Here is a 57,671-nt window from a genome sequence, read left to right on the forward strand (position 1 = left end):
GGAATGGGTGAGCCGGTGGGCCACCATCTGCAGCAGCCGGTCACCGACCGGATGGCCCATCGTGTCGTTGACCTCCTTGAACCGGTCGAGGTCGAGCAGGAACAGCCCGACGCGCTCGTCATGGCGGGCCTCGGCCAGCGCCTCCTCGGTGCTCACGATGAGCATCTTGCGGTTGGGCAGGCCGGTCAGCTCGTCGTGCAGCGCCTGATGGTCGCGGCGCATGGACAGCGTCGCCGTGAAGTAGACGGCGGCCAGCGGCGCCACGAACAGCGGCACCAGCTCCGGAGAGTCGCTCATCACCACCACGACCAGCGGCGCCAGGCCGAGCAGCGCGGCGTAGACCAGGCTCTGCGGCCCGGCGGTGGACCTGAGCACCCGGGTGATCGAGCGGCGTTCGTGCAGCGCGACGGCCCCGCTCACCAGCGACGCGCGGACGGCGAAGTAGGCGACACCGGCCAGCGCCATCGCCGGCAGGTCGGCCCCGGTGGGCACCCAGGGCTGGACGGGGCTGGGCGCGATGCCGAACAGCCCCAGCACGACCGCGGCGGCGGTCAGCGCGAGCGTCGACTGGGCGACGTTGAACATCACCCGGTGCCACGACTTGCGGGTGAGAACGCCGTTCATCACGACGGCCACCGCCTGCATCAGCACCGCCACCGGCAGGCCGAAGTGCAGGAGCACGGCGAAGGTGAACAACGCCGAAGGGTAGGTGCCGCCCACGAGCGCCGCGGAGGACACCATGACGGGCCTGAGCTCGCCCAGAGCGACCAGGACGGCGAGCACCCAGAACAAGGGGGCACGCGCGAGGTCCATCAGGCTGGCCGGATCCAGTCTCAGCATGGCCACGACCAGGGCGGTGAAGCCGATCACCGTGATGCCCGCGAGGAACGCCCACAGGGGCGTGCCGACGCGTGGTCCTGTGTCGCGGGTGTCGGTTGGGTCAGTCATCGGTAACAGAACCCCCATTGGGTCACTATGGGAGGGTACGACCTTCAGCCCACTTCGCGAAACCAAGCGCGTACGTTCCGTCACTTCTCCTTTCGGACATATGCCCAGAAACAACCCTCTGTAGACAGCATATCGACGCTCTGTACGTGGACGGGTGACTTTCCTCGCATTCGCTGCGAAGCGCCCCAAGACCCCGCACAGCACGGGCGACCCGGCCGAACGGGACGACGGACAACGGGCGACAACGGCGGCGATGACCGCGGCGGCGACCGTGGCGATGACCGGTGCGGCGACCGGCGACCGCGCCCCCGGAACCGGGACCGAGCGCGGAACCGACACCAGACCGGACGGCCGGAACAGGACCGGAGCCCGGCTCAGGCTTCGGGCGGGGCGGCCGCCTGCGAGGCGGCCTCGGGCCCCTCGTTGAGGAGCACCTCGAACCCGGCCTCGTCGAGGATCGGCACTCCCAGGGTCACGGCCTTGTCGTACTTGGAGCCGGCGTTCTCTCCCGCCACCACGAACGAGGTCTTCTTCGAGACCGAGGAGGCGACCTTGCCGCCCCGGCCGGTCAGCGCCTCGGCCGCCTGGTCGCGGGTGTAGCCGGACAGCGTGCCCGTCACCACGAACGTGAGGCCCTCAAGGGTCTGGGGCCCCTTGGCCGGGGCGGGCTCGTCCTCCATCCGCACGCCGGCCGCCCGCCAGCGGGCGATGATCTCGCGGTGCCAGTCGACGGCGAACCACTCGCGGATCGTCGCGGCCACCCGGGGCCCGATGCCCTCGACGGCCGCCAGCTCCTCCTCGGAGGCGTTCATGATCGTGTCGATCGAGCGCATGGCGTCGGCCAGGGCTCGGGCCGTCGGCGGGCCGATGTGCCGGATGGACAGGGCCACCAGGACGCGCCAGAGCGGCACCTCCCTGGCCTCGCGCAGCTCCTGCATGAGGCCGAGGGCGTTCTGCGAGGGCTGGCCGTTGAGGTTAGAGAAGAAGGAGACGACCTTCTGCTCGCCCGTCTTCGGGTCGATCTTGGGCAGGCCGGTGTCCATGTCGCGGACCACCGACCTGATCGGGATGAGCTGGTCGAGGGTCAGGTCGAACAGGTCGGCCTCGGTGCGCACGACGGGCTCCTGCGGCGGGAGCGGCTGGGTGAGCGCGGTGGCCGCGACGTAGCCGAGGCCGGCGATGTCGAGCGCGTAGCGCCCGGCCGCGAAGTAGAGACGCTCGCGGATCTGCGCCGGGCAGCCGCGGGCGTTGGGGCAGCGCAGGTCGGCGTCGCCCTCCTTCTCGTAGGCCAGCTCCGTGCCGCACTCGGGACAGTGGGTCGGCATGACGAACTCGCGCTCGGAGCCGTCGCGCAGCGGCGTGACGGGCCCGACGATCTCCGGGATGACGTCGCCCGCCTTGCGCAGCACGACCGTGTCGCCGATCAGCACGCCCTTCTTGACCACGACGGCGGCGTTGTGCAGGGTGGCCCGCTCGACCGTCGAGCCGGCGACGGACACGGCCTCCAGCACCGCGTACGGCGTGACCCGGCCGGTGCGGCCGACGCCCACCTGGATGTCGAGCAGCTTGGTGTTGACCTCTTCGGGCGGATATTTGTAGGCGATCGCCCAGCGCGGAGCCCGCGAGGTGGAGCCGAGCTCGCGCTGCGTGCGGAAGTCGTCGACCTTGACCACCACGCCGTCGATCTCGTAAGGCGGATCGTGGCGGTGCACCCGGTAGTGCTCGATGAAGTCCTTGACCTCGGTCAGGTCGCCGACCACCCGGTAGAGGTCGCTGACCGGCAGACCGAACTCGCGCAGCCGCTCGTAGACCTCCGACTGCGCGCGTGGCTCGGTCGCGCCCTCCCAGACGCCGACGCCGTGCACGATCATGCGCAGCGGGCGCTGAGCGGTGATGCGCGGATCCTTCTGCCGCAGGGTGCCGGCGGCGGAGTTGCGCGGGTTGGCGAAGGGCGCCTTGCCCTGCTCGACCAGCTGCTCGTTGAGCTTCTTGAAGTCCTCGACCGGGATGTAGACCTCGCCGCGCACCTCGACCAGGCTCGGGATGTCGTCACCGCGCAACCGGTGGGGCACGCCCTTGATGGTGCGGACGTTGGGCGTCACGTCGTCACCCGTGCGGCCGTCGCCCCTGGTCGCGGCGCGCTCCAGCCGGCCGCCGCGATAGACGATCGCGATCGCCAGGCCGTCGATCTTGAGCTCGACCAGGTAGGGGCCGGGATCGCCCTCGGCGAGCCGCTCGGCCCGGACCTGCCAGCCGGCCATGTCGGCCTCGTTGAACGCGTTGTCGAGGCTCTCCATCCGGGCCAGGTGGTCGACCTTGGCGAACTCGCCCGCGACCGGCGCCCCCACCTTCTGCGTCGGCGAGTCGGGCGTCTGGAGCGACGGATGCGCCTCCTCCAGCGCCAGCAACTCGTGGAACCAGGCGTCGAACTGCGCGTCGCTGACCGTCGGCTGGTCGAGCACGTAGTAGCGCCAGCGAGCGTCCTCGACCAGCTCGCTCAACTCGGCATGCCGCTTCAGCGCGGTCACCGGGACGCCCTCGACGCTTGGCTCGCTCACCCGGGTCTCCTTCCTTCGCACACCCTGAGAGAACGCTATCGCCGAGCACCGACAAGAACACCCCTGGTGGCGGCGTACGGAAGAAGGAGTTTCGGTCAGCCGCCCCGGGCCCAGACCCCCTCCCAGGACGAGCAGGCGCCGGTGATCTGGTCGGAGGTGCCGCGGCACACCCTGCCCTCGATCGAGACCACGTATCCCACCCCGACGGAGAACGCCGCCGGCTTGCTTTCGGAGCAGTTGCCGTAGGTCTTGGCCCCCTTGCTCCCGTCGTCCTTGACCCAGCGCAACTGCAGCCACGAGCAGCCCGCCCGCCCCGGCAGGTCGTACAGCTTGCCGTTGACGACGAACCCCGGCCGGTCCTGGACGACCTTGCCCCTCGCCAGACCGGCCCGGTCGGCGGAGCGGATCGAGCCCCAGCTCCAGACCACGGGGTTGGCCGCGGCCACGGCCGGAACGGGAGCCGAGGCGCGGGCCTCGGCGGGAGCGGCGACCGACACGGACCCGACGAGCAGGGTGACGACCGCCCCTGAAGTGCGAAGACTCATGTGAGGAGGCTACTCATCCGGCCTGCCGCTCGCCCGCGACTCGCCCTTCGGCAGGGTCGTCTCTGAGCACGTGGGCGGCCTTCCGGCAGGCGGCCAGGGCGGCCCTGGCGTAGCGCGGCGAGGCTCCGGCCAGCCCGCAGGCCGGGGTGAGCACGACCTGCTCGGTGAGGCGTTCGGGCGCGAACCCGAGCCGCCGCCACAGCTCCAGCGCCGGCTTGGCGACGACGCCCACGTCCGGCAGGCGGGTGTCGGTGCCCGGCACCACGCCCAGGAACAGCAGCAGCCCCGCCTCCAGAGCCTCGCCCACGGCGTCCTCGTCCCTGCGCCGCAGCAGCGAGGCGTCCACCGAGACACCACGCACCCCGCTCGTACGGAGCAGGTCGTAGGGCACCGACGGCGCGCAGCAGTGCACGATCGGGTCGGGGAACAGGCGCAGCGACTCCGCCACCCGCCACTCCTCGACGGCGGCCAGCCGGCCGAAGCCCGACGCGGTCGGCACGGTCCCGGCCAGCACGCCCGGCAGGCCGGGCTCGTCGAGCTGCAGCACGATCTCGGTGACGCCGGGCAGCCGCCTGCGCACCTCGTCGACGTGCTCGCGCACCCCCTGCTCCAGCGAGGCGATCAGATCGCGGACCGCTCCCTGGTCGGAGAGCATCTTGTCGCCGTGGCGCAGCTCGATGCCGGCCGCCAGCGTCCACGGGCCGCACACCTGCAGCTTGAGCGGGCCGGTGTAGGCGTGGCCGGCCTCCTCAAGCCCGTCGAGGTCGCGCCGGAGGTGGTCGGCGGCCCGCTGGTGATCGCGACCGGGCCGGTCGGCCAGCCGCCAGCCGGACGGCTGCACCTCCGCGTACAGATCCACGAGCAGCGCCGCCGTCCTGCCCACCAGGTCGGCCCCGACGCCCCTCCCAGGCAGCTCCGGAAGGTACGGCAGCCCCGGCACCTCGCCGAACACCAGCCGAGCGGCCTCGAGATGATCCTGCCCCGGGTGCGAACCGACCCCGGTGGCCTCCCACGTCAACATGGGTCAAGCGTAGGCTCTCCAAGATGAAGCTCACGAAGTACGGCCACGCGTGCGTGCGGCTGGAGAAGGATGACAAGGTCCTGGTGCTCGACCCCGGGGCGTTCAGTGACGGCCCCGTGCTCGACGGCGCCGACGCGGTGCTCATCACCCACGAGCACTTCGACCACGTCGACGTCGAGCGCCTGAGGTCGGCTCCGGCCGGCCTGGAGGTGTGGACCTGCGAGGCGGTCGCCGCCCAGCTGGCCGGTGTTCCGGCCAAGATCCAGGTGGTGGAGCACGGCGACGAGTTCGAGGCGGCCGGGTTCGCGGTCCGGGTCTACGGCGAGTGGCACGCCAAGAACCACCCCGACATGTCCATCGTGCAGAACATCGGGTTCATGTTCGACGACGAGGTCTTCTACCCTGGCGACGCGCTCACGGTGCCCGACCGGAGAGTGCCGACGCTCCTGGTGCCCACCAACGCGCCATGGCTGAAGCTGCTGGAGATGGTCGACTATCTCCGTACGATCCGCCCGGGCAGGGCCTTCTCCACTCATGACGGGCTGCTGAACGACATCGGGCTGTCGCTCGTCGACACCTGGCTCAAGCTCGAGTCCGACCACCAGCGCGCCGACATGCGCAGGCTGGCCGTCGGCGACTCGATCACCCTGACCTGACGCCGGTCAGGCGGCGTGGGCGATCGTGGCGGAGCCGATGACGGTCGAGCCCGAGTAGAGCACCGCCGCCTGCCCCGCGGCCACCCCGGTGGCGGGCCGGTCGAGCTCGATGCGCAGCTCCCCGCCCGCCTCCTCGAACCGGCACCCGTAGACCTCGCCGTGGGCGCGCAACTGCACGGTGAGGTCGTCGAGGACGGACGGCCCGTTCCACACCGGACGCAGGCAGGTGATGGAGGTGACCTCCAGCGCCGAGCGGGGCCCGACGGTGACCGTGTTGGACACCGGCTCGATCGACAGCACGTAGCGCGGCCGGCCGTCGGCGGCGGGCCGGTCGATGCGCAGGCCCTTGCGCTGGCCGACGGTGAACCCGTGGGCTCCCTGGTGGCTGCCGACGACCTCGCCGGACTCGTCGAGGATGCGCCCCTCGGCCGAGCCGAGCCGTCCGGCCAGGAAGCCGCGTGTGTCGCCGTCGGCGATGAAGCAGATGTCGTGGCTGTCGGGCTTGTCGGCCACGGTCAGGCCACGACGGGCGGCCTCCTCGCGCACCTCGGCCTTGGTCGAGTCGCCCAGCGGGAAGAGCGCGTGGCTGAGCTGCTCGCGGGTGAGCACGCCCAGCACGTAGGACTGGTCCTTGCCCGGGTCGACGCTCCTGGACAGGGCGCCGTCGAGCAGCCTGGCGTGGTGGCCGGTCGCCACGGCGTCGAACCCGAGCGCCAGGGCGCGGTCGAGCACCGCCGCGAACTTGATCTTCTCGTTGCACCGCAGGCACGGGTTGGGCGTGCGGCCGGCGGCGTATTCGGCGACGAAGTCCTCGATCACGTCGCGCTGGAAGCGCTCGGCCATGTCCCAGATGTAGAAGGGGATGCCGATCACGTCCGCGGCGCGCCGCGCGTCTCGCGAGTCTTCGACGGTGCAGCAGCCCCGGGCCCCGGTGCGGTGGGATTGGGGGTTGGCCGACAGGGCCAGATGCACGCCGGTGACGTCGTGGCCGGCCTCGGCGACGCGGGCAGCGGCCACGGCTGAGTCGACGCCGCCCGACATGGCGGCAAGCACACGCATTCCCATGACCATTCCAGAGTACTGTCCCGTTCGGGTGCGCTTCGCGCGGCGGCCCGCCGGGGCACGTGGGGGCTCCGGATCTGGAAGGATTCCTGGTTATGCGACTGTTCGGGCGCAAGGCAGAAAACACACCGGCCGGAGAGCCGGACAACGGCATCGCGGGCTTCTGGACCTGGTGGCAGGAGGCCAGACCGCGGCTCGACTCGATGGTGGCCGCCGGCGACACCGACGGGTTGGCGGAGTGGCTCGCTCCGGCGGTGAGCGCGGTCCATCCGGACCTCGTCTGGGAGGTGGCTCCCGGCAGGAACGCGGCGCACGCGCTGGTGGTGACCGCCGCCGGCGACGCCGAGCTGCGTTCCCTGGCCCACCGCTGGGCCAGGGCGGCGCCGCCCGCCGACCTGCTGTGGGAGTTCCACCCGTCGCGGCAGGCCAACGCGAGAGCGCTGGAGCTCACGCTCGACGTGGGGGGTCACTCGTTCGGTCTGGACGGGCTCGTACTGGGCCTGCGGGTGCCGAGGAGCACACCTCGGGTCGACGTGGCCGCCTACCATCCGATCTTCGGCGAGCTCGGCGCCGACGACCGGATGGAGGCCACGCTGCTCGCGCTCGACTGGCTGCTCGGCGAGGACGACGTGGCCCGCTGGGTCGGGGAGATCACCCCGGCCACGTTCGAGCCGATCGACTCCGTCGCCGCGACGCACCTGCCGGCGGTGGTCGCCGACCTGGCCTCGGGCTACGGCGAGGAGCAGTGGGCGTTGCTGGAGGGCCAGACGGCCGGCGGCGCGCCGCTCATCGCCACCACCCGCTATCCGCTGCGTCCGGTCGACTACCCGTTGTTCGACCAGCACATCGCGATCACGCTGCCCTACTCCCACCGCGACGAGAACGGCCTGCCCGTCGGCGAGTCGCTGACCGCGCTCCGCGACTTCGAGGAACGGCTCGCCACCCGGCTGCTCAAGCTGCGTGACGACGCCGTGCTGGCCGCCCACCTGAGCGCCGAGGGCCATCGGATCATCCACGTGTACGCCGATCCGACCGGAGACGCCGCCCTGCACGCCAAGGAGCTGATCGTGAGCTGGGAGGAGGGCGAGCCACGCGTGGACGTGGCGGCCGACCCCGCCTGGACCGCGGTGGTGCCGTTCGTCAGCTGAGCCCGGCCCGGCGGGCCCGCTCGACGACCGCCGGCAGCACCTCGATGAGGCGGTCGACGTCGTCGCGGGTCGAGGTGTGGCCGAGCGTGAACCTGAGCGAGCCCCTGGCCGCGGCCGCCTCGGCGCCCATGGCCAGCAGCACGTGTGACGGCTGCGCCACCCCGGCGGAGCAGGCGGAGCCGGTCGAGCACTCCACGCCCTTGGCGTCGAGCAGCATGAGCAGTGCGTCGCCCTCGCAGCCGGGGAAGGAGAAGTGGGCGTTGCCGGGCAGCCGGTCGACCGGGTCGCCGTTGAGCACCACGCCGGGCACGGCCTGGCGTACGCGTTGGATGAGCTCGTCGCGCAGGGTCGCCAGGCGGCGGCCCTGCTCCTCCTGCTCCTTGACGGCGACGCGCACCGCGGCGGCCAGCCCGGCGATGGCGGGCGCGTCGAGCGTGCCGGAGCGCACGTCGCGCTCCTGACCGCCGCCGTGCTGCACGGAGACCGGGGTCAGGCCCCTGGCCAGCAGCAGCGCCCCCACCCCCATCGGGCCGCCGATCTTGTGGCCGGTCACGGTGAGCGCGTCGGCGCCCGAGTCGGCGAACGACACCGGGAGCTGGCCGACCGCCTGCACCGCGTCGGAGTGGAACGGGATGCCGTGCTCGTGCGCGACCGCCGCCAGGGCGTGCACCGGCTGGACGGTGCCGACCTCGTTGTTGGCCCACATGACGCTGACCATGGCGACGCCGCCGGGGTCGGCCTCGATGGCCGCGCGCAGCGTGTCGGGATGCACCCGGCCGAGCTCGTCGACCTCCAGCAGCTCGACCCGCGCGCCCTGACCGTCGGCCAGCCAGTGGGCGGGGTCGAGCGTGGCGTGGTGCTCGATGGAGCTGATCAGCAGGCGCGCGCGGGGCGCGCGCGCCCAGTAGAGGCCCTTGACAGCGAGGTTGTCGGCCTCGGTGCCGCCCGAGGTGAACACCACCTCGCTGGGCCGGGCGCCGAGCGCGTCGGCGATGGTCTCGCGAGCCTCTTCGACGACTCTGCGCACCTGCCGCCCCGCCGCGTGCAGCGAGGACGCGTTGCCGACCCGTCCGAGTTGCTCCGTCATGGCCTCGATCGCCTCGGGAAGCATGGGCGTGGTCGCCGCGTGATCAAGATAGGCCGACGGTCTGCTCACGTGGTCAGGGTATCTCGTTTGCGACTGTACCGTCCGGACGGTACAGTTGAGGCATGAGAAGGGACGAGCTGCTGGACGCCGCCGAGGAGATCCTCTGCGACCAGGGCTCGGCGGCGCTCACCCTGGCGGCCGTGGCCGACCGGGCCGGCGTGAGCAAGGGCGGCCTTCTCTACCACTTCAACAGCAAAGAAGCCCTGATCAAGACCATGGTCGAGCGGCTCATCGACGACTTCGACCAGCTCATGGCCGCGCAGCCCGACGACACCTACACCGAGCGCTACCTCGGCGCCACCCTGGCCGCCGTGCGCTCCGGCCGGCTCCGCAGATGGGCCGTCGTCACCGGCGCGTCGGGCAACATCTACCTGCTCGCCCCGCTGCGCGAGGCGATGGCCCGCTGGCATCGCGAGGGCCTCGACGAGGAGCCCGACCGGCTGGCGTCGCAGGTCGTCCGGCTGGCCTGCGAGGGGCTCTGGGACGTGTCCAGCCACGACCCCGACCTCAACACCGAGGACGATCTCGTGGCCCTGGAGGCACGGCTGAGAAGCCTCCTCAAACCCGAGGCCATGCCCTAGCGCAGCCGTTCCAGGTGACCGACATCACTCCGGCACGCGTCCCGCCAGGCGAACGCCGCCGGCGTCCCGCCTGAGCCGCCTGAGCCGCCGACACCCCCGGCCGGGCGAACGCGCGCCGAGGCGCTTCCGCGAGCCCGGCCCCGCCGTGACGCCCCGGAAGTTCCTGAAGGCAGCGCCCGACCCACCTCCCACCGGACACGCATGGCCCGCCGCCGCGCGCGGGCCGGGCGGCGAGCCGACTTGCCGCGCCCCCGGGCGCGTGATCTCTCTGAAGACTCTGAACGTGAAAGGTACGACTGATGGCGCGCGACCTGCGAATTGCCCGTTACGGGGCGATTCTTACCTTCGTGATGTCCGGCCTGATGGTGGGCACGATGACGGTGCGCATCCCGGCGTTGAGCGACAAGCTGGGCCTGTCCGAATCATCCATCGGGATCATCCTGCTGGCGTGGGGCCTCGGCGCGCTGGTGACCATGCAGTCCATGCGGCGGATCATGGCCCGTGCGGGCAGCAAGGCCGTCCTGCGGGTCGGCGGCCCGCTGACCGCGCTGGGCCTGGTGGGCGTGGCGTTCGCGCCGAACCTGCCGCTGCTGCTGGTCGCCGCGGCGTTCTTCGGCATGGCGTTCGGCGTGGTGGACATCGCGATGAACGCCCAGGGCTCCACCGTCGAGCGGGCCTACGGGCGCCCGCTGATGAACGGCATGCACGCGGGCTGGTGCGTCGGCGCCATCGCCGCCGGCGCGCTGGGCAGCGTGTCGATCGCCCTGGGCCTGTCGTTCACCGCGAACGTGGCGCTGATCGGGCTGGTCTCCCTGCCCGCGATGGTCCTCATCGGCCGCGCGTACCTGCCCGAGGCCCCGGCGCCGCGGGCCGCGACGGCCGCCCGCCGGCGCATGCCGCCGATCGTGTACCTGCTCGGCGCGCTGATGTTCTTCGCCTTCATGGTCGAGGGCACGGTCGCCGACTGGAACGGCCTGTTCATGCGCGACGAGCTGGGCGCGCCGGAGGCGCTGGCGGCGCTCGGCTACCCGGTCTTCGAGGCCGGCATGCTCGTCGCCCGGGTCACCGGTGACCGGCTGCGGTCGAGGTTCGGGGTGCGCGGGATGCTGACCGTCTCCGGGCTGGCCACAGCCGGGTTCTTCCTGGTCGTGCTGGCCGCGCCCGCGCCGCTGGTGGCGGTGTTCGCGATGTTCTTCGTCGGTCTGGGCGTCGCGACGATCTCGCCGATGACGCTGTCGCTCGCGGGCACCGCCACTGACAACCCCGGCCCGGCGATCGCCCAGGCGGGCGCGATGGGCTACGCGGGCCTGCTGCTGGGCCCGGTGGTGATCGGCTTCCTGTCGGACGTCACCTCGCTGCGCACCGCGCTCGGCATCACGGTCGTCCTGGGTCTGCTGATCACGGTCGCGGCTCGCTTCCTGCCGCGTACGGAGCCCGCGACGATCACCGTACTGCCGCCACGGGACCGGGAACCCGCCGAGATCGCCGCCTGACGGCGGACACCCGGGCGCACGCGCGGACGGACGCGCGGACGGACGCGCGGACGCGGAGGCCGCACGGAAGGCACCGGGAGCCCGCAAGCGCGAACGGCGCCGCACCCAAGGGGTGCGACGCCGTCACAGGATGAACCGCGTGGAACTACTTGCGCTTGTCGACCTCTTCGGTGAGCTGCGGCACGACCTGGTGCAGGTCGCCCACGACGCCGTAGTCGGCGAGCTCGAAGATCGGCGCCTCGGGGTCCTTGTTGATCGCGACGATGGTCTTCGCGGTCTGCATGCCGGCCCGGTGCTGGATGGCGCCCGAGATGCCCGCGGCGATGTAGAGCTGCGGCGACACCGTCTTGCCCGTCTGGCCCACCTGGAACTGGTGGGGGTACCAGCCGGCGTCGGTGGCGGCCCGGGAGGCGCCCACGGCCGCGCCGAGCGAGTCGGCCAGGCCCTCGATGACCGAGAAGTTCTCGGCCGAGCCGACGCCGCGCCCGCCGGAGACCACGATGGCGGCCTCGGTCAGCTCGGGGCGGGCGCCCTTCTCCTGCTTGACGCGCTCGACGATCTTCGCCGCCTTGGCGCCGTCGCTCAGCGAGACGGACACCTCCTCCTCGGCGCCCGCACCCGCGGCGGCCTCGGGAGCCGTGGAGTTGGGACGGACGGCGACGATGGGCGTGCCCTTGCGCACCTTGGACTGGACGTTGACGCCGCCGCCGAAGATGGACTGGTCGGCGACGAAGCCCTCGCCGAGGCCCACGGCGTCGGTGATGACGCCGGAGTCGGTCTTGACCGCGAGGCGGCCGGCGATCTCCTTGCCCTCGGCCGTGGCCGCCACGAGCACCGCGGCGGGCGACTTGGCCGCCACGAGCTGAGCCAGCAGCTCGGCCTTGGGCGCGACCACGTAGCCGACGATCTCCTCGGAGCCGGCCACGTAGATCTTCTCGGCGCCGTACTCGGCCAGCCTGGCCTTGGCGTCACCGGTGATGCCGGGACCGGCCCAGACCGCGGCCGGCGTGCCGAGCGAGCGCGCCAGGGTCAGCAGTTCGAGAGTGACTTTCTTGACCTCGCCGTCGACATGCTCGACGAGAACGAGAATCTCCGACATATCAGCAAAACCCCCGTTCTCAGATGAACTTCTTGGCGGCGAGGAAGTCGGCGGCCTTGGCGCCACCGTCGCCCTCGTCCTTGACGATCGTGCCGGCGGCACGCGGCGGGGCCGCGGCGAAGTCGACGACCTCGGACCAGGCGGCGCCGAGGCCCACCTGGTCGGCCGCGATCTCGGCGTCGGCGATGGCCAGCGTCTCGACCGGCTTCTTCTTGGCCGCCATGATGCCCTTGAAGGACGGGTAGCGCGGCTCGTTGATCTTCTCCACCACGGAGACGATCGCGGGCAGCGTGGCCTCGACCTTGTCGAACCCGTAGTCGGTCAGGCGCTGGACGCTGATCGAGGAGCCGTCGACGTCGACCTTGTTGACCAGCGTGAGCTGCGGGGCGCCGAGCCGCTCGGCCAGCATCGCCGGCAGCACGCCGGTGCGGGCGTCGGTGGACTCAGAACCGAGGATGACCAGGTCGAACCCGATCTTCTTCAGCACCTGGGCCATCGCGTAGGAGGTGGACAGCGCGTCGGAGCCGTGTAGAGCCTCGTCGCTGAGGTGCACCGCCTTGTCGGCGCCCATGGCCAGGGCCTTGCGGATGGTCTCGGTGGCCCGGCCCGGCCCCATGGAGAGGACGGTCACCTCACCACCGTGGGCCTCCTTGAGCTTCAGGGCCTCCTCGACCGCGTACTCGTCAAGCTCGTTGACCACGCCGTCCACGGCGTCGCGGTCGAGCGTCTTGTCATCGGACCGCAGCTTACGCTCGGTCGCCGTATCGGGGACCTGCTTCACGCAGACGACGATGTTCATGGCCGGTGGCCGACCTCCCGTGTTCGCGTGCGCCACCACGTTCGGTGGACGCCGGATGCATGCTGTCCAGAGTGCCAGGTGCCCCGTGAGGTCAGTGACAGCGGGTGGCGTCAAAGCTCAACGGGCCTCCCACCAACATATTACTCACGAGTAGCTTAGGCGCGAACACGCTGCGCGGGCCGCGCCAGAGCGACACCGCTTACACCATACCGAGCTTTATTCCGCCACCCGTCCAGCGCCCCCCTCGCCGCGCGTGATCAGGCCGACAGCAGGAAGACCACGCTCACCACCAGCGCCGTGCCGGCGAACAGCGCCAGCGTGAACGTGCTGAAGACCGCGCTGAGCCCGAGGCAGATCCCGGCCGCCCCGGCGATGCCCGCGAAGTCGACGACCACCCTGGCGGTGCGGTGCGGGCGGTGGGAGAAGAGCGCCACCCCCGCGTCGCACACCACCGCCAGCGCGTAGCCCGCGAGCAGGAAGAGGGCCACCTCGGGCAGCGGCTGCCAGGCGGCCGCGGCCAGCAGGGAGACGAACAGCCCCGAGCCGATCACCCAGCGCCTGCGCACCTTCTCGCGGTGCCGCGCCCTCGACTCCTCCACCGAACGGCGATGCTGGTCACCCGGCCGCCATTCGCGGGTCGACAGGTGGTGCACGTCCTCGCGCCGGCGGCGCGGCGGCGCGACGGCGAGCGAAGGTAAGGCGCGGCCGGCGCGCGGCGCCGGCGCGACGCCCAGCCGGGCGCAGATCTGCGCGGCCGTCGGCCGCGCGGCCGGCTCGGTGGCCAGGCACTCGCGCAGCAGCGGCGCCAGCCACTCCGGCGCGCCCTCCAGGTCGGGCTCGTGGTGCACGACCCGGTAGGCGACCGCCGACACCGGCCCCAGCCCGTACGGCTGACGCCCCGTCGCCGCGTAGGCCAGCGTGGCGCCGAAGGAGAACACATCGGCCTCGGCGCCCGCCGCCCTGCCCTCCAGCACCTCGGGCGCCAGGTAGCCGGGGGTGCCGACCACCGCTCCCGAGGCGGTGACGGAGAGCGAGTCGAGCGCGCTGGCGATGCCGAAGTCGATGACCACGGGCTCGCCCTCGGTCATCATCACGTTGGCCGGTTTGAGGTCGCGGTGCACGACGCCCGCCTCGTGCACGGCGAGCAGCGCGTCGGCCAGCCCCGCGGCCAGCAGCCGCAGGTCGGCCACGGGCACCGGGACCACGCTGAGCGGCCGGCCCTGGATGTAGCGGGTGACCAGGTAGGGGCTGGCCCCGTCGAGCGAGGCGTCGAGCACCTCGGCCACGTGCGGCCCCTCGACCCGGCGCATGGTCTCCACCTCGCGGGCCAGCCGGGCCAGCGCGCCGGCGTCGGCCGCCACGTGCGGGTGCAGCACCTTGACCGCGACCGTGCGCCCCTCGGGGTCGAGCGCCAGGTGCACCTCGCCGAAACCGCCCGCGCCCAGCCGGGAGAGCAACTGATAGGGCCCGAGACGCTCGCTCATACCCCTTAGTTTCCCCTCAGGAGCTCGCTCGGACACTCAGGACCAGGGTGACAGGAAGCCCAGCCCCACCCTCTGCAGCAGGTCGTCGATCAGGCCGGTGATCAACCCGACCGTGCTGTCCTGGGCGGTCCTGGTCAACTCCTTGATCGCGGACTCGGGAGCCCGCCAGGGCACCCACGACGTCTCCTGGCCCATCGCGAACATCACCGCGAGCAGCGCGATGGTGCCCACGCTCAGCAACGCGACCGTGGCGGCGCCGGGACTGCGCAGGACCCCCGTCAGCGTGCGGGTCACCGCCTTGCGCGGCGCGCCGCCGCCCGGCAGGACGAACAGCCCCGCGGTGAAGGCGCCCGCGGCCCAGGCGGCGGCGTCGTTGACGCTCATGCCTCCGCCCCAGCGCAGCACACCCCACACGCAGACGCCGAACAGGATCGCCAGCGGCACGTGCACCAGCATCACCAGCGACGCCTTGACCAGCGCCCATGGGGTGCCGACCAGGGCGAGCAGCGGGTCGGCCGCGCTGCTGCCGCGCACCTTGCGGCGCTCGACCAGATCGCCGAAGAGGTATTCGCCCACCCGCAGCACCAGCGCCAGCGCGACGGCCACCGCGCCGACCGCGACGGGCAGCATGACCGTCAGCGCGATCAGCGTGACCAGCAGCAGCGCCCCGATGAGCTGGCTGCCCGCCGGATAGCGCCTGCGCTCGGCCGGCGGTGAGTAGGGGCGTGGCCGGGCGTCCGGCTGGTGCCGGGCCTGCGGCGCCGGCGCGGGCGGCGGGCGGTAGCCGGGCTGCGGCGCCGGGTAGCCCGCGACCCGCTGGTCAGGGCGTGGCGCGGGCGGCCGGGCCGGCATCGGCGCCGGGACGTAGGGCGGCGGCCGCTCCTCCCGCGGCCTCGGCCGGTCGTACTCGACGGGCGGCAGCAGGTCGGAGAACGTCTCCATGGCGCGGGTCCGCGACGGCAGCTTCTTGGTGCCGTCGGACGGGGTCTCGTGGAACGAGGTGACCGACGGGTCGAGCGCCCTGGCCATCCGCAGCAGCTCCTGGGCGCTGGGCCGGGCGGCCGGCTCAACGTCGAGCGCGCGGGAGAGCCACCCGCGCAGCCAGGCCGGCGCCTTGTCGAGCTGGGCGCGGCCTTCCATGATGTTGAAGCAGACCGCCTCGAACGTGCCGGTGCCGAACGGCGGCGCGCCCGTCGCGGCGAAGAACACCGTCGAGGCCAGCGCGTGCACGTCGGCCGCCTGGGTGATCTCCGAGTCGCGGATGATCTCGGGCGCCAGGTAGCCGGGCGTGCCGACGAACATCCCCGTCTGAGTCAGCCGGGTGGCGTTGACCAGGTGGGCGATGCCGAAGTCGATGACCAGCGGCTCGCCGTCGACCAGCATGACGTTGGACGGCTTGAAGTCGCGGTGGATCACCTCCGCGGCGTGGATCGCGACCAGTGCCTGGCACAGCCCCTGGGCCAGCCTGATGATCTCGCGCGCCTGCAGCGTGCCGTCGGTCAGCACGGTCTCCTCGAGCGTGCGGCCGGGGGCGAAGCGGGTCACGACGTAGGGCTGGCCGCCGACGAGCTCGGCGTCGAGCACCTCGGCCACGTGCGGGCTGCGCACCCGGCGCATGGTCTCGACCTCGCGCGTCAGCCGGTCGCGAGCCTTGAGGTCGGCGGCGACGTGTGGGTGCAGCACCTTGACGGCGACCTCGCGGCCCTCGGAGTCGAGGCCGAGGTGGACGACTCCCATGCCGCCCTCGCCGATCTTGCGGACCAGGCGATAGGGGCCGAGCCGCTCTGGCGCCTGGGTGTTGCCGGTGCTCATCGCCACCTTCCCCGCGTCATCCCCCGGTGTCCCCCTTCAGTCCGTTGAGTTGCTGCACCACAGGCCCGACGTCCAGCGGAGTCCATACGGCCCTCCTCGCGTTGTCCCCGAACGTGCCGTAGGCGAAGACCAGCGAGAGGGCGGCCACCGCCGCCAGAACTCCCGCGAGCACCATCGCACCTGTTCTCGAGGGTACGAGCGATGACAACGTTCTGCGCATCTGCCTGCCCGGCCCCTCCACTCCCGGGCCCGCGCAGATGGTCCACAGCGCCACCGCGGCCCCCCAGGCCAGAGCATTGTACGGGTCGGTGCCGAGGACCACGGTGAGCAGCAGCGTCACCGGCAGGCCGAGGATGAGCGCGTAGAGGACCAGGGCGAGCGTGATGCCGGCCGACTTGGCCAGCGCCCGCGGATGGGCGAACACCCGCACCACGTCGAGGGCCGCGGCGCCGGTCGGGCGACTCGCGTTGAGGCCGGTCTGGGCCAGGTCGGCGGCGCGCAGCAGCACCGCGACGGGGATCGCCAGCACGGCCACCAGGATCGGCGCCATGACCGCGGCCACGAGCATGATGATCAGCAGCATCGCGCCCGCCACCCCGTAGGCCCTGGACCGCTGCAGAGTCTGCCCGGGGCGCACGCCCGGGATGAACGGCTCGCGCTTGGTCCGCGGGTCGGGTGGATACTGCGGCTGCGCCGGGATGTAGGGAGGCGGCGGCTGCTGGAGCGGACGCTGCGCGGGCTGCTGCGACACGGGGTTGCCCCGGCCGTAGTCGGGCAGGTCGGGCCGGACGCGCCGGGTGGGCAGGTCGAGCGGGTCGGGCGCGTCGGGTCGTACCCGACGGGTGGGCACGTCGGGCGAGTCAGGCGTGTCAGGTCGAACCCGACGGGTGGGCACGTCGGCCTCCGGCGGGAGCGGCTGATGCCCGTGGCTGTTGACCTGCGACGGGACCTGCCACGGCTGCGACGGGCCGCTCTCGCGCTGCACCTGCCGCAGCTCCTCGGGCGTGACCCGGCGGGTCGGCCACGGATCGCCGCCGCTCTGCTCGTGCAACAGCGAGATGTACGGCTGGTCCGGCGGCCCCTGGCCGGGACCCGGCTGGGCCGGGCGCTGCTGGTCGGAGACGGGCGGGCCCTGGTTGAGCAGGCTCTGCGGAGGGGTCAGGCTGGGCGGCGGCGGCGTGAAGCGCCCGTCGTGGCCGTCGACGAGCTGCCTCGGCGTCATCGGCGGCGTCGAGATGTCGTAGGCCGGCTTGTCCACGAGCGACTGCGGCGCCGGCGGCTCGGGCCGGTCGGGGCGTGGCACGGTGGAGATCTCGTCGGGCACGCCGCTCTGCGGCTGGGGCAGCATCCGGGCGGTCTGCTCGGCCAGCTCCGCCGCCTTGGGACGCTTGGCCGGGTTGCGCTGGAAGGCGGCCTTGAGCAGCGGCTGCAGGGCCAGGGGAGCCGCGCTGACGTCGGCCTTGCCCGCCGTGATGTTGTAGAAGATCATCTCCAGCGTGCCCTTGCCGAAGGGCGGCTGGCCGGTGCCGGCGTAGAGCAGGGTGCCCGCCCAGGCGTGGATGTCGACCTCGGGCCCGGCCTCCTGCCCCTCGATGATCTCGGGCGCGAGGTAGCCGGGGGTGCCGATGAACATGCCGGTCTGGGTCAGCCGGGTCGCGTCGACCGCCTGGGCGATGCCGAAGTCGATGAGAACGGGATCACCGTCGAGGATGAGCACGTTGCCGGGCTTGAGGTCGCGGTGGATGACGCCGACGGAGTGGACGGCGGCCAGCGCCGTCGCCACGCCGTGCGCGATCTTGACCAGCGCCGGCAGGTCGAGCGGGCCGTCGTCCTTGATGATCTCGTCGAGCGGACGTCCGGGGACGTAACGCGTGACGATGTACGGGCGGTGACCCGTCACGTCGGCGTCGAGCACCTCGGCGATGTATTTGCTGCGGACCCGGCGCATGGTCTCAACCTCGCGCGAGAGCCGCCGCCTGGCGACCTCGTCACCGGCGACCTCCGCGCGCAGGACCTTGACCGCCACCTGCCGGCCCTGGGGGTCGACGGCCAGGTGGACGACACCCATGCCGCCTTCGCCGAGCCGCCTGAGCAGCCGGTAAGGGCCGAGTCGGTCATCGTTCATGGCATGAAGCACCATATCGGCTTAATCCCCGCCCACGAGATGAACCATGAGGCCACATTCCCACTCGTACAACGTTCGGATCGGGTTCAACGGTTTCCCGATCCACGGTCTCAAATTGGCCACGACTCCGAGCTCCGGCGCTCAGGTCGCGAGGGTCAGCACCTCCGCGCCCTTCAGCCGCGCCAGCGCGGCGCCGGAGACGGCGAGCTTGGATCGCCGCAGGCCGCTGCCGATGACCACCCTGGCGTGCTCGGCGACGTTGGTGTCGACGAGGATCGGCCAGTCGCCGGGCAGGCCGATCGGGGTGATGCCGCCGTATTCCATGCCGGTGAGCTCCACGGCCCGCTCCATCGGGGCGAAGCTCGTCTTGCGCGCGTCGAGATGCCGGCGCACCACGCCGTTGACGTCGACCCGCATCGTGGCCAGCACCATGCAGGCGGCGTAGCGCGTCTCGCCGCCCCGCCTGGCCGCGACGACCACGCAGTTGGCCGACTCGTCGAGGCCGACGCCGTAGCGTTCGCAGAACGCCGCCGTGTCGGCCAGCCCGGGGTCGATCTCGGCCACCTCCACGGTGTCGTCGAGCAGGCCGATGGCCTGTGCCACCGGCTCGGCCAGCAGGTCGGCCCGCTCGGTCGCGGGCCCCCAGTGCAACGTCATCCCATCTCCTCGATCGCTCTCCCAGGACCCTACGCCGGTCACGGGAGCGGCGGGCACGACGTCACGACGAGCGCATCACCCGTTCGTGCAGCTGGGTGACGGCACTGCGAGCCGACTCCATGGATCCCGCCTGCCAGGCGATCAGGTGGGTGAGCCAGTCGCCCGCGAAGTAGACCCTGCCGCTGGGACGTTGCAGAAGAGTGAAGGACGAATCAACGGCCGGCCAGCGCACCCAGCCCCCCTGGATGTGCTCCTGGCGATCCCAGGCGATCGAGACGCTCGACAGCAGGCCGGTGCGGTACTTCTCGCCGTGGATCTTCTTGCCCTGGGTGAGGGCGCGGTGCCTGCGGTCCTCCGGGGTGAGCGCGCCGTACAGCTCGGCGTGCTCGGCGGTGTTGTAGTAGCCGACCAGCAGGCCGCGCTCGGCGTGGTAGTCGTGGGACGGATACCAGATGTGCGTGATGTCGAGATCGGTCTCGGTGACGCCACCGTAGATCCGGTCCTCGAGCTCCCACCAGCGGGTGCCGTACTCCAGGCCGATCTTGCCGGTGGCGGCCGGCACGGGCGTCTTGAGCGCGGCGGTGATCTGGGTGCCCAGGTTGTGCGGGATCCGGGCGAGCAGATGGGGCGGGAGGGTGGCGACGCAGTAGTCGGCCTTGATCCGGCCGCCGTCCCAGGTGACCTCGACGCCATCGTCCAGCGTGGTGATGCCGGTGACGCGGGCGCCGGTCCTGATCCGGTCCTGGCCCACCGCCTCGGCCAGCCTGGTGACGATCGCGTCCATGCCACCGACCGGCTGGAACATCGGGGTGGCCTGCTCGTGGCCGAAGTCGTTGGTGATCGCGCGGCCGGTGCCGGCGGCGAGGACCTCCCGCAGGGAGCCGGGCAGGGCGATGGGGGTGCCGGTGTCGAGCGCCGGATATTTCACGAAACCGCGCCGGGGCGAGCCTTCGTAGTCGTGCTTGGGGCCGAGGTCGCCGAACCTGCGCAGGAAGTCGAGGAGCCGTTCCTGGTCGTCCTTGGTCAGCTTCCGGTCCAGCGCGCCGATATCTGTCGCTTTGGCGAGCAATTCGGCGACATATCCGTACATGTCGGCTCGGGCGGTACGGGCCCGCACGGTCCGGCCGTTCGTGTGCACGTACGCCTGCGCGTTGTTGTTGACGAACGTCTCGATCGGGATGCCCAGCTCTCGGCAGTAGTCCATGGCGAGCATCCACGGCGCGAGCCGCGCCGGGCCGGCGTTGAAGTACACGCCCTCCCCGAACGTGACCTCCTGCGCCGGGCCGTTCAGCTCGGTCAGCCGGTCGCCGCCGCGCAGCGTCAGGTTGCGGCCTCCGGCCTTGGCCCTCGCCTCCAGCAGCGTGCAGTCGTAGCCGGCCTTGCCCAGCTCGTAGGCCGCGGTCAGCCCGGCCACGCCGGCGCCGAGGACCACGACCGTGGCCGCTCCCCTGCCGCGCAGCGAGAAGTCACCCGGCCTGGGCGGGTCGAACGTCTTGTCCTGCTCGGCCGGCGCCAGGCCGAGGGCGCCCATGGCGGCGTACATCGCGCCCGCGCCGCCGACCGCCCCGATCCCGACGAGCAGCCCGCGCCGGGTCAGCACAGCCCCTTCCATCACCGCATCTCCTGTCGCCCGTCAGCCGTAGGGACCGCTGCCACAGGCGACCTGGCCGCCGATCGTGGCGAAGATCCCGAACAGCGCCATGATCTGGGTGAACTCGTCGGTGGTGAACTCGATGTGCCGGGCTCCGACCGCCTGCACGCCGGGGACGAGCGCCACGGCGGCCGCGATGGCGGTCGAGTTCCACTCCACCCCCAGCGTGTACGGCGGAGCCAACCGGTAGGGCGTGAAGTCGGTCAACCGATTGAGCGCCCTGACCATGCCCTCACGGATGCGGCCCTGGGCGACGCTCGGCGGCAGCAGCTCGGCCGAGAACTTGTCGATCCCCTTCTTGACCGCCACGGTCTCGACGTCGCCGAGCAGCTCGCGCGCCTCCTCGCCGACGGCCTCGTCCCCGGTCACCAGCACGACCGGTACCCCGTGGAAGCCGGCGCAGGCCGCGACCAGCCGGGTCTCGCCGCACACCTCGCCGTTCAGGTAGACGTTCTGGATCTCCTTGCCCATCCAGGTGTGGTTGAGCACGCCGTGCGGCACGCCCGCGCGGGCGTGGTAGCCCACGAAGCCCGCCGCCTGGAACGAGCCGTCGACGCCCTGGGCCATCCGCTGGGCCTTGCCGGGGCCGCGGATCAGGGTGGCGCGCGGGTCGAGCAGGTCGATCCGCAGGTTCTTGGTCGAGCCGTGCGCGTCGTTGACCAGCACCGTGCCCGCCCCGGCGAGGAACGCGCCCTCGACGGCGGCGTTGGCGTCGGCGGTCATGAGCTCGCAGCCCCGGTCGTAGCCGCGCTTGCCGGCGTGCATCTCCTCGGGGTCGGTGAGCCCGGTCACGCCCTCCATGTCGACCGACAGGTAGACCTTCACCGTCGCCGCTCCCATCGCCAACGCTCCCCCGTCACGAGCCCCACGTCTCCACCCGGCGCCTCTCGTCGTCCGTCATGAAACCGACGTTCGCCGCCATGAACGCCGCCGCCTGGTCGCGCCACGCGGCCGGGATCTCGTCGATCGCGGGCGGGTAGCAGTGGTCGAGCCAACGGGTGGACTCCTCGCTGACGTCGAAGTACTCGAGCGTCTTGGCGAACAGGGTGCCCTCGATGCCGGGCACCCGCGCGAGGCCGTACTCGATCATCTCCTGGCCGCCGTAGGGCGGCGGCTTGAACCACTTGCGGGCCAGCGCGCGGTCGGCGGTGATGGGCGTGTCGAGCGGGCGGCGCTCGACGGCGGCCTGGATCAGCTCCTTGTACAGGCACTTGCCGCAGTCGCGGCACGGGCCGTCGGTGCCGCGCAGGCACCATCGGACGTGCTCCTTGAGGTCGGAGCCGAGCGCCAGCCGCATGGTGACGGCCTCGCTCACCCCGCCGACCGGCAGCACGATGTGCAGCCCGGCGGCCGCGAACAGCCGCCCCCACTTCCCGTGCGGCGCCCACAGGTCGTTGTCGGGCGTGTAGCGGTGCAGGTAGCGGCCACCGCCGAGCCAGCGCGACCCCATCTCGTAGCCGAATCCGAGCCCGCCCAGGTCGAGCCGGTCGGCCAGGAGCAGCGCGCCGGCCGCCACGGCGTGGTGCTCGGGGTAGCCGGGCCGGGGCTCGGCCAGGGTGTACTCCAGGTCGGACTCGACGATCGTGAGCTCCCGGCCGGTCCGCCGGGCCAGCTTGGCGAGCACGTCGGAGCGGTAGTGCGGCCACCGGTTGGGCACCCGGCGGTGCGGCACCCGCCGGAAGTGCACGAACGGCGCCTCGGGATAGACGCTCGCGGCGGCCACCGAGTCGGCCCCGCCGCTGTAGGAGATGGCCAGCCTGGCTCCGTCTGGCCGGGGCTCGGCGCCCACGGGACCGGCCTCGATCCCCCAGCCGTCGTGCAGGGCGGCGGCCACCTCGGCCGAGACGGCCCGGTCGAAGGTGATCCGCCTGCGGGTCCAGGGGGCCACGACGGTCCACGCGGCGACGGCGAACAGGTCGGGGTGCGCGTCGTCCGGGGCGCCGGAGATGACGCACGAGTTGGTCGCCAGCTTGACGGGGTGTCCGTCGGAGGCGTGGCCGGTGATCTCGTCCTCGGCGCCGAGCCGGAACGTCAGCTCGCCGCCCGCCCACGTCACACGCACGGCCGCTCCTGCGACAGGCGGGTGCCCTGCTCGGCCGGGCCCGCGGGCGTGAGGCGGGACCGGAGGTCGTCGATGGCCTGCCAGACGAGGACCTCGTTCTGCAGGACGCCGTCCAGGGCCTTGGCGGTCTCCTGGGCGAGGCGGTGCGTGTCGTCGATTCTGGCCTTGTCGGCGACGGGGCCGGCGGGGCGCGCCTTGGCGTTGCGCAGGCGTTCGACCTCGGCCTGCAGGGTCACCATTTCGCGGCGGAGGGTCTGGACCTCCCAGAGAGCGTCCCTGATGTCCTGGCGATGATCAGCGATGGAAATGTAGCGAGAATCGAACCACGTACGGACGGCCTTGCGCAGCCGAGCGGGGACCAGGACGCTCATCATGAGACGCCACGATAGTGGCAAACTCCGCTTTGTAATGACGCAGTCCCCGAACGGCAACCAAGCGCTATAAATCCCGTCATCTCACGCTGTTATGCACCGTCGTTATGCACCTTCCGCCCGGGGATCGCGAGCCGTCCGGCCCGGCCGTCAGCGGCCGGTGAACGTGGGCTTGGTCTTCTCCGCGAAGGCGGTCATGCCGATCTTGGCGTCGTCGGTGGCGAAGAGGCCGGAGAACTGGAGGCGCTCGATCTCCAGCCCGGTGTCGAGGTCGGCCTCCAGGCCCCGGTCCACCGCCTGCTTGGCCGCGCGCAGGGCCACCGCGGGCCCGCCGGCGAAGGTGGCCGCCCACTCCAGGGCGGCCTTGTGGACCTCGGCGTCGGGCACCACGCGGTCGACCAGTCCGATGGCGAGCGCCTCGGCCGCGGCGACGTGGCGGCCGCTGAAGATGAGGTCCTTGGCCCGGGCCGGGCCGATCAGCCGGGGCAGCCGCTGGGTGCCGCCCGCGCCGGGGATGATGCCGAGCTGGATCTCCGGCTGGCCGAGCTTGGCCGACTCGCCGGCCAGGCGGAAGTCGGCGCACAGGGCGAGCTCGCAGCCGCCGCCCAGCGCGTAGCCGGTGATGGCGGCGATGACCGGCTTGCCGATGCGGGCCACGGCGGTGAAGCAGTCCTGGAGGGTGCGGGAGTGGAGCGACATGTCGGCGTAGGACATGCCGGCCATCTCCTTGATGTCCGCCCCCGCCGCGAAGACGCGCTCGCCGCCGTAGACGACCACCGCGCGCACGCCGGGATCGGCGTCGACCTCGCGCGCCGCCTCTCCGATCTCCCGCTGGACCTGAGCGTTGAGAGCGTTCATCTTCGGACGATCGAGCCTGATGGTGGCGATCTGGTCAACTGTCTCTACGCGTACGAACTCACCCATGGTCGGAACATTACAAGAGCGCCTCGACGCCGGGCCCGCGGCGTGCCGGACCCCTCGGACCGGCGCGCGCCGGCGGCCGGACACGAGCGAGGTCAGGTGTCCGCCACGGGGCGTCAACTGCTGAAAAAAACCTTCGTAAAGGTCTCGTCGAGGAAGGAAAATGTTGAGACGCTGACTGCTGTCACGCCCCCCAGCAGTCAAGGAGCGGTACATGCGCAGAGCGTTGACGATCGCGGTTGTCGCCTGCCTCCCCTTAGTCAGCCTCACCGCCGTGACCTCCGCGGCGCGGGCCGCCGAGCCCGGCGACCGGCAGCAGGCGTTCGCGGCCGCGGCCGAGGAGTTCAAGGTGCCGGAGAGCGTGCTGCTCGGCGTCTCCTACCTGGAGTCACGCTGGGACGCGCACGCCGGGCAGCCGAGCAACAACGCCGGCTTCGGCCCCATGCACCTGACCGACGCGGCGGCCTACACCGGGTCCAACCACCACGGCCCGGACGAGGAGGATCCGCGCGGCGACGACGGCCGCCCGGCCGCCGGGCCCGCCGCGATCCCCGCCCCGGCGGAGCTCCCCGCCTCGCTGCGGACCATGGAGAAGGCCGCCGAGCTCACCGGCGAGACGCGCGAGAGGCTGCGCTCGGACGCCGCCGCCAACATCAGGGGCGGCGCGGCGCTGCTCGCCGACCACCAGAAGGCGCTCGGCGCGCCGCTGAGCGACGATCCGGGTGAGTGGTACGGCGCCGTCGCCCGATACTCGGGCGCCGAGGAGGCCGAGGCGGCCAAGGCGTTCGCCGACGAGGTCTACGCCACGATCGAGGCCGGCGAGGAGCGGGTCACCGACGACGGGCAGCGGGTCAGGCTGGCTCCCGTCCCCGGCCTCGGCAGGGTCGAGAAGTGGCTGGAGAGGCTGGGCCTGCGTCACACCCGCCGGGACGGCGTGGAGTGCCCCCCGACGATCTCCTGCGAGTGGATCCCGGCGGGCTACGCGGAGCTGCCGGGCGGCGGCTACGGCAACCACGACCTGGCCGACCGGCCGAAGTCCCAGAAGATCGACTACATCGTGATCCACGACATGGAGGGCTACTTCGGCCCGTCGATCGGCCTGGTGCGCAACCCCGCCTACCGGGCCAGCTGGCACTACTCGCTGCGCTCCACCGACGGGCACATCGCCCAGCACATCAAGACCAGGCACGTGGGCTGGCAGGCCGGCAACTGGTACATCAACGCCAAGTCCGTCGGCCTGGAGCACGAGGGATTCCTGGCCGAGGGTCACACCTGGTACACCGAGGCGATGTACCGCACGTCGGCCAAGCTCGTGCGCTACCTCGCGCTGCGCCACGGCGTGCCGCTCGACCGGGCGCACATCATCGGCCACGACAACGTGCCGGGCACCCTCCCCAGCACGGTCCGCGGCATGCACGAGGACCCGGGCCCGTTCTGGGACTGGGCGCACTACATGAAGCTGCTCGGCGCGCCGCTGCACCCGTTCGGCGGCCCGAACTCCGGCAGCGTCATGATCAGGCCCGACTTCGCCACCAACAAGCCGTACTTCTACGGCTGCGACCGGCAGAACCCGGAGGCCGCCTGCCCGCCGCTCCCCGCGCACACCGTGTGGCTGCGCACCGAGCCGCGCGCCGACGCGCCGCTGGTCAAGGACATCGGCAAGCACCCCACGGGCGAGTCCCTCTACAGCGTGTACGACCACAGCGCGCGGGCCAGCACCGGGCAGCGCTTCGCGGTGGCCGACCGCCAGGGCGACTGGACGGCGATCTGGTATCTCGGCCAGAAGGCGTGGTTCCACAACCCGGCCGCCGCGCCGACCGCCATCCCGTCGATGGGGCTCGTGGTAACGCCCAAGCCCGGCCTGGAGACGGTCCCGGTCTACGGCAGGGCCTACCCGGAGGAGGAGGCCTATCCCGAGGGCATCCCCTACCAGGCGGTCACCCCGCTGCAGTACACGTTCGCGGCGGGCGAGAAGTACACGCTGTCCGGACCCGCGGCGGCGGAGTACTACCGGGCCGTCACCTTCGACCCGGCCGGCCACACCGTGGTCCGGGGCCAGACGAGGTATCTGCAGATCCAGTTCGGGCACCGGATCATGTTCGTCAAGGCTGACGACGTGCGGGTGACGCTCGCCGGGTGAACTCCTTGACGGCGCGCCTGGTGCTCTGCAGCGCCTCCTGGGAGGAGTCGAACGTGCGCTGGGCGACGCCGACGAACACGCAGTCGACCACGAGGAGCTGGCTGATGCGGCTGGCCAGGGCGCCGGGACGGAACTCCGTCTCGCGCCCGGCCGAGATCAGCACGTGCTCGGCCAGCTCCGCGATGGACGAGCGGGGGTTGTTGGTGATCGCGACCGTGGTCGCGCCCGCCTCCCCCGCCCTCGTCAGCGGCTCGATCACGTCGGGCGTCTCGCCCGACGTGCTGATGCCGATCGCCACGTCGCCGGACCTGAGCAGCACGGCGCTGGTCAGCGCCAGGTGGGCGTCCTGGAAGGCGTGGCTGGACAGCCCGATGCGCAGCAGCTTCTGGGCGACGTCCTCGGCTACCAGGCCGGAGGCGCCCACCCCGTAGGCGTCGATCCGCCTGGCCGCGGTGATGGCGTCGACGACCAGGCCGAGCCGCTCGGAGGTGAGCTGGGCGACCGTGTCGTTGATGGCCTCGGACTCGGCCCTGGCGACCTTCTGGATGACCTCGGACAGCGGGTCGTCGGGGGCCAGGTCGCCCGGCACCAGCCGGTCGGGCTGGGCCGCCGCCGCGGCCAGCGCCAGCCGGAGCTGCGGATAGCCGGCGAAGCCGAGCAGCCTGGCCGTCCGCACGATCGTGGCCTCGCTGGTGCCGGACGCGGCGGACAGCTCGGTGATGGTGCTCCGCGCCACCGTCGCGGGATCTTCGAGGATCAGGCGGGCGACGGTCTGCGCGGCGGGCGTCAATGACGGCAGCACACCTCGGACCGTGGCCACCAGATTGTCGGCCCGCAGGCCGTTGCCGCTGTCGTCCACGCTTTCGATTATGCCGTTCCGTCAAGCTCGGTCACGCAGGGCGAGATCGTCCGGCATGATCACCTCAACGTGCCGTTGGTCATCCCGGCCGGCTCCTCGGGCACGACGATCAGCCCCAGCTCGGCGGGCGAGGCCGCGATCTCGTGGAACGGCACCGCGCGCACCGTGTAGCCGAACGCTCCCGTGCGGTCGAGCGGGACCGTCCCCGAGTAGTGGGCCCGGCCGTCGTCGTCGACGTCGTCGGCCGCCAGCGTGAGGTAACCCGGACACAGCAGCTCGTCGTGCGGCCCGACCCTGCCGTAGGCCACCTGGACCAGCACGTCGCCGGGCTCCAGGTCGCCGAGCGCGATGGTGGCGCGCAGCTCCAGGTCGGCGCCCACCTCGGGGGCGTCGCCGACGCCCGAGGTCTCCACGTGCTCCACCCGCACGCCCGGCCACGCCTTGGTGACGCGCAGCCGCCACGCGGCGAACGCCTTGGCGGCGGCGTAGGAGTCGGCCGACAGCAGGCGGGCCGCCTTGGCGGCCGGAGTGTAGAGGTCGACGACGTAGTCGCGGAGCATCCGGGTGGCCAGCACCTTGGGCCCGAGGGAGGTCAGCGTGTGCTTGACCATCTCCAGCCACCGGCGCGGCAGCCCGTCGGCGGCCCGGTCGTAGAACCTGTCGGCCACCTCGTGCTCGATCAGGTCGTAGAGCCCGGCCGCCTCCAGCTCGTCACGCCGGTCGGGATCGACGACCCCGTCGGCGGTGGGGATGGCCCAGCCGTTGGTGCCGTCGTACCACTCGTCCCACCAGCCGTCGCGGATGGACAGGTTGAGGCCGCCGTTGAGCGCCGACTTCATGCCCGAGGTGCCGGACGCCTCCAGCGGGCGGAGCGGGTTGTTGAGCCAGACGTCGCACCCCTGGACCATGAACTGGGCGAGGGCCATGTCGTAGTCGGGCAGGAAGACGATGCGGTGGCGCACGTCGGCCTGGTCGGTGAACGTGACGATCTGCTGGATCAGCTTCTTGCCGCCCTCGTCGGCGGGGTGCGCCTTGCCCGCGATCACGATCTGGACGGGCTTGTCGGCGTCGAGCAGCAGGCTCCGCAACCGGTCGGCGTCGCTCAGCATCAGCGTGAGCCGCTTGTAGGACGGCACCCGCCGGGCGAACCCGATGGTCAGCACGCCGGGATCGAGCACGTCGTCGATCCAGCCGAGCTCGGCGTCGGAGGCGCCGCGGGCGCGCCAGGAGGCGCGCAGCCGGGCCCTGGCCGCTTCGACCAGCCGGTGACGGAACGTGCGCCTGATGTCCCAGATGTCGGCGTCGGAGACCTTCTGGATGCCCTCCCAGCCGCGCGCCCGCTCGATCAGCGACGGCAGCTCGCGCCCGGCCAGCTCCATCAGCTCGCGGCCGACCCAGGTGGGCGCGTGGACGCCGTTGGTGATCGAGCCGATCGGCACCTCGTCCAGGTCGAACCCCGGCCAGAGGTCCTTGAACATCTCGCGGCTGACCTCGCCGTGCAGCTCGGACACGCCGTTGACGCGCTGGGCCAGGCGCATGCCCATGACGGCCATGTTGAACCGGCCCGGGTCGGCCTCGGCGCCGAGGGCGAGGATGCGCTCCACCGGCACGGTCGGCCAGGCGTTGTCGCCGCCGAACTGCCGCTCGATCATGTCGACCGGAAACCTGTCGATGCCGGCGGGCACCGGTGTGTGGGTGGTGAACACCGTGCCGGCCCGGACGACCTCGAGCGCCTCGTCGAAGGACAGGCGGGCCTCGGTCAGCTCGCGGATGCGTTCGAGGCCGAGGAAGCCGGCGTGTCCCTCGTTGGTGTGGAAGACCTCGGGCTCGGCGTGCCCGGTGACGCGGCAGTAGGCGCGGATCGCGCGTACGCCGCCCACACCGAGCAGGAGCTCCTGCATGAGCCGGTGGTCGGTGCCGCCGCCGTAGAGCCGGTCGGTCACGTCGCGTGCCGCGGTGTCGTTGTCGGCCACGTCGGAGTCGAGCAGCAGCAGCGGGACCCGGCCCACCTGGGCCACCCAGAGCTGCGCGTGCAGCACGCGGTCGCCGGGCAGACCGACGCGGATCTTGACCGGGGTGCCGTCGTCCTCCTTGAGCAGGGCCAGGGGCAGCCCTCCCGCGTCGAGCGACGGGTAGTGCTCCAGTTGCCAGCCCTCGGGCGAGAGCGACTGGGTGAAGTAGCCGTGGCGGTAGAGCAGGCCGACGGCGAGGATCGGCACGCCGAGGTCGCTGGCGGCCTTGAGGTGGTCTCCGGCCAGGATGCCGAGACCGCCCGAATACTGCGGGAGCGGGGCGGCGATGCCGTACTCGGGGGAGAAGTAGGCGATGGCCCGTGCCGCGTCGGGCAGCGTTTGGTACCACTTCGGGGAGCTCATGTAGTCGCGCAGGTCATCGGCGGCGTCGGCCAGCCGTCGCAGGAAGCGGCGGTCGGCGGCCAGCTCGGCCAGGCGGCGTGGGTCGACGGCGCCCAGCAGGGCGACCGGGTCGTGCCCGACCTGCTCCCACAGCCGCGGATCGACCTCGGCGAACAGGTCTGTGGTCTCGGGATGCCAGGACCAGCGCAAATTGTGCACCAGCTCGCCGAGTGCGGCCAGTTCTGCTGGCAGGACGGTGCGGACGGTAAACCGGCGGATTGCTCTCACGTTTGTGCACCCTATGGGCTAGGAGGGACCTCACAGACCCTCACCCTCAGCAAGGACGTTCAAACCCCTTCCCCAGATGAAGCATGAAGAGCGACTATTGGGGCAACTTCCACCATTGTCGGTTCTCCCGGGGACACGGGAGGTCTATCCGCTGCTGCCCATAATTTACATGCAAGGATCGTTCCTGCCACGGAAGCCTCCGGCGGTACCGAGTGTCCCGCCGCAACCTTGAAATGCGATGATCGGAAGAATTCCCATCACGGACGTGCACCCCGTCGTCGATTGCGGGCAATGGCCCGCCAAGGCGGTCGCCGGCGAGACCTTCGAGGTCGCGGCGACCGTGTTCAGAGAGGGTCACGACGCCGTGGCCGCGGGTGTGGTGCTCACCGCGCCCGATGGGCGGCGTGGCCGGCTGAGACGGATGCGCGAGCAGGCGCCCGGCACCGACCGGTGGTGCGTCGACGTGTGCCTGCCCACCGAGGGCGACTGGCTGTTCCGGGTCGAGGCGTGGAGCGACCCGATCGCCACCTGGCTGCACGACGCCGAGATCAAGATTCCGCGCGGCATGGACGTCGACCTCATGTGCGAGGAGGGCGCCCGGCTGTTCGAACGCGCCGCCAAGGCCGTCCGGCAGGCCGACTGCCCGGCCCCGATCGGGGGCACCACGCCACGGGCGCGCAACGGGCACACCCCGGTCAGGCCCGGCACCGCCCGGACGTCCGAGCAGGTCAGGGCGGGTGACGGCGAGAGCGCCTGCGGGCACCGGGCCGCGCTGCTGACGATCGCGGCCACCCTGCGCGACGAGGATCTCGACCCGCGCGCCCGGCTGTCCATCGCGCAACTGCCCGAGACCGCGAGCCTGCTGGACGCCCACCCGCTCCGCGACCTGGTCACCAGGTCACGACCGCGGAAGATCAGGGTCGACCGGCGCCGGGCCCTGTACGGCTCGTGGTACGAGTTCTTCCCCAGGTCGGAGGGGGCGATCGTCAGCGAGTCGGGCGTCTCCAAGTCCGGCACCCTGCAGACGGCGGCCAAGCGGCTGCCGGCCATCGCCAGGATGGGCTTCGACGTCGTCTACCTTCCGCCGATCCACCCGATCGGCGAGACGTTCCGCAAGGGCCGCAACAACACGCTGAGCCCCGAGCCCGACGAGCCCGGCTCGCCGTGGGCGATCGGCGGCGAGGACGGCGGGCACGACGCGATCCATCCCGACCTGGGGACGATCGAGGACTTCGACCTGTTCGTCGGCCGCACCCGTGAGCTGGGCATGGAGGTCGCGCTCGACCTGGCCCTGCAGTGCTCTCCCGACCATCCGTGGGTCAAGGAGCACCCCGAGTGGTTCACCATCCGCGCCGACGGGACCATCGCGTACGCCGAGAATCCGCCGAAGAAGTATCAGGACATTTACCCGATCAACTTCGACAAAGATCCCGAAGGGATCTACGCCGAGGTCAAGCGGGTGGTGCGGCACTGGATGGATCACGGCGTGCGGATCTTCCGGGTGGACAATCCACACACCAAGCCGGTGGCGTTCTGGGAGCGGCTGCTGGCCGACGTTCATTCGACCGATCCCGACGTGATCTTCCTGGCCGAGGCGTTCACCCGGCCGCCGATGATGCGCACCCTGGCCAAGGTCGGATTTCACCAGTCCTACACGTACTTCACCTGGAAGAACACCAAGTACGACGTCGAGACCTACCTGTCGGAGCTGGCGCACGAGACGTCGGCCTACCTGCGGCCCAACCTGTTCGTCAACACGCCGGACATCCTGCACGAGTATCTCCAGCACGGCGGGCTTCCGGCGTTCAAGATCCGGGCGGTGCTGGCGGCGGTGGCCTCGCCGACCTGGGGGGTCTATTCAGGGTACGAGCTTTCGGAGAACATTCCCGTTCGCCCGGGAAGTGAGGAATATCTAGATAGCGAGAAATATCAGTACAGACCTCGCGATTGGGCCACGGCCGAGCGTGAAGGCCGCAGTCTGGCGCCATTCATCACGCACCTGAATTTGTTTCGAAGAGCCCACCCGGCACTACAGGAATTGCGTAATCTACGGTTCCACAGGGTCGACCAACCGGACATCGTCTGCATTTCCAAGCGACTCCCGGGCGCCTATGACCCGGCCACACGAAGGCACGGGATGGGCGACGTCGTTCTGGCGGTCATCAATCTCGACCCCCACCACACCCACGAGGCGACGGTCGAGCTCGATCTGCCGGCGCTCGGTCTCGACTGGAACGCGGAGTTCGTCGTCGACGATGAGCTGTCCGGCGAGTCGTATCGTTGGCGGCAGAGCAACTATGTGCGCCTCGACCCCCATGTCCAGCCAGCCCACGTCCTAACCGTACGAGCCGCGCCACGGTAGACCAGAATTCAGCGGGGAGTCTTCAACGTGTGTGTCAGCGCCTCCCTCATGAACCTCGCAAGGAGGGGTTCATGAGCTCCGCACCCATTCCCAACGCCTTCGACGAAGAGAAGCCTCGCGATCCCTACTGGTACAAACGCGCGGTCTTCTACGAAGTGCTGATCAGGGGTTTCGCCGACTCCAACAGCGACGGCACCGGCGACATCAAGGGCCTGATCAACAAGCTCGACTACCTCCAGTGGCTCGGCGTCGACTGCCTGTGGCTGCTGCCCCTGTACGAGTCGCCGCTGCGTGACGGCGGCTACGACATCGCCGACTTCATGAAGATCCTGCCGGAGTTCGGCGATCTGGGGGACTTCGTGAAGCTGGTCGACGAGGCCCACAAACGCGGCATGCGGGTCATCGCCGACCTCGTCATGAACCACACCAGCGACGCCCACCCCTGGTTCCAGGCCTCCCGGCACGACCCGGAGGGACCGTTCGGCGACTTCTACGTCTGGGCCGACACCGACACGGGCTACTCCGACGCCCGCGTCATCTTCATCGACACCGAGACGTCCAACTGGACCTACGACCCGGTGCGCGGTCAGCACTACTGGCACCGGTTCTTCCACCACCAGCCCGACCTCAACTACGAGAACCCGGACGTCCAGGACGCCATGCTGGAGGTGCTGCGCTTCTGGCTGGACCTCGGCATCGACGGGTTCCGGCTGGACGCGGTGCCCTACCTGTTCGAGGAGGAGGGCACCAACTGCGAGAACCTCCCCCGCACCCACGAGTACCTCAAGCGGGTGCGCAAGGAGGTCGACCGGATCTACCCCGACCGCGTGCTGCTCGCCGAGGCCAACCAGTGGCCCTCCGACGTGGTGGAGTACTTCGGCGACCCGGTGGGCGGGGGCGACGAGTGCCACATGGCCTTCCACTTCCCGCTGATGCCGCGCATCTTCATGGCCGTACGCAGGGAGTCGCGCTACCCCATCTCCGAGATCCTGGCCCAGACCCCCAAGATCCCGGAGCACTGCCAGTGGGGCATCTTCCTGCGCAACCACGACGAGCTGACGCTCGAAATGGTGACCGACGAGGAACGCGACTACATGTACACCGAGTACGCCAAGGACCCGCGCATGCGGGCCAACGTCGGCATCCGGCGCCGGCTCGCGCCACTGCTGGAGAACGACCGCAACCAGATCGAGCTGTTCACCGCGCTGCTCCTGTCGCTGCCCGGCTCGCCGGTGCTCTACTACGGCGACGAGATCGGCATGGGCGACAACATCTGGCTCGGCGACCGCGACGGCGTGCGCACCCCCATGCAGTGGGACCCCGACCGCAACGCCGGGTTCTCCGACTGCGACCCCGGCCGCCTCTACCTGCCGGTGATCATGGACCCGATCTACGGCTACCAGGGGCTCAACGTCGAGGCCCAGCAGCGGAACAACGGCTCGCTGCTGCACTGGACACGTCGCATGATCGAGATCCGCAAGCGGCACCCGGTGTTCGGGCTGGGTGAGTTCGCCGAACTCAACTCCTCCAACCCGAGCGTGCTGGCGTTCGTCCGAGAGCTGGGAGACGACCGGATGCTGTGCGTCAACAATCTCTCGCGGTTCCCGCAGCCGGTGGAGCTTGACCTGCGCCGATTCGTCGGCGTCTCGCCTGTCGAGACGATGGGCGGCGTCCCATTTCCGGCAATTGGCGAACTTCCGTATCTTTTGACGCTCCCAGGGCATGGGTTCTACTGGTTCACCCTCCCGCCGGCGATCACCCAGGAGGAGTAAGACGTGCTTGACGAGCTCCTTGTCGCATGGATCGGTCATCAACGCTGGTTCGGCGGCAAGGGGCGCCCGATCGACCGATTGTCGGTCGAATCGGATGTCGAGCTGACCTCCGGGCTCCGGCACCTGATCGTGGCCGTGTGGCAGGAGGGCTCGCGAGACCGCTACCAGATCCTGCTCGGCCAGCGCTACGACCTGCCGGACCGCCTCGAGCACGCGGTGATCGGCCAGTTCCACGACTGGCTCCTGTACGACGCCGCCCACGACTACGAGCTCACCGGCTGGCTGCTCGACGGCATGGCCGCCGACGAGGACCGCGGCGACCTGCGGATGCGCCACACGCCCGGCGTCACCATCGACACCTCCCAGCGCAGCCTCGTGCTCGGCGCCGAACAGTCCAACACCTCCCTGGTGTACGGCGACGCCTACATCTGCAAGCTGTTCCGCCGCCTCATCCCCGGGATCAATCCCGAGTTGGAGGTCGTCGCCGCCCTGGCCGCGCGGAACGCCCCGCACATCGCGCAGCCGTACGGATGGATCGAGTGCGACCTCGACGGGACCCCCACCACGCTGGCGTTCATGCAGCGGTTCCTGCCCAACGCCAACGACGGCTGGGACCTCGCGCTCACCAGCGTCCGCGACCTGTACAACTCGGCCCCCGGCATCGGCGCCGCCGAGGCGGGCGGCGACTTCGCCGCCGAGTCCCGCCGGCTCGGCGCGGCCACCGCCCGGGTGCACCATGAGCTGGCCGAGGCCTTTCCCACGGACGTCATCGAGACGCACGAGGTCAAGCGGATGGCCGAGGGCTTCCGGCGCAGGCTCGGCCGGGCCGTGGCCGAGGTGCCGGAGCTGCGCGAGTACGTCGGGGCGCTGGAGGCCGCCTACCACCTCGTGGAGGACCTGACCGTCGAGGTGCCCGTACAGCGGGTGCACGGCGACTACCACCTGGGCCAGGTGATGCGCACGCCCACCGACTGGGTGGTGCTCGACTTCGAGGGCGAGCCGGGGCAGCCGCTGGCCGAGAGACGGGCGCTGTCGTCGCCGCTGCGCGACGTGGCGGGCATGCTGCGTTCGTTCGACTACGCCGCCCGGCACCTGCTGGCCGGCCATGCCGACGCGGCGACGCTGGAGCCGCGGGCCGACGAGTGGTCGCGGCGCAACCGCGCCGCCTTCCTGGAGGGCTACGCCGAGGCGGGCGGCGTGATCTCGGCGGACGGCCAGGCCCTGTTGCGCGCGTTCGAGCTGTCCAAGGCGGTGTACGAGGTCGTCTACGAGGCCCGTAACCGCCCCTCGTGGATCGGCATCCCGCTGGCCGCGTTCCGGCAGGACGCGTTCTGACGGTCACCCGCCGCGGGGTTTCCCTCACTCGGCCGGCCCCTTGTCCTGGGGCCGGGTCTGCCCCAGATAAACCCAGGAATCCCCACTTTCGGTGATTGCGGCCGTGAAAGCGGGCAGTGGCTGGGTTGGACGGTCAAGGTAGGGCAGGGTTGGGAGCATGCCGTTGACCTCCTCCCCCTCGTGAACGAGGGGAATACCCCACGGTCGCCCGTGAGGGTTCCTGTTTCATCGCCGGTCGCCCGCCAGGAAAGGAAAACTTCCTTTGAGGTCTTACATCGGCTCGGCAGGCGTTTCAGCTCTCTGCCAGCCCGGCGGCGAGGATGTTCTTGGCCGCGTTGACATCCCGGTCATGGGAGGCGCCGCAGGCGCATACCCAGGTCCGGACGTTCAGCGGCACCTCGGCGAGAAACCGCAACTCCTCACTGCGTTTCCAGGCTGTCAGAGCAGCCGACGACTCCTCGCAGGAGACACCACGGCCCTCCAGCCGATAAGCCCGGGTGCGCTCCGCCAAGGCCTTGTTGTAGACCAGGCGCACACAGCCGAACGTCCGGGCAAGCTCGGAAGCCTGCTCGGGGGTCGGGTAGCAGCGATACCGGTAGGCCCGCTTGACGATCTGCGCCACGCCGCACACCGTCCCGCAAGATCCGCCAAATTTCGTACACGTGTTCGATTTGATGGCATTGTTCCGGCTTTCCTCCCCGCCCTGAAGGACGGGGCCTTCAGCCTTGAGGAGATTCGATGAGAACAGAGCTCGACCGCCTCGCGGGCGGGGCGCACCACGATCCGCATTCGATCCTGGGCGCTCATCCCGTCGCGGGCGGCGTGACGTTCCGTACGTTGCGCCCGATGGCCGAGCGTGTCCGGGTGGTGCTCGACGACGGCACCTCCCATGACCTGAAACACCAGGCTCACGGCGTGTTCGAGGTGACCGTTCCCGGGCTCGACAAGGCGCCCGGCTACACGCTGAGCGTCCAGTACACCGGGGGCGAGCCGGTCCAGGTCCGTGACCCCTACCGGCACTGGCCCACCCTGGGCGAGGTCGACCTGCACCTGATCGGCGAGGGGCGGCACGAGCGGCTGTGGGAGGTGCTCGGCGCGCGGGTAATGCGACACCAGGACGTCCAGGGCACGGCCTTCGCCGTCTGGGCGCCCAACGCGCGGGGCATCAGGGTCGTCGGCGACTTCAACCACTGGGACGGCACCGCCTACCCGATGCGCTCGCTCGGGCGTTCCGGCGTCTGGGAGCTGTTCATCCCCGACCTGAGGGCCGGAGAGCGCTACAAGTTCCAGATCCTCGGCGCCGACGGCGTGTGGCGCGACAAGGCCGACCCGATGGCCCGGCGCACCGAGGTGCCGCCGCAGACCGCCTCGGTGATCGAGCAGTCGTCCTACACCTGGAACGACGAGAGCTGGCTGGCCGAACGCCGGGAGCAGACCCCGCAGCGGGCCCCGATGAGCGTCTACGAGGTGCATCTCGGGTCGTGGCGGCCCGGACTGTCCTATCTGGAGCTGGCCGACCAGCTCGTCGAGTACGTCCGTGACCTCGGGTTCACGCACGTCGAGCTGCTTCCGGTGGCCGAGCACCCGTTCGGCGGGTCGTGGGGCTACCAGGTCACCTCCTACTACGCGCCCACCGCCAGGTTCGGCACGCCCGACGAGTTCCGCCACCTGGTCGACCGGCTGCACGAGGCCGGCATCGGCGTGCTGCTCGACTGGGTGCCCGCGCACTTCCCGATGGACGACTGGGCGCTGGCCCGGTTCGACGGCACCCCGCTGTACGAGCACGCCGACCCGGCCCGGGGCGAGCACCCCGACTGGGGCACGTACGTCTTCGACTTCGGCCGCAGGGAGGTGCGCAACTTCCTGGTGGCCAACGCCCTCTACTGGCTGAAGGAGTTCCACATCGACGGCCTGCGGGTCGACGCGGTGGCCTCGATGCTCTACCTCGACTACTCGCGGCGCGAGGGCGAGTGGACCCCCAACGTCTACGGCGGCCGGGAGAACCTCGACGCGGTCGAGTTCCTCAAGGAGATGAACTCCGTCGTCTACCGGGAGGCGCCGGGCATCTCGACCGTGGCCGAGGAGTCGACGGCCTGGCCGGGGGTTTCGCGGCCGGTGCACCTCGGCGGGCTCGGGTTCGGCTTCAAGTGGAACATGGGCTGGATGCACGACACCCTCGCCTACCTGCGGCACGAGCCGGTGTTCCGCCAGTACCACCACCACCAGATGACGTTCTCGCTCATCTACGCCTACTCCGAGAACTACGTGCTGCCGCTCTCCCATGACGAGGTGGTGCACGGCAAGGGCTCGCTGCTGGGCAAGATGCCGGGCGACGAGTGGCAGCGCTTCGCCCAGCTCAGGGCGCTGTTCGCGTTCATGTGGGCGCATCCGGGCAAGCAGGTGCTGTTCATGGGCGGGGAGTTCGGCCAGGGCTCCGAATGGTCGGAGGAGCGCGGGCTCGACTGGTGGGTGCTGGAGTTCGACGGCCACCAGGGGGTCCAGCGGCTCGTCCGCGACCTCAACCGGTTCTACCGCGAGACGCCGGCGCTCTGGGAGCAGGACACCGTCCCCGAGGGCTTCCGGTGGATCGACGCCGACGACGCCTCGGGCAACACGTTCTCCTTCGTCCGCTACGCGGCCGACGGGTCCGCGCTGGCGTGCGTGGCCAACTTCAGCGGCGCGCCGCACGAGGACTACCGGCTCGGCCTGCCGTACGGCGGGCACTGGCGTGAGGTCGTCAACACCGACGCCTACGACTACTGGGGCAGCGGCGTCGGCAACCTGGGCGGGGTCGAGGCGGTCGAGCAGGGGTGTCATGGTCTGCCCTACTCCACGACGCTGCGGGTGCCGCCGCTCGGGGCGGTGTGGCTCTACCAGGATCAGCACCGGGATCAGCACCAGGATCGCCGCGAGGATGAGCTGGGAGAGTCATAAGAGTTCGCTGGGAAAGGCGCCTCAACTCTGGGCTTGACCAATAAATCGCCTTAAACTCCGAGATCACCCCCTTCTCGGAGGACGCGTGCGATTTCGCTCTCTGATCGTCTGCTCGATCCTGCTGGCTCTGGTCCCGGCCGCCCCGGCGTTCGCCGATGATCCGACACCGGCGCCGCCCCCGTACCACGAGAAGCTGGAGGAGAGCCTGGCGGTCGGCGAGGGCAGCGTCCGGGCCATCGTCGAGCTGACCGGCCCGGCCGAACGCGCGCCGGTCGCCGCCCAGGCCGCCGAGGCGAACGTGGACGTCGTGCTCCGGCCGGAGACGCAGCCGTTCATGGTCGTCGAGGGCACCGCCGAGGAGCTGGCCGCGCTGGCCGAGGACCCCCGGGTCACCTCGATCCACCGCGACCGCGCCTATCCCCCGACGCTGGCCTCCAGCCTCAAGCTGATCGGCGCCGACCAGGCGCACGCCCAGGGGTTCACCGGCGCCGGCCAGGCGGTCGCCGTCCTCGACACCGGGATCGACCGCGACCACCCGTTCTTCTCCGGCCGGATCGTGGCCGAGGCGTGCTTCTCGGCCGTCGAGACGGGCGTGACGTCGCTCTGCCCCAACGGGCAGACATCGCAGATCGGGGCCGGCGCGGCCGACGCGGCCACCGCCAACTGCCTGGCGGGGGCGGTCAACCTGTGCGAGCACGGCACCCACGTGGCGGGCATCGCGGCGGGCACCGGCGGGGTGGCGCCGGGCGCGGGCATCGTCGCCGTCCAGGTGTTCAGCCGGGTCGACGACGAGAGCATCTGCGGCGAGCCGTCCTGCCTGCTGGCCTACGAGTCGTCGCTCCGGCTGGCCATGGAGCACGTGGCCGGCCTGTCGCAGCCCATCGCCGCGGTGAACCTGAGCCTCGGCGGCATGCCCGCCGAGACGTCCTGCGACGACGGCGAGGAGGCCCAGGCGTTCAAGCCGGCCATCGACTCGCTGCTGGCCAAGGGCATCGCGACCGTGGTGGCCGCCGGCAACGAGTACTTCGAGGGCGCCTCCTTCCCCGCGTGCATCTCCTCGGCCGTGGCGGTCGGCGCGGGCGACGACGGCGACCAGATCGCCGACTTCTCCAACCGGGGCGCGTTACTCGACCTGTTCGCGCCGGGCGTGGACATCGAGTCGTCGGTGCCCGACGACCAGATGGCGGTCTACAGCGGCACCTCGATGGCGACCCCGCACGTGGCGGGCGCCCTCGCGCTGCTGAAGGCCCAGTCGCCGCAGACCCCCATGTCCGACCTGATCGAACGGCTCAAGACGACCGGCAGGCCGTACGCCTACCAGGCGAACGGCGTGGACGTGGTCACGCCGCGCCTCGACGTGCTGGCGGCCCTGACCGGCGCGACGCCGGCGCCGACGGTCAGCCAGACGGCCGCCCCGCGACCCGACCCCCAGCCGCAGCCCGAGCCCTCCGCCGACAGCCCGTCACCGGAGCCGGCCCCCGAACCCGAGCCGACCGCGACCGACCCCGGCGACGGCCAGACCACGCCCATCCCGCTGCCGACCGTCACCGTGACGGTGACCGTCACCGCCTCGCCTCCGGCCGCCGTCTGCACCAGGAGCACGACCGGCAAGCGGCTGACGGCCAAGCAGTGGGCCGTCGAGATCCACCGCGGCAGCGGGAGCATCCCCGACGCCACGCTGACCTGCTACCTGAAGCTGGTGCAGAAGGCCAGCAAGGTCTTCCCCGAGCTGACCAGGGCCTCGACGCTGGGCACGGCGTACAAGGTGGTCAAGGCCGGCAAGACCGCCAGGCAGCGGCTGGACGGCGCGCTGCTGGTCGGCTGGCTGAACTGGGCGCACGGCACGAACAACACCAAGGCCCTGAAGAGCGCGGAGACCGTGCGCCTGTCGGCCAAGGCGACCAGCGCCAAGCTGACGAAGGCGGCCAAGAGCCTGCGCAAGTCCGCCTGAGGCACCGTCCCGGGGCGGCCCCCGAGCCGCCCCCGCGATCCCTTCCTTGGAACCGTCCAAAGAGGAATCCCGCATATCCGGATAACGGACGTGTTTCGTCGCGGTGCTGGCGCCTGGCCTCTCAGTACACTCTGGCCCCGTACGCACCATCAAGTGGGGATTTTTCCGGCCAGTGGCCGAGACGAGCGAGCTTCACGGGGGTTTCGCCATCACGATTCCGCAGCTCGCCCTCGACGCGTCCCGCCGTTCGGGTGTCCCCCTCCAGTCCGTCCGAGAGACGGACGGTCGACCCCCCGGAGGAAGAGTGAGACTACGGTCTCTGCTGGTCAGCGCCTTAGCACTGGCCACGGCCTCGGCCGCGCTCGTCGCTGCCCCGGCCCACGCGGCCACCCTTGACGACCCTGCCGTCAGCTCTCGATTGACGGCCGAGGTCAAGCAGGGTGGAACGGTCCGTTCGATCATCGAGCTAAAGCCGGGGGCCAGCGTCAGCACGGTCGCCAAGGCCGCCGACGAGGCGTCCCGCAAGGCCGACGTGATCGAGGAGCGGAAGGCGGCCGACTTCTTCGTCGCCGAGCTCGACGAGAAGGCCCTGAACGAGCTCAAGAAGGACGACCGCATCGAGGCGATCTACAAGGACGAGCTGAGCGCCCCGTCCCTCGACGTAAGCACCAAGCTGATCGGCTCCGACAAGGCCAACGAGGCGGGCTGGACCGGCAAGGGCTTCACGGTCGCGGTCCTCGACACCGGTATCGACCGCGACCACCCGTTCTTCGCCGGCCGGATCGTGGACGAGGCCTGCTTCTCGACCAACTTCGCGGGCGACAAGGCCACCTCGCTCTGCCCGAACGGGCAGGCGACGCAGAAGGGCGCGGGCGCGGCCGACGCCGAGATCGCCAAGTGCGTCGTCCAGGGCGCCAACATGTGCTACCACGGCACCCACGTGGCGGGCATCGCCACGGGCAAGAAGACGACGGGCGCCCCGTCCAACGGTGTCGCCCCCGAGGCGGGCGTCCTGCCGATCCAGGTCTTCAGCCGGTTCGACAGCGACGACCTGTGCGGCGCCGGCAAGAGCCCCTGCCTGCTGAGCTACACCTCCGACCAGATGTTCGCCCTCGCCTACGTCACGCTGGTCGCCAAGGCGCGCAACGTCGTCGCGGCCAACATGAGCCTGGGCGGCGGCGGCCCGTACTCCAACCACTGTGACACCGGCTCCATGGCCGTCCGAAAGGCGCAGTTCGACGCCCTCATCGCGCTCGGTGTCGCGCCGGTCGTCGCCGCCGGCAACAACGGGTTCGCCAACGGCGTCTCCTCCCCCGCCTGCATCTCCAGCGCCGTCACCGTCGGGGCCACCGACGACCACGACGCGCTCGCGACCTTCACCAACCGGGGCAGGCTGCTCGACCTGTTCGCGCCCGGCGTGCAGATCAACTCTTCGGTGCCGAACAACACCTACGGCGTCATCGGCGGCACGTCGATGGCCGCCCCGCACGTGGCCGGCGCGTTCGCGGTGATGAAGCAGGCCCACCCGAACCTGAGCATCCGCCAGATCCTGGCCAAGCTGCAGAGCACCGGCAAGCCCATCACGTACGGCCAGGTGACCACCAAGCGGATCGACCTGGCCAAGGCGACCCCGCCGAAGGCGACCCCGACGCCCACCCCCACGCCGACCCCGACGCCCACGGTGACCCCGACCGGCAAGCCCACCACCACGCCGACGGCCACTCCGACGAACAAGCCGACGGTCAGGCCGACCGTGAAGCCGACCCCGACGGTGACCCCCACGCACACGCCGGCGCCGACCAGCGACCCCGACCCCCGGATCATCAGCATGGATCCCGACCCGGAGCCCGTGCCCGACACGTGCACGCGCGGCCGTGGCACCAAGCCGCTGAGCTCGAAGGCGTGGGCGCGGGAGATGCTGAAGACCCAGGGCAGCCTGTCCGACCGGACCCTGCTGTGCTACCTGTCGATCACGCAGAACGGCAGCTCGGTCTTCCCCGAGGTCAGCAACGCCGCGACGCTGGGCAAGGCGTACAAGGTGCTCAACCCCAAGAGCAAGAGCGCCAAGGCCATGCTCGACCGTGAGCTGCTGGCCGCCTGGCTCAACTACTCTCACGGCGTCTACAACGCCTCGGCGAAGGTGCACGGCAACACCACGCTGAAGAAGGCGATCGGCGTCGCCGAGAAGTACCGCGTCAAGGGAGGCACGGCCGCGCAGCTCAAGAAGACGGCCGTCTACCTCTACAAGCACGTGAACAAGTAACCCCATCACCTGGAGGGGCCGGTCCTGGAAAGGGGCCGGCCCCTTTCCACGACCGGCCTCGCTCGGCCGGGAAGGTCCGTGAGGCCGACCAGGTGAACATCCTGTCGCCCGTCGGCGAGGTCCGGGGCGGGCTTCGCAAGAGACCGCACTGCAGTCCGAGATGTGTCGTTTAGGGTGGCTTCATGGACGCAGGAAGAGCGATCTTCGACACTGTTGACAGGCTTCGCCAGCGGCGCACCGCCCCGCTGGTGCTCGAGCTGGACCTCACCGAGGGGCTCACGGAGGGGCCGCCGACCGATCCGGTCGCCGCCCTGCTGTCCATGCGCAAGCCCCGCCTGGCCGACGTGCTGTCGGGGCTGAAGCGGGCCCGCGACGACTCGCGGGTCAAGGCGCTGATCGTGAAGATCGGCGGCAACCCGCTGGGCCTGGCCATGGTGCAGGAGCTGCGCGAGGCCGTGACCCGGTTCCGGTCCTCGGGCAAGCTCACGGTCGCCTTCGGCGAGACGTTCGGCGAGTTCGGCGGCGGCACCGTTCCCTACTACCTGGCCAGCGCCTTCGAACGGGTCTACCTCCAGCCGAGCGGGGACGTGGGGCTGACCGGGGTGGCCATGGAGCAGCGCTTCGTCAAGGGCGCCCTGGCCAAGCTGGGCGTCGACTACGAGATGGGGCAGCGCCACGAGTACAAGACCGGGGCCAACACCTTCACCCAGGACCACATGACCGAGCCCCACCGCGAGTCGATGGGCCGCATCGTCGAGTCGGTCCTGGACCAGCTCGTCGCGGGCATCGCCGAGGGACGCCGGCTCGACCCGGCCAAGGTGCGCGAGCTCGTCGACCGCGGGCCGTTCATCGGAACCGAGGCCCTGGAGGCCGGGCTGGTCGACCGGCTGGCCTACCGGGACGAGGTCTACGACGAGGTCAAGCAGGCCGCCGGAGCCGACGCCCACCTGCAGTTCGTCTCCCGCTACGCCAGGAACGCCGCCGTCCGCAAGCTGCCGCATCCCACGGCCGCCGGCATCGCGCTGGTCCACGGCAACGGCCAGATCCGCTCCGGGCGCTCCGGGCGCAGCCCGCTCGGCGGCGGCGGCGCGATGGGCTCCGACACGGTCAGCGCCGCCCTGCGGTCCGCCCGGCGCGACGAGCACGTCAAGGCCGTGGTGTTCCGGGTCGACAGCCCCGGCGGCTCCTACGTCGCCTCCGACACCGTCTGGCGCGAGGTGGTGCTGACCCGCAGGGTCAAGCCCGTGATCGTGTCGATGGGCGACCTGGCGGCCTCCGGCGGCTACTTCGTCTCGATGGCCGCCGACGTGATCATCGCCCAGCCCGGCACCCTGACCGGCTCGATCGGCGTGTTCGGCGGCAAGCCGGTGCTGACGGAGCTGCTGGAGAAGATCGGCGTCAACTCCGAACTGGTCGCCGAGGGGGCCAACGCCGGGATGTTCTCCACCTCGCGCGGCTTCTCGCCGGAGCAGTGGGAACGGGTCAACGCCTGGCTCGACCGGATCTACGACGACTTCGTGGGCAAGGTCGCCGAGTGCCGCGACCTCAGCCGGGAGCGGACCCACGAGCTGGCCCGGGGCCGGGTCTGGACCGGCGCCGACGCCCAGGAGCGGGGGCTGGTCGACGAGCTGGGCGGCCTGGAGGACGCGCTGCGGCTGGCCCGCGAACGCGCCCGCCTGGCCGACGACGCGCCCGTGCGCCTCTACCCCCGGCTCAACCCGCTGGAGCGCCTGCGCGGCCCCGAGTCGAGCGAGGACAAGGCGGCGGCGCTGGCTCGCGTCCGGATCGACGCCTGGGGTCCGCTGGCCCGCCTGTCGGCCGAGTTGGGCCTCCCCGCCGCCGGCCCGCTCGCCCTTCCGGGTTGGTACGCGATCCGCTGAACCGCTCAGCGGCGGTGGGGATGCGTCACCTTCTCCACGGCCGTGGACTCTCCAGCCCCGTGAAGTCGCGCCTTGCTGCTACTGGATGCTCAGGGGCCCATCGGGCGGTAGCGGGCGCGTAGCCGTACCAGGGGCTGGAGCGTGGGCGTGACGTAGTCGACCGCGAGCAGGCGGGCGATGAAGAGGGCGTGGTCGCCCGCGGGCACCACCTGGCTGGTCTCGGCCTCCAGGGCGGCGACGCCGCCCTCGACCACCAGCGCGTCGGAGTGCGGCCCGCGATGGTGCGGCACACCGGCCACGAGGTGGCGGGCGCTGGGACGGCCGGAGGCGGCGAAGCGGCTGGCGATCGCGGCCTGCCCGGCCGACAGCAGGGACGCCGCCCAGCGGTCCTGGCGCAGCAGCACCTCGGCGAGGTAGCCGTGGGTGCCCAGGCTCACCAGGACGAGCGGGGGCTCCAGCGAGACCGACATCAGCGCCGACACCGTCGCCCCCAGGTCGTCGCGGCCGTCGCGCACGGTGATCACGGCCACGCCCGCCGCGAGCTGGGCCATCGCCTCGGTGAACTCGCTCACGGCCAGGGCCCCCCGCGGAAGGGGACCCTGGCCGGGCGGGTCAGCCGAGGCCGTTCGTGCTCAGCCATTCCTTGGCCACCGTGGCGGGTTCGTCCTTGTTGACGCTGATCTTCTGCATCATCTCAAGCAGCGACTCGGTCGTGAGCTTGGCCGAGACGCTGTTGAGCGTGCTCGTGATGGTGTCGTTGGCCGCGGCCTTGTTGACCAGCGGGGTGACGTTCTGGGCCGGGAAGATGTTCTTCGGGTCCTGCAGCGGGACGAGGTCGTTGGCCGTCATCTTGGGGTCGGTGGAGAAGACGTTGCCGACCTGGATCGAGCCGTCCTTGATGGCGTCGGCCGTGGTCGGGCCGGTCGCCTTCCACTGCTTGAACTCCAGCCCGTACACGTCCTTGAAGCGGGCCTCCCAGCGCTTCTTGAACTCGGGCGGACCACCGACGATCATGTCCTTCGACACCTTGGCCAGGTCCTCCATCGTGGTGAGCGACTGCTTGGCCTGGGTGTCCTTGGTGATCGACAGGGTGTCCTTGTCCTCGGCGGGCGAGGAGTCGAGGGCCTGGAGCTCGGCCGGGAGCTTCTCCTTCAGCGCGGTGTTGACCTCGTCGGTGGTCGCCGCGGTGTTCTGCAGGTCGATGAAGGCGAGCAGGTTGCCGTTGTATTCGGGGACGATGGTCAGCCCGCCGCTCTTGACCTGGTCGTAGACCACCTCACGACTGCCGATGCGGGGCTTCTCCTCGACCTCGACGCCCTTGGCCTCCAGCGCCTGGGCGTAGATCGAGCCCAGCAGCACGCTCTCGTCGAAGTCGAACGAGCCGATGACGGCCTTGCCGCCGCCGCCGGCGGAGGCCGAACCGCTGGGGGCCGCGCTCGTGGTGTCGAGCGGGTTGCCGCCGCTGCCGCCACTCCCGCAGGCGGTCAACGTGAGCGCCGCGGACAGGAGCAGCGCCGCGGCGCCGAAAGTGCGTCTCATCACAATCTTCCCTTCTTGGGGGTTATCAGGCGTTGGCTCACCCCAGGCGAGACCGTTGCCCGCTGTACGAGCATGAACACGATCTGCACCACGAGCGCGAACAACACGATCAGTACGGAACCACCGACCACACTGGCGTAATCCTTGGTCGCGAAACCGTCGATCACGAACCGGCCGAGCCCGCCGAGCCCGGTGTAGGCGGCGACCGTCGTGGTCGCCACCACCTGGATCGCCGAGAGGCGGAGGCCGAGCAGGATCAGCGGCAGCGCCACCGGCACCAGCACCCGGCCGAGCACCTGCCCGCCGGTGAGCCCCATGCCGTAGGCGGCGTCACGCAGCTCCGGGTCGACGCCCCGGATCCCCTCGAACGTGTTGACCAGGATCGGCGGCACCGCCAGCAGCACCAGCGGGATGATCACCGGCAGGATGGAGGCGGTGCCGAGCAGCAGCACGAACAGCACCAGCAGGCCCAGCGTGGGCAGCGCCCTGGCCAGGTTGGCCGTGACGACCACGAGCAGCCCGCCCCTGCCGGTGTGGCCGATCAACAGCCCGAGCGGCACCGCGACCAGCATCGCGAGCACCAGCGCCAGGGCGGAGAACTCCAGGTGTTCCAGCAGCCGCGCCGGGATGCCGTCGGGACCCGACCAGTTGGCCGGGTCGCCGAAGAAGTCGGTGAGCCAGCTCACGTGGCCCTCCTCGCCCGTACCCACGGGGTGAGCAGCCGCTGCGCGAGGACCAGGAGGCCGTCGGCGACCAGCGCCAGCAGCACGATCAGCGCGATGCCGACGATCACCGGGGGCAGGAACGGGTTCTGGTAGGCCCGGGTGAACAGCATGCCGAGGCCGCCCTGGCCGATCAGCGCTCCGACGCTGACCAGGCTGATGCTGGAGACGGCGACCACCCGGAGCCCGGCGAGCACGACGGGCGTGGCGATCGGCAGCTCCACCTGGACCAGGCGGCGCAGCGGGGTGAAGCCCATGGCCACCGCCGACTGGCGCACGTGCTCCGGCACCGCGCCGAGCCCGTCGACCACGGCGGGGATGAGCACGGCCATGGCGTAGAAGGTCAACGGGATGATCACGGTCAGCTGGGACAGGCCGGTGACCGAGATCAGCAGCATGAAGACCGGCAGCGACGGCAGCGCGTAGATGACGTTGAACACGCCGGCCGTCGGCTGGTAGAGCCAGCGCCACCGCACGCTGGCCAGCCCGAGCGGCAGGGCCAGCAGGAGCCCGGCCACGATCGGCACCAGCGACATGACGAGATGGTCGCCGAGCAGGTCCCTGATGCTGCCGACCCGCCCGGTGTCCCAGTTGCGCGCGATCCACTCCCAGAGTGTGGGCGGCCCGTCACCCATCGGCCGCCTCCGTGAGAGCCTCGTCGAGCGCCTCCCGGGTGGCCACGCCGACGACCCTGCCCTCGCCGTCGACGGCCACCGCGCAGCCCGACGGCGACAGCAGCGCAGCGTCGAGAGCCGAGCGCATGGAGTCGTGGCCCGGCCTGAAGGTGCCGTACGGCTCCAGAGTGCCGGGCCGGTCGCGGGAGACCCAGCCGAGCGGCCGGTCGTCGGCGGTGACGACGAGCCGCCACGGCTCGTCCGCGGGGTCGTCGGACCCTTCGGTGACGCTCAGGTCGGTGCGCAGCCGCATGCCCTCGGTCGAGACGAACCGCAGCCGCCGGATCCCCCGGTCGCGGCCGAGGAACTCGCGGACGAAGTCGTCGGCGGGCTCCGACAGCAGCGTCTTGGGGTCGGCCAGCTGCGCCAGCCTGCCGCCCACGCGCAGCACGGCCACGCGGTCGCCCAGCTTGATGGCCTCGTCGATGTCGTGGGTGACGAAGACGATGGTCTTGTTCAGCTCGGCCTGCAGCCGGATCAGCTCGTCCTGCAGGCTGGTGCGGACGATCGGGTCGACCGCGCTGAACGGCTCGTCCATCAGCAGCACCGGCGGGTCGGCGGCCAGCGCCCTGGCCACGCCCACGCGCTGCTGCTGCCCGCCGGACAGCTGGAACGGGTAGCGCTCGCCCATCGCCGGGTCGAGCCCGACGCGTTCGAGCAGCTCCATGGCCCTGGAGCGGGCCTTCTTCCGATCCCAGCCGAGCAGGTAGGGGACCGTCGCGATGTTGTCGACGATCTTGCGGTGCGGGAACAGGCCGGCCTGCTGGATGACGTAGCCGATGCCGCGGCGCAGCGTCGGCGGATCGATGCCCTGCACGGGCACGCCGTCGAGGAGGATCCGGCCCTCCGTGGCGTCGATCATCCGGTTGATCATCCGCAGGGACGTCGTCTTGCCGCAACCCGAGGGGCCGACGAACACCGTGATCTCGCCTGTCGGCGCCTCAAGACTGAGCGCGTCAACGGCGACGGTGCCGTCTGGGTAGCGTTTGGTGACAGCGTCGAATGTGATCACGCGCGACCTCTCGCATAGTGGCAGGGCCGCGACCCCCCTGCCACGACCGCCCATGATCTATTACCCGACAACCCTATGGGGAAATGAGCCGACCTGTCGCATCGGCCCTTGCTTAAACGCTTCACGCACCAGGGTCAATTCGGAGCGAAACCGGACCCGATAGGTGCGCCACCCTGGCTTAGTTGGCATGATTGCCTTACCCAATCTTGACGCCGCCTCTCCACCCCCCGGCAATCCCGCATTTGAAGCAAGAGGAACCGGCCCCGTGACACAGCCGCTCACCGATCAGCGCCCGCGCGCCGACCTGGTCACAGAGCTTTACGACCGTCACGCCGCCGGGCTGTTCGCCTACTGTGCTGACCAGCTCGGCGACCACGGCTCCGCGGCCGACGCCCTCGCGACCGTCCTCAGCGGCGTCTCCGCGACGGCGCCGCCACGCGCGGCGCTCTACGCGTTCGCCCGCCGCGAGATCCACCGGCGTGACGTCGTCTACGCACCTCCCGCCGTCGACCCGCTCACCGACCCGGCCTCCGCGCTGGTCGAGCGGACCCTCCGCGACCTGCGCCCGCACCAGCGCGAAGTGCTGCTGTTGAGCGAGGTCTGCCGGCTGGGCCGCACCGAGCTGGCCTGGGTGCTCGACGTGGCGCCCGACACCGCCGAGGAGCTGGCGATCAGCGCCGCCCACCGCTACCGGCAGCTGCTCGGCATGGCGCTGGCCGCCACCGGGGCGCGGGTGCCGAAGCAGGTGGCCGACGTCTACGGCGCGCTCAGGGTCGCGCCGCTCCGCGACGTGCTCGGCCGCCTGCCGTGGCCCTCGCCGCCCGCCTCCCTGCGCGTCCACTTCGCCGGCTCCCGTACGGCCGGCGCCGCGCCGATGTTCGTGAAGCCGCGCTGGCCCGTGCCGCCCCGCTGGCCGCTGCCGCTGAGCGAGCCCGATCCGGCGACGAGCACCGCCATCTTCCCCGCCGAGCTGCTGGCGCCGCCCTCCCCGGCGCGGGTCCCGGAGCACGACGCGACCACGGCGCCGATGCCGCGGCTGCGCGACCCGATGGCGCCGACCGACACCACCGGGCTCGGCCGGGTCTTCTCCCGGCCACGCGAGCGGCCGTTCTTCCTGTCGGCTCCCGTGCGGGACGACGTACGTCCGGTGGCCGAGCCGCACGCGACGGGCGACGTCCTCATCCACCGCGGCCCCGTCACCCCGCCGCCGGCCGGCGAGGGCCCGCCCGGCGACCTGTTCGCGCCCAAGCGGCCGGCCGACGAGCCGGTCTACCGGATGCCGCTGCCCGAGGAGTTCACCCGGCCGCCCGCCCCGCCACGCGCCTGGCAGACCGGCGCCCGCGACACCGGCGCCCCCAAGCGCTCCGACAGTTCCCCCAGCTCCACCAGCCGACCACCCACCGGCCGCGCGGCCGAGCGCGGCGACCGGAAGACCGACGACGCCCAGCGGCCCTCGGGCGCCCAGGCTCGACGGCCCTCGGGCGCCCAGCCGCGGCGGCCGGTCGCCGGCCAGCGTGGGAAGGCCGTGCCCAAGCCTGGCGCCCGTAAGCCCGGCAAGCCCGGCAAGCCGAAGCCGAAGGCCCGCAAGCGCAGGCGCGGTCACCACGACTGGGCGTGGGAGCTCGTCGGGTTCCTGCTCTGCGTGGCCATCGCGATGATCGTGTTCTTCTCGATGCCGTCGCTCATCGGCCCCTGATCAGGTCGCGCCGGCGGCCGGCCCGACGGCCGCCGGCTCGCGCGACCTCCCGTCGGTCACCGGGGCGGTCTCGGCAGGTTCAGCCCCAGCATGGCGATCAGCTCCCGCTGCACCTCGTTGACCCCGCCGCCGAAGGTCAGCACCATCGCGCCCTTGACGCCGATGTCGATCCGCTCCATCAGCTCGGCCGTCTCCAGGTCGGACGGGTCGCCATAGCGGGCCAGTACGTCGCAGACGATCCTGCCGATCTCCATGTACCGCTCCGAGGCGTAGACCTTGGTGGCGGAGGCGTCCGGAGCGCCCAGCCAGCCGAGGTCCATGTTCGCCGCGACCTGCCAGTTGAGCAGCTCGTTCGTCCGGAAGTAGGCGCGCACCCGGCCGAGCGCCCGCCGCACCTCGGGCACGTCCACCAGCCCCGTGCGGCGCGCCCAGGCGGCGAAGCGGTCGTAGGTCTGCCCCAGGTTGCCGGCCGGGCCGAGCGTGACGCGCTCGTGGTTGAGCTGGTTGACGATCAGGTCCCAGCCCTTGTCCACCTCACCCACGACCATGCCGACCGGGACGCGGACGTCGGAGTAGTAGGTGGAGTTGGTGTGGTGGCGGCCGTCCATGGTGATGATCGGCGTCCACGAGTAGCCCGGGTCGTCCGTCGAGGCGATCATCATGGTGATGCCCTTGTGCTTCTTGGCCGTGGGATTGGTGCGGGCGGCCAGCCAGATGTACTGGGCGTGGTGGGCTCCGCTGGTGAAGATCTTCTGGCCGTTGACGACGTAGTGGTCGCCGTCGAGCACCGCCGTGGTGCGCAGCGCGGCCAGGTCGGTGCCTGCCTCGGGCTCGCTGTAGCCGATCGCGAAGTGGCACTCGCCGGCCAGGATGCGCGGCAGGAAGGCGTCCTTCTGCTCCTGGGTCCCGTACTCCATGAGGGTCGGACCGACGGTGCCGACGGTGATGAGGGGGTACGGCACGCTCGCGCGGGCGATCTCGTTGGCGAAGATCTGCTGCTCGACCGGCCCGTAACCGCTGCCGCCGTACTCCTTGGGCCAGCCGGGGCCGAGCTTCCCGTCGCGGCCGAGGCGGCGGCAGTGCTCCATGTACGCCTCGCCGAACGGGTCGGCGTGGATCTTGCGGCGGTCGTCGGCGGTGATGCAGTTCTGGAAGTACTCGCGCAGCTCGTCGCGGAGTCTGCGCTGTTCGGGGGTGAGGTCGATCAGCATCAGGCGAGCGCTCCGATCAGGTCGAGCTGGGCGTCCTGGCCGCCGAGCAGGTGCGACAGGTGCTTGGCCTGGGCGAAGTAGCGGTGCAGGGGGTAGGTCACGTCGAGGCCGAGGCCGCCGTGCAGGTGCTGGCAGGTGTAGAGGGCCCGCAGCGCCTCGCCGACGTGGAAGGCCGCGACGGCGAGGTCCTCCTCGGCCGGCAGCCTCTGGCCGAGGCGCCAGGCGGCCGACCAGAGAGCCACGTCGAGCGCCCGGCCGGCGATGTAGACGTCGGCGATCTGCATGGTGACGGCCTGGAACTCGGCGAGCGCGCGGCCGAACTGCTTCCTGGTCCTGATGTAGCCGGTGGTCAGCTCCAGCGCCCCGGCGAGCACGCCGCTCGCCTGCGCCGCCACGGCGACGGTGAAGATCTGCCGGATCTCCGTGACGGCCTCGGGACCGGCCACGCGTTCGGCCGGGGTCCGGTCGAGCACGATCGTGGCGGCCGGCTCGCCGGTGGAGGTGTACTCGGGGCTCGACTCCGGGGACTCGACCAGGAACACGCCCTCGTCGGCGGTCACCAGGGCCCACGACTCCAGGTAGGGCACCCCGGTCTTGCGCCCCGTCAGCACCCAGCCCTCCGGGGTGCGGTCGGCGGTGGTCACCGGGAGGTCGGCGAGCGCCCTGCCGGGCTCCCGGTGGGCGACGGTGACCGAGCGGGTCTGCTGGTGGCGGGTGCCGTACCTGCTGAGGGCGAGCGAGCCGGCCAGCGCGGGCAGCGCGGGCAGAGCCGCGGCCCGCGCGCCGACCTCGCGCAGCACGACCGCCATCTCGACGGGGCCCAGCCCGGCGCCGCCCGCCTCCTCCGGCACGCACACGCTCAGCAGCCCGGCCTCGCGCAGCCGTTCCTCCGTCGCCTCCTTGGCGAGCAGGTCGGCGGCCAGCCTGCGCAGGTCTTGCTGGGTCTCGTCCAGATTGAAATCCATCAGGCCTCCGTCTCGTGGAGCGGACCGGGTCGCTCGTGCCCGGCCTCCGGCGGCGGCGTGGCCCACGTTCCGCGGTCATGGAGACCTCCAGCGAGCGCCCAGTCGACCGAAACGCAAACTAGAACAGATTCTAATATCTGTCCAGGGGCCCGGCGTGCCGATAAGTCTGGATATATCCCTGTAACGGGGTGGACATGCATCTATACGGGTTCTTTGTGACCCGCGAGTAACAAGCCGCGCTGTCCAGAAATCAGATAACGTGTTCTTATGCGCAGTCCGCACGCGACCATTGCCGTGCCCCCCGGCGACAGCGAGGGGACCATGGAGAGTCATCCCACCCCTGCCGGGCACAGCGTCCGGACGCGGAGCCAGCACCAGCGCCGCAAGCGCATCGTGCAGGCCGCCGCCGCGCTGGCCTCCCGCGGCGGCGTCGAGGCGATGCAGATGCGCACCGTCGCCGAGCGCGCGGGCGTCGCGCTCGGCACCCTCTACCGCTACTTCCCGTCCAAGATGGACCTGGTGGTCGCGGTCGTCGGCGAGGAGATCGACCTGCTGGAGAGCAGCATCGAGCGCCGCCCGCCGAGCGCGTCCACCCCGGCGGGCCGCGCGGTCGACGTCCTCATGCGCGCCACCCGCGGCCTCATGCGCGAGCCCGAGCTCGCCGACGCGCTCATCCGCTCGCTGATCCTGGCCGAGGTGGAGACCCCGTTCGGCGACCGCATGACCGGCCTGCTGCTCCGCGTCGCCGCTGACGGGCTGTCGCAGGAGCAGGCCACCGAGGAGCAGCTCACTCTGGCGAGCTCGCTGTCCAGCGTCTGGGTGCACGAGCTGCTGGAGATGCTCCGTGGCCGGCGTGGCTACGAGCAGATCCAGCGCCGCATCGAGATCGCCGCCGAACGCCTCATCACCGACATCTGACCCGGCCCGTCCGTCCCCCGATGATCATCGGCGGTCTAGGCTGGCGGCATGAAGATGCGCGCGATCAGCCAGGACTCTTTGGGCGGTCCGGAGGTGCTGAAGCTGACAGAGGTCGACCGGCCCGAGCCGGGCCCGACCGAGGTGCTGGTGCGAGTGCACGCGGCCGGAGTCAACCCCACCGACTGGAAGACCCGCGAGAGCGGCGGCCTGCTCCGGACCCGGCCGCCGTTCGTGCTGGGCTGGGAGGTCTCCGGCGTGGTCGAGGCCGTAGGTCTCGGCACGACCGTCCACCAGCCGGGTGACGAGGTCTTCGGGATGCTGCGCTATCCGCAGGGCAACGGCGCCTACGCCGAGTACGTGGCCGCGCCCGCCCGGCATTTCGCCCGCAAGCCCGCCAATCTCGACCACCTCCACGCGGGCGCGATCCCGCTCGCCGGGCTGACCGCCTGGCAGGCGCTCGTCGACACCGCCGGCGTCCGGGCGGGCAGCCGCGTGCTCGTGCACGCGGCCGCGGGCGGCGTGGGCCACCTCGCCGTCCAGATCGCCAAGGCCAGGGGCGCGTACGTGATCGGCACCGCCAGCGCCGCCAAGCACGACTTCCTGCACGGGCTCGGCGTCGACGAGCTCGTCGACTACCGCGCCGAGGACTTCGCCGAGGTGGTGCGCGACGTCGACGTGGTGCTCGAGACCATCGGCGGCGACTACGGGCCGCGCTCGCTGCGGACCATGCGCGAGGGCGGCACGATCGTCTCGCTCACCATCTCACTGCTGGACGAGCGCCTGCACGCGATGGCGGCCGAGCGCGGCATCCACTCGGCGGCCATGCTGGTCGAGCCCGACCACGCGGCCATGCGGTCACTCGCCGCCCTGGCGGAGGCCGAGCGGCTGCGGGTCGAGCTGGCGGCCGTGCTGCCCCTCGCGGAGGCGGCCAAGGCTCACGAGCTGGGCCAGTCGGGCCGCACCACGGGCAAGATCGTGCTCAGCGTCCCGTAGTGATCGTGCTCAGCGGCGCGCGGTGAGGCGTACGCGGGCGGCGCCAGGTGCCATGAGTCGTCCGCTTCGCCCGTGGAGACCGGGGCCGCCCGAGGACTCATCGGACTGTCGGTGCCGCCGTCTATACAGGAGGGATGACCGACAAGCCATCGAACGAGGACTTCCTCAGGCTGGCTGATCCGCTGCGCCGCGAGTTGCTGGCCCACTGCTATCGCATGCTGGGGTCGGTGCACGACGCCGAGGATCTCGTCCAGGAGACCTACCTGAGGGCCTGGCGGGCCTACGACAGGTTCGAGGGGCGTTCCTCGCTGCGCACCTGGCTCTATCGCATCGCCACCACGGCCTGCCTGACCGCGCTCGACAGCCGGAGCCGCCGGCCGCTGCCCACCGGGCTGGGCGCGCCGAGCTCCGAGGCCACCGCGCCCCTCGCCGAGCGGCCGGAGCTGCCGTGGCTGGAGCCGGTGCCCGACGGCATGGTGGGCGCCGACGACCCGGCCACGATCGTCACCTCGCGCGAGAGCATCCGGCTGGCGCTCATCGCGGCCCTGCAGCACCTGCCGCCCCGGCAGCGCGCGATCCTGATCCTGCGCGACGTGCTCAGGTGGCGGGCCGCCGAGGTGGCCGAGGCCCTGGGCACCACCACGGTCGCCGTCAACAGCGGCCTGCAGCGGGCCCGCGCCCAGCTCAGCGAGGTGGCACCGAGCCTCGACGATCCGGTGCGGCCGCTGTCCGCCGAGCAGCGGGCCCGGCTCGACCGCTACATGGCGGCCTTCGAGCGCTACGACGTGGCCGCGATCGTCGAGCTGCTCACCAAGGACGCCGTGTGGGAGATGCCGCCCTACACGGGCTGGTGGCAGGGGCCCGAGAGCATCGGCAGGCTCATCGCGGCCAACTGCCCGGCCAGCGGGGCGGGCGATCTGCGGCTCGTCCCTGTCGCGGCCAACGGCCAGCCGGCGTTCGCGGTCTACTTCCGCGAGGGCACGGGCTATCACGCGTTCGCCGTGCAGGTGCTCACCATGACCGGCGAGGGTGTCGGCCATGTGGTGATGTTCTTCGACCTTGACCTGTTCGACACGTTCGGGCTGCCTCGTACGATGCCGGCCGCCGACCGGGCTTCCGCGTCAAAGTAGAACGCGTTACAGTCTGGACCGGAGCATCATTCTGGAGGCGACTGTGAGCACACCTGTGATCGTCGAGGCCGTACGCACCCCGATCGGCAAGCGGGGCGGCTGGTTGTCCGAGCTCAAGCCACAACAGGTGCTGGCAGCGGCGCTCAACGGGCTGATCGATCGTTCCGGGCTCGATCCCGCGCTGGTCGGTCAGGTGTTCGCCGGATGCGTGACCCAGGCGGGCGAGCAGGGCGGCCATGTGGGGCGGCACTCCTGGCTCTACGCCGGCCTGCCCTACCAGACGGGCGTCACCACGGTCGACGCCCAGTGCGGCTCGTCGCAGCAGGCCGTGCACCTCGCGGCGGCCATGGTGCGCGCCGGGGTGATCGACGTGGGCATCGGCTGCGGGGTCGAGGTGATGAGCCGGGCGCCGCTGGGCAGCAACGTGCTGCCCGCCGATCCCCGGCCCGACGACTGGAGCATCGACCTGCCCGACCAGTTCACCGCCGCCGACCGCATCGCGCGGCGGCGCGGGCTGACCAGGGAGCGGCTCGACTGGTTCGGCGCGCGGTCCCAGCGACTGGCGGCCAAGGCGTGGGCCGACGAGCGGTTCGAGCGGGAGATCGTGCCGGTCGGGTCCGTCACCCGCGACCAGGGCCTGCGTGAGACCACGGTCGAGGGGCTGGCCAAGCTCAGGCCGGTGCCCCACGAGGATTCGCTGCACACCGCGGGCACGTCGTCGCAGATCTCCGACGGAGCGGCGGCCGTCCTGGTGATGAGCGAGGAGGCGGCGCTCCGTCACGGCCTGCGGCCCCGTGCCCGCATCCTGGCCCAGGCCCTGGTGGGCTCGGAGCCCTACTACCACCTCGACGGGCCGGTCGACGCGACCGCCAAGGTGCTCGAGTCGGCCGGCATGACGATAGGCGACATCGACAGGTTCGAGGTGAACGAGGCGTTCGCGTCGGTGGTGCTGTCGTGGGCGAGTGTGCACCTGCCCGACCTCGACCGCGTCAACGTCAACGGCGGCGCCATCGCGCTCGGCCATCCGGTGGGCGCGACCGGCGCGCGGCTGCTCACGACGGCGCTGCACGAGCTGGAGCGTTCGGACTCCACGACCGCTCTGGTCACGATGTGCGCGGGCGGCGCGCTGGCCACGGCCACGATCCTTGAGCGGATAGCGTGACACACCGGAAATTCCGTATCCGTCCCCCGGCCTTCTCCTCCAGACTCGAACCACACGCACGCTCTACGGGGGACACGTGACGAGAAAGACCCGACGCCGGCCGTACCTTGAGCAGCGTCCGCAGGACCTCGGCGGCGGGGTGTGGAGCGTGCCGGTGCCGATCCCCGGCAACCCGCTCGGCTACACCCTCGTCTACGCCGTCGAGTCACCGAAGGGGCCGGTGCTGATCGACGCCGGTTGGAACCATCCCGACGCCTGGGAGGCGCTGCACGGCGGGCTCGGCTCCCTGGGCATCGACATCGCGACGGTCAGGGGCGTGGTCGTCACCCACTTCCACCCCGACCATGCCGGGCTGGCCGGTCAGGTCAGGGAGACGTCCGGCGCCTGGATCGCGATGCACGAGGCCGACGCCGCGCTGGTCCGGCTCATGCACGGCCTGGCCGACGGCGAGCACCGCAGCTTCCAGGCCGACATGCTGCGCCGGGCCGGCGCCAACCCGGCGGAGGTGGACGTCGCCACCGCCCAGCGCCCCAAACCACCCGCGCCGCCCGACCGCGAGCTGCGCGACGGCGACCTGGTCGACCTGCCCGGCCGCAAGCTGCGGGCCGTGCACACGCCCGGCCACACTCCCGGTCATATCTGCCTGCACCTGGAGGACGCCGACCGGCTGTTCACCGGTGACCACGTCCTCCCCGACATCACCCCTCACGTCGGCATCTATCCGTACGATCGCGATGATGTCGATCCGCTGGGAGAGTTCCTCGGCTCCCTGGAGCGGATCGGCGACATGGGCCCGCTCGACGCCCTGCCGGCCCACGAGTGGACATTTCCCGATGCGGCAGCGCGAGCCACCGAGATCCGTCAGCATCACGAGGAGAAGCTCACCGAGCTTCACGCGCTGCTGGCCGAGCGGCCGGAGCCGCAGACCATCTGGGAGGTCGCCGCCATGATGACCTGGAACAGACCCTGGGACGACCTGTCCCCCATGTTGCGCGGCATGGCGGCCGGCGAGGCCGCCGCCCACCTGCGCGCCCTGGAGGCACGTGGGGCGATCAGGCGGGTCAGCGGAGGCCAGCCCGTACGGTTCCAGGCCATAGACTCCTAGACATCCGATGTCTAGGGAGAAAAGCGTGGCGGTCACCGACGCGGCCATCGACAAGATCAAGCAGATGATCCTCTCCGGCGAGCTGACGCCCGGCGACCGGCTGCCGAAGGAGGCCGACCTGGCCGAGCGCCTCGGCCTGTCTCGCAACTCGCTGCGCGAGGCCGTCCGCGCGCTGGCCCTGATCAACGTCCTCGACGTGCGCCAGGGCGACGGCACCTACGTCACCAGCCTGGAGCCGCGGCTGCTGCTCGACACCATGTCGTTCG

At 71.2% G+C, this 57,671-nt stretch carries 46 protein-coding genes and 1 pseudogene (2 of these 47 only partly in view); 19 read left to right on the forward strand and 28 right to left on the reverse strand.

The features are described 5' to 3' along the window. From AC5L3X_RS05445 to AC5L3X_RS05460, 4 genes are all read right to left on the reverse strand, one after another. On the reverse strand, nt 1-948 hold the start of the coding sequence (locus tag AC5L3X_RS05445) for a putative bifunctional diguanylate cyclase/phosphodiesterase (RefSeq protein WP_494855482.1). It extends 1,122 nt beyond the left edge of the window; 948 of the gene's 2,070 nt are visible here — the first part of the coding sequence; the start codon lies at nt 946-948; its stop codon lies beyond the left edge, outside the window. A gap of 374 nt (nt 949-1,322) precedes the next feature. Continuing rightward, on the reverse strand, nt 1,323-3,506 hold the full coding sequence (ligA, locus tag AC5L3X_RS05450) for an NAD-dependent DNA ligase LigA (protein ID WP_494855483.1): 2,184 nt from the start codon (nt 3,504-3,506) through the stop codon (nt 1,323-1,325). A gap of 95 nt (nt 3,507-3,601) precedes the next feature. Beyond that, complete coding sequence (locus AC5L3X_RS05455) at nt 3,602-4,051, reverse strand: hypothetical protein (protein WP_494855484.1); 450 nt, start codon at nt 4,049-4,051, stop codon at nt 3,602-3,604. Nucleotides 4,052-4,064: 13 nt separating this feature from the next. Continuing rightward, a complete protein-coding gene (locus tag AC5L3X_RS05460) occupies nt 4,065-5,072 on the reverse strand; it encodes a methionine synthase (RefSeq protein WP_494855485.1) in 1,008 nt (335 codons plus the stop codon). 23 nt (nt 5,073-5,095) lie between these two features. Between AC5L3X_RS05460 and AC5L3X_RS05465 the strand changes: the two genes are divergently transcribed. Beyond that, the gene (locus AC5L3X_RS05465; protein ID WP_189123305.1) at nt 5,096-5,728 is read left to right on the forward strand and encodes an MBL fold metallo-hydrolase; all 633 of its coding nucleotides are present in this window, start codon (nt 5,096-5,098) and stop codon (nt 5,726-5,728) included. Nucleotides 5,729-5,734: 6 nt separating this feature from the next. Here AC5L3X_RS05465 and mnmA read toward each other — a convergent pair whose 3' ends face one another. Next, nucleotides 5,735-6,793: a tRNA 2-thiouridine(34) synthase MnmA gene (mnmA, locus tag AC5L3X_RS05470; protein WP_494855486.1), complete on the reverse strand. Its 1,059-nt coding sequence runs from the start codon at nt 6,791-6,793 to the stop codon at nt 5,735-5,737. 92 nt (nt 6,794-6,885) lie between these two features. Here mnmA and AC5L3X_RS05475 point away from each other — a divergent pair, with 92 nt between their 5' ends. Further along, nucleotides 6,886-7,938 (forward strand): DUF695 domain-containing protein, encoded by a 1,053-nt coding sequence (locus AC5L3X_RS05475; protein ID WP_494855487.1) that lies wholly within the window; start codon nt 6,886-6,888, stop codon nt 7,936-7,938. Here the strand turns inward: AC5L3X_RS05475 and AC5L3X_RS05480 are convergent. Beyond that, nucleotides 7,931-9,094 (reverse strand): cysteine desulfurase family protein, encoded by a 1,164-nt coding sequence (locus tag AC5L3X_RS05480; RefSeq protein WP_494855488.1) that lies wholly within the window; start codon nt 9,092-9,094, stop codon nt 7,931-7,933. The two genes, AC5L3X_RS05475 and AC5L3X_RS05480, sit on opposite strands and share 8 nt — an antisense overlap. A 53-nt stretch (nt 9,095-9,147) precedes the next feature. On the opposite strand from AC5L3X_RS05480, the gene AC5L3X_RS05485 reads away from it, so the two are divergent. Beyond that, nucleotides 9,148-9,666, forward strand: coding sequence for a TetR/AcrR family transcriptional regulator (locus tag AC5L3X_RS05485; protein ID WP_494855489.1), 519 nt, complete (start codon nt 9,148-9,150; stop codon nt 9,664-9,666). 299 nt (nt 9,667-9,965) lie between these two features. After that, nucleotides 9,966-11,159, forward strand: a complete 1,194-nt coding sequence (locus tag AC5L3X_RS05490; protein ID WP_189123301.1) for an MFS transporter — start codon at nt 9,966-9,968, stop codon at nt 11,157-11,159. A 145-nt stretch (nt 11,160-11,304) separates the two neighbouring features. Here the strand turns inward: AC5L3X_RS05490 and AC5L3X_RS05495 are convergent, their stop codons facing one another. The 11 genes from AC5L3X_RS05495 to AC5L3X_RS05545 all read right to left on the reverse strand — a co-directional run bounded on the left by AC5L3X_RS05495 (nt 11,305) and on the right by AC5L3X_RS05545 (nt 24,143). After that, a complete protein-coding gene (locus AC5L3X_RS05495) occupies nt 11,305-12,258 on the reverse strand; it encodes an electron transfer flavoprotein subunit alpha/FixB family protein (protein ID WP_189123300.1) in 954 nt (317 codons plus the stop codon). 19 nt (nt 12,259-12,277) lie between these two features. Beyond that, nucleotides 12,278-13,057 (reverse strand): electron transfer flavoprotein subunit beta/FixA family protein, encoded by a 780-nt coding sequence (locus AC5L3X_RS05500; RefSeq protein WP_189123299.1) that lies wholly within the window; start codon nt 13,055-13,057, stop codon nt 12,278-12,280. 257 nt (nt 13,058-13,314) lie between these two features. Next, nucleotides 13,315-14,541: a serine/threonine-protein kinase gene (locus AC5L3X_RS05505; RefSeq protein ID WP_494855492.1), complete on the reverse strand. Its 1,227-nt coding sequence runs from the start codon at nt 14,539-14,541 to the stop codon at nt 13,315-13,317. A gap of 36 nt (nt 14,542-14,577) precedes the next feature. Further along, nucleotides 14,578-16,353 (reverse strand): serine/threonine-protein kinase, encoded by a 1,776-nt coding sequence (locus tag AC5L3X_RS05510; protein WP_494855494.1) that lies wholly within the window; start codon nt 16,351-16,353, stop codon nt 14,578-14,580. A 16-nt stretch (nt 16,354-16,369) separates the two neighbouring features. Beyond that, on the reverse strand, nt 16,370-18,478 hold the full coding sequence (locus AC5L3X_RS05515; protein ID WP_189123296.1) for a serine/threonine-protein kinase: 2,109 nt from the start codon (nt 18,476-18,478) through the stop codon (nt 16,370-16,372). Between the two features lie 141 nt (nt 18,479-18,619). Continuing rightward, nucleotides 18,620-19,135, reverse strand: coding sequence for a YbaK/EbsC family protein (locus tag AC5L3X_RS05520; protein ID WP_494855496.1), 516 nt, complete (start codon nt 19,133-19,135; stop codon nt 18,620-18,622). 61 nt (nt 19,136-19,196) lie between these two features. Continuing rightward, complete coding sequence (locus AC5L3X_RS05525; protein ID WP_494855572.1) at nt 19,197-20,747, reverse strand: flavin monoamine oxidase family protein; 1,551 nt, start codon at nt 20,745-20,747, stop codon at nt 19,197-19,199. A 21-nt stretch (nt 20,748-20,768) separates the two neighbouring features. After that, the gene (locus tag AC5L3X_RS05530; protein ID WP_494855498.1) at nt 20,769-21,626 is read right to left on the reverse strand and encodes a M55 family metallopeptidase; all 858 of its coding nucleotides are present in this window, start codon (nt 21,624-21,626) and stop codon (nt 20,769-20,771) included. Between the two features lie 16 nt (nt 21,627-21,642). After that, entirely contained in the window at nt 21,643-22,848 is a 1,206-nt protein-coding gene (locus AC5L3X_RS05535; RefSeq protein WP_494855500.1) for a DUF6395 domain-containing protein, read from the reverse strand. Then, nucleotides 22,839-23,222, reverse strand: coding sequence for a hypothetical protein (locus AC5L3X_RS05540; protein WP_494855501.1), 384 nt, complete (start codon nt 23,220-23,222; stop codon nt 22,839-22,841). Before AC5L3X_RS05540 ends, AC5L3X_RS05535 begins: the two co-directional genes overlap by 10 nt. Nucleotides 23,223-23,369: 147 nt before the next feature. Continuing rightward, a complete protein-coding gene (locus tag AC5L3X_RS05545; protein WP_189123292.1) occupies nt 23,370-24,143 on the reverse strand; it encodes an enoyl-CoA hydratase/isomerase family protein in 774 nt (257 codons plus the stop codon). A 211-nt stretch (nt 24,144-24,354) separates the two neighbouring features. On the opposite strand from AC5L3X_RS05545, the gene AC5L3X_RS05550 reads away from it, so the two are divergent. Next, entirely contained in the window at nt 24,355-26,280 is a 1,926-nt protein-coding gene (locus AC5L3X_RS05550; protein WP_494855503.1) for an N-acetylmuramoyl-L-alanine amidase, read from the forward strand. Here AC5L3X_RS05550 and AC5L3X_RS05555 read toward each other — a convergent pair. Then, nucleotides 26,243-27,139, reverse strand: a complete 897-nt coding sequence (locus AC5L3X_RS05555) for a MurR/RpiR family transcriptional regulator (RefSeq protein WP_189123290.1) — start codon at nt 27,137-27,139, stop codon at nt 26,243-26,245. The genes AC5L3X_RS05550 and AC5L3X_RS05555 overlap by 38 nt on opposite strands. A gap of 59 nt (nt 27,140-27,198) precedes the next feature. Further along, nucleotides 27,199-29,781, reverse strand: coding sequence for an alpha-glucan family phosphorylase (gene glgP / locus AC5L3X_RS05560; RefSeq protein ID WP_494855505.1), 2,583 nt, complete (start codon nt 29,779-29,781; stop codon nt 27,199-27,201). Between the two features lie 238 nt (nt 29,782-30,019). Here glgP and AC5L3X_RS05565 point away from each other — a divergent pair, with 238 nt between their 5' ends. From AC5L3X_RS05565 to AC5L3X_RS05575, 3 genes are all read left to right on the forward strand, one after another. Beyond that, nucleotides 30,020-32,143 (forward strand): alpha-1,4-glucan--maltose-1-phosphate maltosyltransferase, encoded by a 2,124-nt coding sequence (locus tag AC5L3X_RS05565; RefSeq protein WP_494855507.1) that lies wholly within the window; start codon nt 30,020-30,022, stop codon nt 32,141-32,143. A gap of 71 nt (nt 32,144-32,214) precedes the next feature. Further along, complete coding sequence (treS, locus tag AC5L3X_RS05570) at nt 32,215-33,915, forward strand: maltose alpha-D-glucosyltransferase (RefSeq protein ID WP_494855509.1); 1,701 nt, start codon at nt 32,215-32,217, stop codon at nt 33,913-33,915. Between the two features lie 3 nt (nt 33,916-33,918). After that, complete coding sequence (locus AC5L3X_RS05575) at nt 33,919-35,250, forward strand: maltokinase N-terminal cap-like domain-containing protein (RefSeq protein WP_189123286.1); 1,332 nt, start codon at nt 33,919-33,921, stop codon at nt 35,248-35,250. Between the two features lie 292 nt (nt 35,251-35,542). Here AC5L3X_RS05575 and AC5L3X_RS05580 read toward each other — a convergent pair whose 3' ends face one another. After that, nucleotides 35,543-35,647: a zinc ribbon domain-containing protein gene (locus AC5L3X_RS05580; RefSeq protein WP_494855573.1), complete on the reverse strand. Its 105-nt coding sequence runs from the start codon at nt 35,645-35,647 to the stop codon at nt 35,543-35,545. Next, nucleotides 35,645-35,872 (reverse strand): annotated as a pseudogene (locus AC5L3X_RS05585) (helix-turn-helix domain-containing protein); the annotation flags it as partial. The gene AC5L3X_RS05580 and the pseudogene AC5L3X_RS05585, both read right to left, overlap by 3 nt. 116 nt (nt 35,873-35,988) lie before the next feature. On the opposite strand from AC5L3X_RS05585, the gene glgB reads away from it, so the two are divergent. The 4 genes from glgB (at nt 35,989) to sppA (ending at nt 44,278) form a co-directional block, all read left to right on the forward strand. Beyond that, on the forward strand, nt 35,989-38,184 hold the full coding sequence (glgB, locus tag AC5L3X_RS05590; RefSeq protein WP_494855510.1) for a 1,4-alpha-glucan branching protein GlgB: 2,196 nt from the start codon (nt 35,989-35,991) through the stop codon (nt 38,182-38,184). Nucleotides 38,185-38,269: 85 nt separating this feature from the next. Next, nucleotides 38,270-40,135 (forward strand): S8 family peptidase, encoded by a 1,866-nt coding sequence (locus AC5L3X_RS05595; RefSeq protein ID WP_494855511.1) that lies wholly within the window; start codon nt 38,270-38,272, stop codon nt 40,133-40,135. 304 nt (nt 40,136-40,439) lie between these two features. Further along, entirely contained in the window at nt 40,440-42,398 is a 1,959-nt protein-coding gene (locus AC5L3X_RS05600; RefSeq protein ID WP_494855512.1) for a S8 family peptidase, read from the forward strand. Nucleotides 42,399-42,580: 182 nt separating this feature from the next. Then, nucleotides 42,581-44,278 (forward strand): signal peptide peptidase SppA, encoded by a 1,698-nt coding sequence (gene sppA / locus AC5L3X_RS05605; RefSeq protein WP_494855514.1) that lies wholly within the window; start codon nt 42,581-42,583, stop codon nt 44,276-44,278. Between the two features lie 89 nt (nt 44,279-44,367). On the opposite strand, the gene AC5L3X_RS05610 is transcribed toward sppA, so the two are convergent. Genes AC5L3X_RS05610 through AC5L3X_RS05630 form a run of 5 tightly spaced genes read right to left on the reverse strand, consistent with a single transcriptional unit; the run spans nt 44,368 to nt 48,225 of the window. Next, entirely contained in the window at nt 44,368-44,850 is a 483-nt protein-coding gene (locus tag AC5L3X_RS05610; RefSeq protein WP_494855516.1) for a flavin reductase family protein, read from the reverse strand. A gap of 40 nt (nt 44,851-44,890) precedes the next feature. Next, a complete protein-coding gene (locus AC5L3X_RS05615) occupies nt 44,891-45,817 on the reverse strand; it encodes an ABC transporter substrate-binding protein (RefSeq protein WP_494855518.1) in 927 nt (308 codons plus the stop codon). Further along, a complete protein-coding gene (locus AC5L3X_RS05620; RefSeq protein ID WP_494855520.1) occupies nt 45,817-46,503 on the reverse strand; it encodes an ABC transporter permease in 687 nt (228 codons plus the stop codon). The genes AC5L3X_RS05615 and AC5L3X_RS05620 overlap by 1 nt, the downstream gene beginning before the upstream one ends. Then, on the reverse strand, nt 46,500-47,174 hold the full coding sequence (locus AC5L3X_RS05625; protein WP_189123277.1) for an ABC transporter permease: 675 nt from the start codon (nt 47,172-47,174) through the stop codon (nt 46,500-46,502). Before AC5L3X_RS05625 ends, AC5L3X_RS05620 begins: the two co-directional genes overlap by 4 nt. Further along, nucleotides 47,167-48,225: an ABC transporter ATP-binding protein gene (locus tag AC5L3X_RS05630; RefSeq protein WP_494855522.1), complete on the reverse strand. Its 1,059-nt coding sequence runs from the start codon at nt 48,223-48,225 to the stop codon at nt 47,167-47,169. Before AC5L3X_RS05630 ends, AC5L3X_RS05625 begins: the two co-directional genes overlap by 8 nt. 265 nt (nt 48,226-48,490) lie before the next feature. On the opposite strand from AC5L3X_RS05630, the gene AC5L3X_RS05635 reads away from it, so the two are divergent. Continuing rightward, a complete protein-coding gene (locus AC5L3X_RS05635; protein WP_494855523.1) occupies nt 48,491-49,921 on the forward strand; it encodes an RNA polymerase sigma factor in 1,431 nt (476 codons plus the stop codon). A gap of 56 nt (nt 49,922-49,977) precedes the next feature. Here the strand turns inward: AC5L3X_RS05635 and AC5L3X_RS05640 are convergent, their stop codons facing one another. Both AC5L3X_RS05640 and AC5L3X_RS05645 read right to left on the reverse strand, forming a co-directional pair. Further along, nucleotides 49,978-51,132, reverse strand: a complete 1,155-nt coding sequence (locus AC5L3X_RS05640; protein ID WP_494855525.1) for an acyl-CoA dehydrogenase family protein — start codon at nt 51,130-51,132, stop codon at nt 49,978-49,980. Then, nucleotides 51,132-52,097 carry an acyl-CoA dehydrogenase family protein gene (locus AC5L3X_RS05645; protein ID WP_189123273.1) on the reverse strand — a complete coding sequence of 322 codons (966 nt, stop codon included), beginning with the start codon at nt 52,095-52,097 and terminating at the stop codon, nt 51,132-51,134. The genes AC5L3X_RS05640 and AC5L3X_RS05645 overlap by 1 nt, the downstream gene beginning before the upstream one ends. A 321-nt stretch (nt 52,098-52,418) precedes the next feature. On the opposite strand from AC5L3X_RS05645, the gene AC5L3X_RS05650 reads away from it, so the two are divergent. The 6 genes from AC5L3X_RS05650 to AC5L3X_RS05675 all read left to right on the forward strand — a co-directional run. After that, the gene (locus tag AC5L3X_RS05650; protein ID WP_189123585.1) at nt 52,419-53,015 is read left to right on the forward strand and encodes a TetR family transcriptional regulator; all 597 of its coding nucleotides are present in this window, start codon (nt 52,419-52,421) and stop codon (nt 53,013-53,015) included. A gap of 54 nt (nt 53,016-53,069) precedes the next feature. Beyond that, nucleotides 53,070-54,008, forward strand: a complete 939-nt coding sequence (locus tag AC5L3X_RS05655; RefSeq protein WP_494855575.1) for an NADP-dependent oxidoreductase — start codon at nt 53,070-53,072, stop codon at nt 54,006-54,008. Nucleotides 54,009-54,142: 134 nt separating this feature from the next. Further along, nucleotides 54,143-55,138 carry a sigma-70 family RNA polymerase sigma factor gene (locus tag AC5L3X_RS05660; RefSeq protein ID WP_494855527.1) on the forward strand — a complete coding sequence of 332 codons (996 nt, stop codon included), beginning with the start codon at nt 54,143-54,145 and terminating at the stop codon, nt 55,136-55,138. 43 nt (nt 55,139-55,181) lie between these two features. Next, nucleotides 55,182-56,300 carry a steroid 3-ketoacyl-CoA thiolase gene (locus AC5L3X_RS05665; RefSeq protein ID WP_494855529.1) on the forward strand — a complete coding sequence of 373 codons (1,119 nt, stop codon included), beginning with the start codon at nt 55,182-55,184 and terminating at the stop codon, nt 56,298-56,300. A gap of 76 nt (nt 56,301-56,376) precedes the next feature. Further along, nucleotides 56,377-57,405, forward strand: coding sequence for an MBL fold metallo-hydrolase (locus tag AC5L3X_RS05670; RefSeq protein ID WP_494855531.1), 1,029 nt, complete (start codon nt 56,377-56,379; stop codon nt 57,403-57,405). Nucleotides 57,406-57,430: 25 nt separating this feature from the next. Then, a protein-coding gene (locus AC5L3X_RS05675) for a FadR/GntR family transcriptional regulator (protein ID WP_189123269.1) crosses the window boundary here: on the forward strand, nt 57,431-57,671 show its 5' portion. Its footprint extends 434 nt past the window's final position; the window shows 241 of its 675 coding nt (coding positions 1-241); its start codon is at nt 57,431-57,433; the stop codon falls past the right edge of the window.

The organism is Nonomuraea sp. CX421, assembly GCF_059358955.1.

Bases quoted from the DNA above. Each gene is read 5' to 3' on its own strand.
- AC5L3X_RS05465 (WP_189123305.1), top strand. From the start codon at position 5,096: ATGAAGCTCACGAAGTACGGCCACGCGTGCGTGCGGCTGGAGAAGGAT.
- AC5L3X_RS05615 (WP_494855518.1), bottom strand. From the start codon at position 45,817: ATGAGACGCACTTTCGGCGCCGCGGCGCTGCTCCTGTCCGCGGCGCTC.
- AC5L3X_RS05505 (WP_494855492.1), bottom strand. From the start codon at position 14,541: ATGAGCGAGCGTCTCGGGCCCTATCAGTTGCTCTCCCGGCTGGGCGCG.
- AC5L3X_RS05530 (WP_494855498.1), bottom strand. From the start codon at position 21,626: ATGGGAGCGGCGACGGTGAAGGTCTACCTGTCGGTCGACATGGAGGGC.
- AC5L3X_RS05495 (WP_189123300.1), bottom strand. From the start codon at position 12,258: ATGTCGGAGATTCTCGTTCTCGTCGAGCATGTCGACGGCGAGGTCAAG.
- mnmA (WP_494855486.1), bottom strand. From the start codon at position 6,793: ATGGGAATGCGTGTGCTTGCCGCCATGTCGGGCGGCGTCGACTCAGCC.
- AC5L3X_RS05640 (WP_494855525.1), bottom strand. From the start codon at position 51,132: ATGCTGATCGACCTCACCCCCGAACAGCGCAGACTCCGCGACGAGCTG.
- AC5L3X_RS05460 (WP_494855485.1), bottom strand. From the start codon at position 5,072: ATGTTGACGTGGGAGGCCACCGGGGTCGGTTCGCACCCGGGGCAGGAT.
- AC5L3X_RS05550 (WP_494855503.1), top strand. From the start codon at position 24,355: ATGCGCAGAGCGTTGACGATCGCGGTTGTCGCCTGCCTCCCCTTAGTC.
- AC5L3X_RS05660 (WP_494855527.1), top strand. From the start codon at position 54,143: ATGACCGACAAGCCATCGAACGAGGACTTCCTCAGGCTGGCTGATCCG.
- sppA (WP_494855514.1), top strand. From the start codon at position 42,581: ATGGACGCAGGAAGAGCGATCTTCGACACTGTTGACAGGCTTCGCCAG.
- AC5L3X_RS05650 (WP_189123585.1), top strand. From the start codon at position 52,419: ATGGAGAGTCATCCCACCCCTGCCGGGCACAGCGTCCGGACGCGGAGC.
- AC5L3X_RS05475 (WP_494855487.1), top strand. From the start codon at position 6,886: ATGCGACTGTTCGGGCGCAAGGCAGAAAACACACCGGCCGGAGAGCCG.
- AC5L3X_RS05490 (WP_189123301.1), top strand. From the start codon at position 9,966: ATGGCGCGCGACCTGCGAATTGCCCGTTACGGGGCGATTCTTACCTTC.
- AC5L3X_RS05485 (WP_494855489.1), top strand. From the start codon at position 9,148: ATGAGAAGGGACGAGCTGCTGGACGCCGCCGAGGAGATCCTCTGCGAC.
- glgB (WP_494855510.1), top strand. From the start codon at position 35,989: ATGAGAACAGAGCTCGACCGCCTCGCGGGCGGGGCGCACCACGATCCG.
- AC5L3X_RS05510 (WP_494855494.1), bottom strand. From the start codon at position 16,353: ATGAGCACCGGCAACACCCAGGCGCCAGAGCGGCTCGGCCCCTATCGC.
- AC5L3X_RS05525 (WP_494855572.1), bottom strand. From the start codon at position 20,747: ATGGAAGGGGCTGTGCTGACCCGGCGCGGGCTGCTCGTCGGGATCGGG.
- AC5L3X_RS05625 (WP_189123277.1), bottom strand. From the start codon at position 47,174: ATGGGTGACGGGCCGCCCACACTCTGGGAGTGGATCGCGCGCAACTGG.
- treS (WP_494855509.1), top strand. From the start codon at position 32,215: ATGAGCTCCGCACCCATTCCCAACGCCTTCGACGAAGAGAAGCCTCGC.
- AC5L3X_RS05540 (WP_494855501.1), bottom strand. From the start codon at position 23,222: ATGATGAGCGTCCTGGTCCCCGCTCGGCTGCGCAAGGCCGTCCGTACG.
- AC5L3X_RS05565 (WP_494855507.1), top strand. From the start codon at position 30,020: ATGATCGGAAGAATTCCCATCACGGACGTGCACCCCGTCGTCGATTGC.
- AC5L3X_RS05455 (WP_494855484.1), bottom strand. From the start codon at position 4,051: ATGAGTCTTCGCACTTCAGGGGCGGTCGTCACCCTGCTCGTCGGGTCC.
- AC5L3X_RS05500 (WP_189123299.1), bottom strand. From the start codon at position 13,057: ATGAACATCGTCGTCTGCGTGAAGCAGGTCCCCGATACGGCGACCGAG.
- AC5L3X_RS05545 (WP_189123292.1), bottom strand. From the start codon at position 24,143: ATGGGTGAGTTCGTACGCGTAGAGACAGTTGACCAGATCGCCACCATC.
- AC5L3X_RS05520 (WP_494855496.1), bottom strand. From the start codon at position 19,135: ATGACGTTGCACTGGGGGCCCGCGACCGAGCGGGCCGACCTGCTGGCC.
- AC5L3X_RS05655 (WP_494855575.1), top strand. From the start codon at position 53,070: ATGCGCGCGATCAGCCAGGACTCTTTGGGCGGTCCGGAGGTGCTGAAG.
- AC5L3X_RS05515 (WP_189123296.1), bottom strand. From the start codon at position 18,478: ATGAACGATGACCGACTCGGCCCTTACCGGCTGCTCAGGCGGCTCGGC.
- AC5L3X_RS05645 (WP_189123273.1), bottom strand. From the start codon at position 52,097: ATGGATTTCAATCTGGACGAGACCCAGCAAGACCTGCGCAGGCTGGCC.